At 48.0% G+C, this 56,150-nt stretch carries 63 protein-coding genes, 1 tRNA gene, 1 rRNA gene, 1 pseudogene and 1 riboswitch; of the genes and pseudogenes, 50 read left to right on the forward strand and 16 right to left on the reverse strand.

From position 1 onward, the window contains the following. From rrf to tsaD, 7 genes are all read left to right on the forward strand, one after another. Positions 1-71, forward strand: a 5S ribosomal RNA gene (gene rrf / locus GIW82_RS15075); the annotation flags it as partial. Between the two features lie 21 nt (positions 72-92). After that, positions 93-165 (forward strand) — tRNA-Asp (locus GIW82_RS12380). A gap of 120 nt (positions 166-285) precedes the next feature. Next, positions 286-669 carry a hypothetical protein gene (locus GIW82_RS14765; protein WP_195914043.1) on the forward strand — a complete coding sequence of 128 codons (384 nt, stop codon included), beginning with the start codon at positions 286-288 and terminating at the stop codon, positions 667-669. Positions 670-868: 199 nt separating this feature from the next. After that, on the forward strand, positions 869-1,321 hold the full coding sequence (tsaE, locus tag GIW82_RS12385) for a tRNA (adenosine(37)-N6)-threonylcarbamoyltransferase complex ATPase subunit type 1 TsaE (RefSeq protein WP_154750261.1): 453 nt from the start codon (positions 869-871) through the stop codon (positions 1,319-1,321). Next, complete coding sequence (tsaB, locus tag GIW82_RS12390; RefSeq protein WP_154750262.1) at positions 1,318-2,013, forward strand: tRNA (adenosine(37)-N6)-threonylcarbamoyltransferase complex dimerization subunit type 1 TsaB; 696 nt, start codon at positions 1,318-1,320, stop codon at positions 2,011-2,013. Before tsaE ends, tsaB begins: the two co-directional genes overlap by 4 nt. Continuing rightward, positions 2,010-2,465, forward strand: a complete 456-nt coding sequence (gene rimI / locus GIW82_RS12395) for a ribosomal protein S18-alanine N-acetyltransferase (RefSeq protein WP_154750263.1) — start codon at positions 2,010-2,012, stop codon at positions 2,463-2,465. Before tsaB ends, rimI begins: the two co-directional genes overlap by 4 nt. Continuing rightward, positions 2,458-3,474 (forward strand): tRNA (adenosine(37)-N6)-threonylcarbamoyltransferase complex transferase subunit TsaD, encoded by a 1,017-nt coding sequence (gene tsaD, locus GIW82_RS12400; protein WP_195914044.1) that lies wholly within the window; start codon positions 2,458-2,460, stop codon positions 3,472-3,474. Before rimI ends, tsaD begins: the two co-directional genes overlap by 8 nt. 529 nt (positions 3,475-4,003) lie before the next feature. Here the strand turns inward: tsaD and GIW82_RS12405 are convergent. Beyond that, the gene (locus GIW82_RS12405; protein WP_154750451.1) at positions 4,004-5,935 is read right to left on the reverse strand and encodes an ABC-F family ATP-binding cassette domain-containing protein; all 1,932 of its coding nucleotides are present in this window, start codon (positions 5,933-5,935) and stop codon (positions 4,004-4,006) included. Between the two features lie 127 nt (positions 5,936-6,062). Between GIW82_RS12405 and GIW82_RS12410 the strand changes: the two genes are divergently transcribed. The 3 genes from GIW82_RS12410 to tatC all read left to right on the forward strand — a co-directional run bounded on the left by GIW82_RS12410 (position 6,063) and on the right by tatC (position 7,764). Next, positions 6,063-6,692, forward strand: a complete 630-nt coding sequence (locus GIW82_RS12410) for a redox-sensing transcriptional repressor Rex (protein WP_154750265.1) — start codon at positions 6,063-6,065, stop codon at positions 6,690-6,692. A 91-nt stretch (positions 6,693-6,783) separates the two neighbouring features. Beyond that, positions 6,784-6,972, forward strand: coding sequence for a twin-arginine translocase TatA/TatE family subunit (gene tatA / locus GIW82_RS12415; RefSeq protein WP_154750266.1), 189 nt, complete (start codon positions 6,784-6,786; stop codon positions 6,970-6,972). A 21-nt stretch (positions 6,973-6,993) separates the two neighbouring features. Continuing rightward, complete coding sequence (tatC, locus tag GIW82_RS12420; RefSeq protein WP_154750267.1) at positions 6,994-7,764, forward strand: twin-arginine translocase subunit TatC; 771 nt, start codon at positions 6,994-6,996, stop codon at positions 7,762-7,764. A gap of 142 nt (positions 7,765-7,906) precedes the next feature. On the opposite strand, the gene GIW82_RS12425 is transcribed toward tatC, so the two are convergent. Continuing rightward, a complete protein-coding gene (locus GIW82_RS12425; RefSeq protein ID WP_154750268.1) occupies positions 7,907-8,662 on the reverse strand; it encodes a CPBP family intramembrane glutamic endopeptidase in 756 nt (251 codons plus the stop codon). A 193-nt stretch (positions 8,663-8,855) separates the two neighbouring features. Between GIW82_RS12425 and groES the strand changes: the two genes are divergently transcribed. Beyond that, a complete protein-coding gene (gene groES / locus GIW82_RS12430) occupies positions 8,856-9,140 on the forward strand; it encodes a co-chaperone GroES (RefSeq protein WP_154750269.1) in 285 nt (94 codons plus the stop codon). A 37-nt stretch (positions 9,141-9,177) separates the two neighbouring features. Then, on the forward strand, positions 9,178-10,809 hold the full coding sequence (gene groL / locus GIW82_RS12435) for a chaperonin GroEL (protein WP_154750270.1): 1,632 nt from the start codon (positions 9,178-9,180) through the stop codon (positions 10,807-10,809). Between the two features lie 93 nt (positions 10,810-10,902). Here groL and GIW82_RS12440 read toward each other — a convergent pair whose 3' ends face one another. Both GIW82_RS12440 and GIW82_RS12445 read right to left on the reverse strand, forming a co-directional pair. Then, a complete protein-coding gene (locus GIW82_RS12440) occupies positions 10,903-12,072 on the reverse strand; it encodes a tyrosine-type recombinase/integrase (protein ID WP_154750271.1) in 1,170 nt (389 codons plus the stop codon). Positions 12,073-12,214: 142 nt separating this feature from the next. Next, on the reverse strand, positions 12,215-12,709 hold the full coding sequence (locus GIW82_RS12445; protein ID WP_154750272.1) for a helix-turn-helix domain-containing protein: 495 nt from the start codon (positions 12,707-12,709) through the stop codon (positions 12,215-12,217). Positions 12,710-12,806: 97 nt separating this feature from the next. Here GIW82_RS12445 and GIW82_RS12450 point away from each other — a divergent pair, with 97 nt between their 5' ends. The 11 genes from GIW82_RS12450 (at position 12,807) to GIW82_RS12500 (ending at position 18,337) form a co-directional block, all read left to right on the forward strand. Continuing rightward, positions 12,807-13,037 (forward strand): helix-turn-helix transcriptional regulator, encoded by a 231-nt coding sequence (locus tag GIW82_RS12450; protein WP_230309387.1) that lies wholly within the window; start codon positions 12,807-12,809, stop codon positions 13,035-13,037. Position 13,038: 1 nt separating this feature from the next. Beyond that, positions 13,039-13,338: a hypothetical protein gene (locus GIW82_RS12455; protein ID WP_154750274.1), complete on the forward strand. Its 300-nt coding sequence runs from the start codon at positions 13,039-13,041 to the stop codon at positions 13,336-13,338. A gap of 5 nt (positions 13,339-13,343) precedes the next feature. Further along, positions 13,344-14,171 carry a bifunctional DNA primase/polymerase gene (locus tag GIW82_RS12460; RefSeq protein ID WP_154750275.1) on the forward strand — a complete coding sequence of 276 codons (828 nt, stop codon included), beginning with the start codon at positions 13,344-13,346 and terminating at the stop codon, positions 14,169-14,171. Then, positions 14,171-15,793 carry a hypothetical protein gene (locus GIW82_RS12465; RefSeq protein WP_154750276.1) on the forward strand — a complete coding sequence of 541 codons (1,623 nt, stop codon included), beginning with the start codon at positions 14,171-14,173 and terminating at the stop codon, positions 15,791-15,793. The genes GIW82_RS12460 and GIW82_RS12465 overlap by 1 nt, the downstream gene beginning before the upstream one ends. Next, the gene (locus GIW82_RS12470; RefSeq protein WP_154750277.1) at positions 15,790-16,212 is read left to right on the forward strand and encodes a hypothetical protein; all 423 of its coding nucleotides are present in this window, start codon (positions 15,790-15,792) and stop codon (positions 16,210-16,212) included. The genes GIW82_RS12465 and GIW82_RS12470 overlap by 4 nt, the downstream gene beginning before the upstream one ends. Before the next feature lie 42 nt (positions 16,213-16,254). Further along, complete coding sequence (locus GIW82_RS12475; protein WP_154750278.1) at positions 16,255-16,833, forward strand: hypothetical protein; 579 nt, start codon at positions 16,255-16,257, stop codon at positions 16,831-16,833. A 1-nt stretch (position 16,834) separates the two neighbouring features. Next, on the forward strand, positions 16,835-17,050 hold the full coding sequence (locus GIW82_RS12480) for a hypothetical protein (protein WP_154750279.1): 216 nt from the start codon (positions 16,835-16,837) through the stop codon (positions 17,048-17,050). Between the two features lie 97 nt (positions 17,051-17,147). Then, the gene (locus GIW82_RS12485; protein ID WP_154750280.1) at positions 17,148-17,363 is read left to right on the forward strand and encodes a hypothetical protein; all 216 of its coding nucleotides are present in this window, start codon (positions 17,148-17,150) and stop codon (positions 17,361-17,363) included. Between the two features lie 2 nt (positions 17,364-17,365). Beyond that, positions 17,366-17,560: a hypothetical protein gene (locus tag GIW82_RS12490; RefSeq protein ID WP_154750281.1), complete on the forward strand. Its 195-nt coding sequence runs from the start codon at positions 17,366-17,368 to the stop codon at positions 17,558-17,560. Further along, positions 17,557-17,745 (forward strand): hypothetical protein, encoded by a 189-nt coding sequence (locus GIW82_RS12495; protein WP_154750282.1) that lies wholly within the window; start codon positions 17,557-17,559, stop codon positions 17,743-17,745. The genes GIW82_RS12490 and GIW82_RS12495 overlap by 4 nt, the downstream gene beginning before the upstream one ends. A gap of 364 nt (positions 17,746-18,109) precedes the next feature. Next, positions 18,110-18,337: a hypothetical protein gene (locus GIW82_RS12500; protein ID WP_195914045.1), complete on the forward strand. Its 228-nt coding sequence runs from the start codon at positions 18,110-18,112 to the stop codon at positions 18,335-18,337. Here GIW82_RS12500 and GIW82_RS12505 read toward each other — a convergent pair. Beyond that, positions 18,318-19,082 (reverse strand): SDR family NAD(P)-dependent oxidoreductase, encoded by a 765-nt coding sequence (locus GIW82_RS12505; protein WP_154750284.1) that lies wholly within the window; start codon positions 19,080-19,082, stop codon positions 18,318-18,320. The genes GIW82_RS12500 and GIW82_RS12505 overlap by 20 nt on opposite strands. 332 nt (positions 19,083-19,414) lie before the next feature. On the opposite strand from GIW82_RS12505, the gene GIW82_RS12510 reads away from it, so the two are divergent. The 4 genes from GIW82_RS12510 to GIW82_RS12525 all read left to right on the forward strand — a co-directional run bounded on the left by GIW82_RS12510 (position 19,415) and on the right by GIW82_RS12525 (position 22,374). Beyond that, positions 19,415-20,362, forward strand: coding sequence for a sensor domain-containing diguanylate cyclase (locus GIW82_RS12510; RefSeq protein ID WP_154750285.1), 948 nt, complete (start codon positions 19,415-19,417; stop codon positions 20,360-20,362). Between the two features lie 121 nt (positions 20,363-20,483). Beyond that, on the forward strand, positions 20,484-20,705 hold the full coding sequence (locus GIW82_RS12515) for a hypothetical protein (RefSeq protein ID WP_154750286.1): 222 nt from the start codon (positions 20,484-20,486) through the stop codon (positions 20,703-20,705). 119 nt (positions 20,706-20,824) lie between these two features. Continuing rightward, on the forward strand, positions 20,825-21,979 hold the full coding sequence (locus GIW82_RS12520; protein WP_154750287.1) for a hypothetical protein: 1,155 nt from the start codon (positions 20,825-20,827) through the stop codon (positions 21,977-21,979). A gap of 41 nt (positions 21,980-22,020) precedes the next feature. Next, positions 22,021-22,374, forward strand: coding sequence for a hypothetical protein (locus tag GIW82_RS12525; RefSeq protein WP_154750288.1), 354 nt, complete (start codon positions 22,021-22,023; stop codon positions 22,372-22,374). Between the two features lie 72 nt (positions 22,375-22,446). On the opposite strand, the gene GIW82_RS12530 is transcribed toward GIW82_RS12525, so the two are convergent. After that, the gene (locus tag GIW82_RS12530; RefSeq protein WP_154750289.1) at positions 22,447-23,328 is read right to left on the reverse strand and encodes a helix-turn-helix domain-containing protein; all 882 of its coding nucleotides are present in this window, start codon (positions 23,326-23,328) and stop codon (positions 22,447-22,449) included. Positions 23,329-23,514: 186 nt separating this feature from the next. Here GIW82_RS12530 and GIW82_RS12535 point away from each other — a divergent pair, with 186 nt between their 5' ends. From GIW82_RS12535 to GIW82_RS12545, 3 genes are all read left to right on the forward strand, one after another. Next, positions 23,515-24,525 (forward strand): LLM class flavin-dependent oxidoreductase, encoded by a 1,011-nt coding sequence (locus GIW82_RS12535; RefSeq protein ID WP_154750290.1) that lies wholly within the window; start codon positions 23,515-23,517, stop codon positions 24,523-24,525. A gap of 117 nt (positions 24,526-24,642) precedes the next feature. Further along, positions 24,643-25,464, forward strand: coding sequence for an STAS domain-containing protein (locus GIW82_RS12540; protein ID WP_154750291.1), 822 nt, complete (start codon positions 24,643-24,645; stop codon positions 25,462-25,464). Between the two features lie 270 nt (positions 25,465-25,734). Next, positions 25,735-27,162 (forward strand): aldehyde dehydrogenase family protein, encoded by a 1,428-nt coding sequence (locus GIW82_RS12545; protein ID WP_154750292.1) that lies wholly within the window; start codon positions 25,735-25,737, stop codon positions 27,160-27,162. Between the two features lie 169 nt (positions 27,163-27,331). Here the strand turns inward: GIW82_RS12545 and GIW82_RS12550 are convergent, their stop codons facing one another. Next, positions 27,332-28,648: a M20 family metallo-hydrolase gene (locus GIW82_RS12550; protein WP_154750293.1), complete on the reverse strand. Its 1,317-nt coding sequence runs from the start codon at positions 28,646-28,648 to the stop codon at positions 27,332-27,334. A 120-nt stretch (positions 28,649-28,768) separates the two neighbouring features. On the opposite strand from GIW82_RS12550, the gene GIW82_RS12555 reads away from it, so the two are divergent. Next, entirely contained in the window at positions 28,769-29,446 is a 678-nt protein-coding gene (locus GIW82_RS12555) for a tetratricopeptide repeat protein (RefSeq protein WP_154750294.1), read from the forward strand. Positions 29,447-29,463: 17 nt separating this feature from the next. Here GIW82_RS12555 and GIW82_RS12560 read toward each other — a convergent pair whose 3' ends face one another. The 7 genes from GIW82_RS12560 to GIW82_RS12590 all read right to left on the reverse strand — a co-directional run bounded on the left by GIW82_RS12560 (position 29,464) and on the right by GIW82_RS12590 (position 34,805). Beyond that, positions 29,464-29,907 (reverse strand): hypothetical protein, encoded by a 444-nt coding sequence (locus GIW82_RS12560; RefSeq protein ID WP_154750295.1) that lies wholly within the window; start codon positions 29,905-29,907, stop codon positions 29,464-29,466. Between the two features lie 18 nt (positions 29,908-29,925). Further along, a complete protein-coding gene (locus GIW82_RS12565) occupies positions 29,926-31,164 on the reverse strand; it encodes a serpin family protein (RefSeq protein ID WP_154750296.1) in 1,239 nt (412 codons plus the stop codon). Positions 31,165-31,227: 63 nt separating this feature from the next. Continuing rightward, entirely contained in the window at positions 31,228-32,403 is a 1,176-nt protein-coding gene (locus GIW82_RS12570) for an MFS transporter (RefSeq protein WP_370456228.1), read from the reverse strand. Between the two features lie 37 nt (positions 32,404-32,440). After that, positions 32,441-33,019: a TetR/AcrR family transcriptional regulator gene (locus GIW82_RS12575; RefSeq protein WP_154750297.1), complete on the reverse strand. Its 579-nt coding sequence runs from the start codon at positions 33,017-33,019 to the stop codon at positions 32,441-32,443. Positions 33,020-33,130: 111 nt separating this feature from the next. Continuing rightward, positions 33,131-33,448 (reverse strand): DMT family transporter, encoded by a 318-nt coding sequence (locus GIW82_RS12580; RefSeq protein ID WP_154750298.1) that lies wholly within the window; start codon positions 33,446-33,448, stop codon positions 33,131-33,133. Further along, the gene (locus tag GIW82_RS12585; protein ID WP_154750299.1) at positions 33,448-33,789 is read right to left on the reverse strand and encodes a DMT family transporter; all 342 of its coding nucleotides are present in this window, start codon (positions 33,787-33,789) and stop codon (positions 33,448-33,450) included. Before GIW82_RS12585 ends, GIW82_RS12580 begins: the two co-directional genes overlap by 1 nt. Positions 33,790-33,847: 58 nt before the next feature. Then, positions 33,848-33,946: riboswitch (guanidine-I (ykkC/yxkD leader) on the reverse strand. Between the two features lie 106 nt (positions 33,947-34,052). Continuing rightward, complete coding sequence (locus GIW82_RS12590) at positions 34,053-34,805, reverse strand: class I SAM-dependent methyltransferase (protein WP_154750300.1); 753 nt, start codon at positions 34,803-34,805, stop codon at positions 34,053-34,055. A 400-nt stretch (positions 34,806-35,205) separates the two neighbouring features. Here GIW82_RS12590 and GIW82_RS12595 point away from each other — a divergent pair, with 400 nt between their 5' ends. The 10 genes and pseudogenes from GIW82_RS12595 to GIW82_RS14935 all read left to right on the forward strand — a co-directional run bounded on the left by GIW82_RS12595 (position 35,206) and on the right by GIW82_RS14935 (position 40,677). After that, positions 35,206-35,400, forward strand: a complete 195-nt coding sequence (locus tag GIW82_RS12595) for a hypothetical protein (RefSeq protein WP_154750301.1) — start codon at positions 35,206-35,208, stop codon at positions 35,398-35,400. A gap of 180 nt (positions 35,401-35,580) precedes the next feature. Continuing rightward, positions 35,581-36,147, forward strand: coding sequence for a group-specific protein (locus GIW82_RS12600; protein ID WP_230309389.1), 567 nt, complete (start codon positions 35,581-35,583; stop codon positions 36,145-36,147). Beyond that, complete coding sequence (locus GIW82_RS12605; protein ID WP_154750303.1) at positions 36,144-36,659, forward strand: GNAT family N-acetyltransferase; 516 nt, start codon at positions 36,144-36,146, stop codon at positions 36,657-36,659. Before GIW82_RS12600 ends, GIW82_RS12605 begins: the two co-directional genes overlap by 4 nt. 110 nt (positions 36,660-36,769) lie before the next feature. Next, positions 36,770-37,042, forward strand: a complete 273-nt coding sequence (locus tag GIW82_RS12610) for a DUF1450 domain-containing protein (RefSeq protein WP_370456229.1) — start codon at positions 36,770-36,772, stop codon at positions 37,040-37,042. Between the two features lie 159 nt (positions 37,043-37,201). Then, the gene (locus GIW82_RS12615) at positions 37,202-37,636 is read left to right on the forward strand and encodes a MerR family transcriptional regulator (protein ID WP_154750304.1); all 435 of its coding nucleotides are present in this window, start codon (positions 37,202-37,204) and stop codon (positions 37,634-37,636) included. Positions 37,637-37,894: 258 nt separating this feature from the next. Continuing rightward, a complete protein-coding gene (locus GIW82_RS12620) occupies positions 37,895-38,101 on the forward strand; it encodes a helix-turn-helix transcriptional regulator (RefSeq protein ID WP_154750305.1) in 207 nt (68 codons plus the stop codon). Then, on the forward strand, positions 38,098-38,580 hold the full coding sequence (locus GIW82_RS12625) for a hypothetical protein (RefSeq protein WP_154750306.1): 483 nt from the start codon (positions 38,098-38,100) through the stop codon (positions 38,578-38,580). Before GIW82_RS12620 ends, GIW82_RS12625 begins: the two co-directional genes overlap by 4 nt. 98 nt (positions 38,581-38,678) lie before the next feature. Beyond that, positions 38,679-39,206: a sigma-70 family RNA polymerase sigma factor gene (locus tag GIW82_RS12630; RefSeq protein WP_154750307.1), complete on the forward strand. Its 528-nt coding sequence runs from the start codon at positions 38,679-38,681 to the stop codon at positions 39,204-39,206. 313 nt (positions 39,207-39,519) lie between these two features. After that, positions 39,520-39,885: pseudogene (locus tag GIW82_RS14930) on the forward strand (LCP family protein); the annotation flags it as partial. A gap of 246 nt (positions 39,886-40,131) precedes the next feature. Continuing rightward, positions 40,132-40,677: a hypothetical protein gene (locus GIW82_RS14935; RefSeq protein WP_370456241.1), complete on the forward strand. Its 546-nt coding sequence runs from the start codon at positions 40,132-40,134 to the stop codon at positions 40,675-40,677. Between the two features lie 106 nt (positions 40,678-40,783). Here the strand turns inward: GIW82_RS14935 and GIW82_RS12640 are convergent, their stop codons facing one another. Then, the gene (locus tag GIW82_RS12640; RefSeq protein WP_154750309.1) at positions 40,784-41,500 is read right to left on the reverse strand and encodes a 3-ketoacyl-ACP reductase; all 717 of its coding nucleotides are present in this window, start codon (positions 41,498-41,500) and stop codon (positions 40,784-40,786) included. Between the two features lie 271 nt (positions 41,501-41,771). Here GIW82_RS12640 and GIW82_RS12645 point away from each other — a divergent pair, with 271 nt between their 5' ends. From GIW82_RS12645 to GIW82_RS12655, 3 genes are read left to right on the forward strand one after another with little or no spacing between them, the layout of a single operon-like run. Continuing rightward, the gene (locus GIW82_RS12645) at positions 41,772-42,155 is read left to right on the forward strand and encodes a MerR family transcriptional regulator (protein ID WP_154750310.1); all 384 of its coding nucleotides are present in this window, start codon (positions 41,772-41,774) and stop codon (positions 42,153-42,155) included. After that, the gene (locus GIW82_RS12650; RefSeq protein ID WP_154750311.1) at positions 42,152-43,651 is read left to right on the forward strand and encodes a class I adenylate-forming enzyme family protein; all 1,500 of its coding nucleotides are present in this window, start codon (positions 42,152-42,154) and stop codon (positions 43,649-43,651) included. The genes GIW82_RS12645 and GIW82_RS12650 overlap by 4 nt, the downstream gene beginning before the upstream one ends. 1 nt (position 43,652) lies before the next feature. Beyond that, positions 43,653-45,323, forward strand: coding sequence for an acyl-CoA dehydrogenase family protein (locus GIW82_RS12655; RefSeq protein ID WP_154750312.1), 1,671 nt, complete (start codon positions 43,653-43,655; stop codon positions 45,321-45,323). A gap of 426 nt (positions 45,324-45,749) precedes the next feature. Here the strand turns inward: GIW82_RS12655 and GIW82_RS12660 are convergent, their stop codons facing one another. Continuing rightward, a complete protein-coding gene (locus GIW82_RS12660; RefSeq protein ID WP_154750313.1) occupies positions 45,750-46,016 on the reverse strand; it encodes a hypothetical protein in 267 nt (88 codons plus the stop codon). A 171-nt stretch (positions 46,017-46,187) separates the two neighbouring features. On the opposite strand from GIW82_RS12660, the gene GIW82_RS12665 reads away from it, so the two are divergent. The 6 genes from GIW82_RS12665 to GIW82_RS12690 all read left to right on the forward strand — a co-directional run bounded on the left by GIW82_RS12665 (position 46,188) and on the right by GIW82_RS12690 (position 56,090). Beyond that, entirely contained in the window at positions 46,188-48,947 is a 2,760-nt protein-coding gene (locus GIW82_RS12665; protein WP_154750314.1) for a type I restriction endonuclease subunit R, read from the forward strand. A 257-nt stretch (positions 48,948-49,204) separates the two neighbouring features. After that, the gene (locus GIW82_RS12670; protein WP_154750315.1) at positions 49,205-50,788 is read left to right on the forward strand and encodes a type I restriction-modification system subunit M; all 1,584 of its coding nucleotides are present in this window, start codon (positions 49,205-49,207) and stop codon (positions 50,786-50,788) included. Next, positions 50,763-51,992 (forward strand): restriction endonuclease subunit S, encoded by a 1,230-nt coding sequence (locus tag GIW82_RS12675; RefSeq protein WP_154750316.1) that lies wholly within the window; start codon positions 50,763-50,765, stop codon positions 51,990-51,992. The genes GIW82_RS12670 and GIW82_RS12675 overlap by 26 nt, the downstream gene beginning before the upstream one ends. A gap of 214 nt (positions 51,993-52,206) precedes the next feature. Next, the gene (locus GIW82_RS12680) at positions 52,207-53,019 is read left to right on the forward strand and encodes a ComEC/Rec2 family competence protein (RefSeq protein ID WP_195914046.1); all 813 of its coding nucleotides are present in this window, start codon (positions 52,207-52,209) and stop codon (positions 53,017-53,019) included. Between the two features lie 52 nt (positions 53,020-53,071). Beyond that, entirely contained in the window at positions 53,072-54,256 is a 1,185-nt protein-coding gene (locus GIW82_RS12685) for an SIR2 family protein (protein ID WP_154750318.1), read from the forward strand. Between the two features lie 10 nt (positions 54,257-54,266). Further along, positions 54,267-56,090 (forward strand): ATP-binding protein, encoded by a 1,824-nt coding sequence (locus GIW82_RS12690; RefSeq protein WP_195914047.1) that lies wholly within the window; start codon positions 54,267-54,269, stop codon positions 56,088-56,090. Positions 56,091-56,150 lie beyond the last annotated feature (60 nt).

Raw genomic sequence — 56,150 nt, forward strand, 5'->3', positions numbered from 1 at the left:
ACGGAAGTTAAGCTCTTTTGCGCCGATGGTAGTTGGGGGTCTCCCCCTGTGAGAGTAGGACGTCGCTAGGCTATTTTCTTTTTTTAAATCATGGTCCCGTGGTGTAGCGGTTAACATGCCTGCCTGTCACGCAGGAGATCGCCGGTTCGATCCCGGTCGGGACCGTCATAAGCAAAGGGAACACAGCGGATTCCGCTGTGTTCCTTTTTTATGGTTCCACAAGAAATATTGGGTGCTCAAACAAGTTGTACGAAAAAAACACGCAACTTCTAACTTCTTTTATATTTGAATTGTCGAGAAACAAGTAAAGAAGAGGAGTTGTGTGCACGTGCATTTTATTATGAATATCCTTGTTCAAAAGATAGAGAGCAGTTTGAGGATCGGTCGTTCAAACGACCTGGCGCGTCCATGATTGCTGCCTTCAAGAATGAGTGGTCCCCAGTTGTCCTGCACAGTATCAAATCCAAAGCCTTCAATGAAGTGGCTGCTCGTCGGCTTCGGCCATCGTCCACGGATTCAATCTGGTGGCGCTTCTGGAATTCTCTGAAGCTGTCCAGCTGCCGCGCTTCATTGTTCTTAACGAAAAACAGCGGCAAACTAACCGAGGAAGAGCGTTGGCAGTTGAAGCGGTATCTCGCGATGGACGAGCGACTGAAACATGCCTCTTAATTGAAGGAAGCGCACGATGCCAAAATACTGCTGACACAAAAGTACAAAATATTGACATACACGTTGGCTAGGAGGGAACAGAACTTCACCTCTCGCCAACATTTGACGGGAAACATGAAAAACAAGGTGAAAGACGAGCTCCTATTGTTTTGCTTTCATCTTTATTTTTCGCTAAACTGAATCGAAGAGGGTGACATAGATGAAACATCAAATCGAAGTAGCTTCCCCTGAGGAAACAGAACGATTGGCGATGCGCCTGTCCAGTTTGTTGCAGCCGGACGACTTGCTGACGTTGGAAGGGGATCTGGGCGCTGGCAAAACAGCTTTTACAAAAGGACTGGCGAAAGGTCTTGGCGTCAAGCGGACCGTCAATAGCCCAACATTCACGATCTTGAAACAATACGAGGGACGGCTTCCGTTGAATCACCTCGACGTCTACCGGTTGGAAGGCAGCGAGGAAGACATCGGGTTCGACGAACTGTTTTCGAGCGGGGCGGTTTCGGTCGTCGAGTGGGCACAGTTCATCGAGGACTATCTACCAAAGGAACGGCTCGCCATCACGATTAGGAAAACATCCGATACTGGCCGTATTTTCAAATTAACGCCTTCGGGTGAACGTTATGAAACTTTATGCAAGGAGCTTGCCTTATGATCTGGTTAGGAATCGATACATCGAGTTCGCCACTGACTGTGGGAATCGTGAAAGATGACCAATTATTGATAGAAGAAACACAGAATTTAAAGATCAACCATTCGCTCACTGCGATGCCGCTTGTTGAAGAATTGATGGAGAAGGCAGGCGTTACAGCGAAGCAGCTGACACATATTGCTGTTGGGGAAGGTCCGGGCTCTTACACAGGGGTACGTATCGGTTTGACGATCGCGAAGACGCTTGCATGGACGCTTGGCATTCCACTGCATCCGGTATCGAGCCTTAAACTATTGGCGGCGAACGAAGAAGGATTTGACGGAATCGTGTGTCCGGTCGTGGATGCACGGCGCGGTACGGCTTTCACGGCAGCTTATGAAGGCAAAGGGCTGACAGTCGTCTACGAAGATCACCATACGGAGATGCAGGGATTCTTACTGAAGCTGAAAGAGATGGAGCGAACTGTTCTGTTTACTGGCAGTGATGTCGAGGTTCACCGGCAAGTGATCGAGGAATTGCTTGGCGAGCATGCGCAGTTCAGTCATCCGCTCAACCGTCTGCCGCGTGCTGGGCAGTTGATTCATTTGGCGATGCAAGGGGAGCCGATTGAAGCGCATGCAGCGACGCCGGAATACCGACGTATTACTGAAGCGGAAGCAAATTACGAGAAAAGCCAAGCAGGCGGTTCCGTATGAGTGACAGTGTGATTTTCCGGAAAATGACGGTTGCCGATGTAGCAGCTGTACATCGCATTGAAGAACTGTCTTTTACTTTGCCTTGGACAAAGGATGCTTTTTACCACGAGATGGTGACGAATGAGCATGCGTACTACGTTGTCGCAGAGATGGAAGAGGGCATTGTCGGCTATTGTGGGATGTGGCTTGTCATCGACGAGAGTCATGTCACGAACGTGGCCATCTTGCCGGAACACCGTGGGAAAAAACTAGGGGAACGGCTCATGGTGGCGGCCATCGAAGCGGCAAAGCAGCAAGGCGCTGTGATGATGTCGCTGGAAGTGCGTGTCAGCAATGAAGTTGCCCAAAATTTATACCGAAAGCTCGGATTTAAAAATGGAGGCATCCGAAAAGGGTACTATACTGATGACCATGAAGATGCTTTAGTGATGTGGGTGAGATTTGATGAATGATGTATATGTATTGGGAATCGAGACGAGCTGTGACGAGACAGCCGCTTCGGTCGTGAAAAATGGAACGGAGATCATCTCCAACGTCGTGGCGTCGCAGATCGAGAGCCATAAACGGTTCGGCGGCGTCGTGCCGGAGATCGCTTCACGTCATCACGTGGAGCAGATTACGTTCGTCATCGAGGAAGCACTCGAGACAAGCGGACTGGCACCGGATCAATTGAGTGCTGTCGCTGTGACGGAAGGGCCCGGACTTGTCGGGGCACTGCTTGTCGGCGTGAATGCGGCGAAAGCTTTTGCCTTTGCCCATGGCTTGCCGCTTGTCGGCGTGCATCACATCGCCGGCCACATTTATGCGAACCGTCTCGAGCAGGAGATGGAGTTTCCGCTTTTGGCACTTGTTATTTCAGGCGGTCATACAGAGCTGATCCTCATGAAAGCGCATGGGGACTTTGAATTGATCGGTGAAACGCGTGACGATGCAGCAGGAGAGGCATATGACAAAGTCGCACGGACATTGAATTTGCCGTACCCGGGTGGTCCGCATATCGACCGGCTGGCGCATGAGAGTGAACAGGCGATCGACTTTCCGCGTTCTTGGCTGGAAGAAGGAAGCTATGATTTCAGCTTTAGCGGCTTGAAGTCTTCAGTGCTGAACTTCATGCACAATGCAGCACAGCGCGGGGAATCCGTGGATCCGAAGCGTGTCGCTGCCGGTTTCCAGGCAAGTGTCGTGGAAGTGGTGACAGGGAAGACGCTGCGTGCTGCACGACAGTACGGCGTGAAGCAAGTGATCGCTGCAGGCGGTGTCGCAGCGAACAAAGGCTTGCGTACGTCACTTGAAGCGACGTTCAAGAAGGAAGACATTCCGTTTTTCATTCCACCACTTCCGTTATGTACGGATAACGCGGCGATGATTGCGGCAGCCGGAACAGTGATGTTTGAAAAGGGCTTGCACCATACGATGAAAATGAACGGACGCCCTGGAATGGAATTGACATCCTGGGGATAACTTAAATAAAAGGGTGTTTTGACTGCCCAAATCAAAAAGACTAGGAAGTGTCACTTTCCTAGTCTTTTTTCGATGAAAAGTTAATAGAAAAAACGCAAAATAACGAGTGTTTATACATCTTTTTTTGACGAATGATTCAGTCTTTGTGAGAACGAATGGACGGAGTGCTGTCAATAGAGAACGTTTGTACTTATGCACAAAATGTGCATAAGTTGTTGGTAAGTAGTACTTGAATCTATATATAGACGAAGTTTTCCACGCGATGATGTGGATAGAAAAATATAAAACTGTGGATAGTGTGCATAATGCTGTGCATAGTCCAGTTTTAGTGTGTTTATAATGGGGATAAGAATGTGGAAATAAAAATGATCAAAAAACCTCTTGACCAATATATAGTAAAGGAAAAAAACTATAAGAAATTTGCGTTCTCAAGTCAAATGTTTTGGGAATCTCTTTTTTTAGAAATGAAAAAAGACCGTTCTATATGCGTGAAAAGAATTCACACACGGAACGGTCTGATTGAAAAGAATCAACCTTCTAGTTTTTCCTGCAAGTCGAGCCACTCAGCCATTTCGGATTCGTGACGGGCTTTCAGTTCTTCGAGCTTTTCCTGGAGTGGCAGTACTTGTTCATGGTCTTTGAAAACTTCCGGATCACAAAGCTGTTCTTCGATCGCTGCTATTTCTTTGTCCAGCCCTTCCATCACGGATTCGGCAGCTTCTGCTTGTCGGCTCCATTGCCGATGCAGCTTTTTCGCTTCTTTGTCGATCTGTGTGGAGGACGGGGGGGTTGCTGCTTGTGCTCCGACAGCGATGCTTGCTTCTTCAAGTGCTTTCAGTTCCGCAGCTTCCAGCTTTTTCTCAACATAATAGTCGTAGTTCCCGAGAAACTCGCTTGTTCCGTCTGTGCGTAATTCCACGACCTTCGTCGCGAGGCGGTTCATGAAGTACCGGTCATGGGAAACGAATAGGATCGTCCCGGGATAATCGATTAAAGCGTTCTCGAGCACTTCCTTACTGTCGAGGTCCAAGTGATTCGTCGGCTCATCGAGAATGAGGACGTTCGCTTTTTGCATCATCAGCTTCGCGAGCGCGACCCGCGCCTTCTCTCCGCCTGACAAGGAAGAAACCGGCTTCAGTACGTCGTCACCGCTGAACAGGAAGCGTCCGAGGATGCCGCGTATGTCCTTTTCATTCATCAACGGGTATTCATCCCATAATTCATTCAGGACGGGCTTATTGCCGCTTAGATTGGCTTGTTCCTGATCATAATAGCCGAACTGGATGCCGGTGCCGTAATGGATGTCTCCGGCAAGCGCTGGCATTTTCTTCAGCAACGTTTTCAGGAGCGTCGATTTCCCGACGCCGTTCGGTCCGACGAGTGCCAGACTTTCCTGGCGGTAGAGCTGGATGTTGATATTACGGGATACCATCTCTTTGTCGTATCCGATGGCAAGATCTTGGATATTCAAGACGTCGTTGCCGCTTTGCTTGTCGATGGAAAAGCCGAAGCGTGCTGATTTCTCGTCGCCTGCCGGTGCATCCATCCAGTTGGTCTTCTCGAGCACTTTGCGCCGGCTCTGAGCCATTTTCGTCGTCGATGCACGTGCCAAGTTGCGCTGCACGTAATCTTCAAGTTTGGCTTTCTCGCTTTGTTGGCGCTCGAACTGCTTCTTGTCCAGCTCATATTGCTTCGCCTTTTCCGCAAGGTAGCGGCTGTAGTTGCCCGTGTACTTCTTCGTGCGGTGACGTGAAACTTCGTAAACCGTCCCGACGAGCTGATCGAGGAAAAAGCGGTCATGCGAGACGATCAACAGTGCGCCTGCATAGTTCTTCAAGTAATTCTCGAGCCAGCTGAGTGTTTCGATGTCCAAGTGGTTGGTCGGCTCATCGAGGATCAGAAGTGCAGGTTTGCTGAGGAGCAGCTTCGCAAGCATCAGGCGTGTCTTTTGTCCGCCGGAAAGAGAGACGACTTTGCGCTCGTAATCTTCCGGGTAGAACTTCATGCCGTGGAGCACCGTTCGCGTCTCCGATTCGAATTGATAGCCGCCAGCGTCCTTGAAAGCATGCTGAAGCTGGTCGTATTCGTCCATCACTTTCGCATATTCTTCCGCATGGTCATAAACGGCAGGATCGGCCATTCTGCCTTCAAGCTTCCGGAGCTCCGCTTCCTGGTCGCGGAAGTGGGCGAAGATGGTCATCATTTCGTCCCAGATGGTCATGTCGCTCTCGAAGTCCGCTTGCTGTTCCATATAACCGATCGTCAAATCCTTCGGCATGATGATATCGCCATTATCGTAGGACAGTTCGCCGGTAATAATTTTTAGTAAAGTTGATTTCCCTGCACCGTTCCGGCCGACTAACGCGACGCGGTCCCGGTGTTTCAATTCCAGCTTCGCACCGGAGAGGATTTCCTCCGCACCGAAAGACTTGGATACATTATTCACTTGCAATACAATCATTTCAGTCACCTCTATTCTTCCTTAGTTTAGCCCATGGCCGTGCGCTTCGCAACGACGTGCAACTTTACATCCAGCAAGGGCTCATGTAAGATAAAATCGGTTCATCTAGAGTGTAGGAGGAATACGGATGTCAGCAGAACAAGCGAAAATTCCACAGGCTACGACAAAACGCCTGCCGCTATATTACCGATTTCTTCAGAACTTCTCGAATGCCGGCCAAACAAGGATTTCCTCCCAGGAGTTGAGCGAAGCGATGAAGATCGATTCAGCGACCATCCGCCGGGACTTTTCTTATTTGGGTGCCTTCGGGAAAAAAGGATACGGCTACGATGTACAGAGCCTTCTCGAGTTTTTCCGCAAGACGCTCGATCAGGAAGAAGCAACGAACGTAGCGCTTATCGGTGTCGGTAATTTAGGGAGCGCCTTTTTGAAATATAATTTCCAGCGTAACCACAATACGAAGATCGTCCTGGCATTTGATTCGAACAGCCCGGAAACAGGCGAGCATATCAGTGGCATCGATACGTATCACCCAGATCTGATCGAAGAGATGATCACAAAATACGATGTCGAAGTCGTCATCTTGACGGTGCCTGCACGGTCAGCACAAGAAGTGACAGACCGCCTGGCTACGACTTCGATCAAAGGGATTCTGAACTTCACGCCAGTCCGGATCGCAGTGCCGGATCACATCCGCGTCCAGACGATTGACCTATCTGTAGAGTTGCAGACATTGATCTACCAGATCAAGCAATAGACGTAAAAAGTTCATATTTTCCGGCCGTTTCCGATTAGCCAAACGCCTATTTTTGATGTACACTGAATACATATTACAGGAGGTGTCTATAATGGCTCCAGGTCCAATGAGTTTAATCATTATCGGGATTGTCGCTTTGATTATTTTTGGCCCGAAGAAATTGCCTGAATTCGGTAAAGCATTCGGTTCTTCTCTCCGTGAGTTCAAATCTGCTACAAAAGGTTTAGTGGATGATGACGACGATAAAGATAAGGAAGTTAAGAAAGACGAGCAAAAGTAATTGTGATAGGATGTCTATTCTATGAACAAAAATGAAATGACCGTTGTCGAACATATAAATGAATTGAGAAAACGGCTGATCATTATCGCCGTTTTCTTTCTGTTAGCGCTCATTGCGAGCTTTTTCTTGACCGAACCGCTGATCCAGTATTTGCAGTACAGCAGTGAAGCGGAGCGGCTGACGCTGAACGCCTTCAAGATTACAGATCCGATCATGATTTTCATCCAAGTCATGATGATTTTGGCGCTCTTCATCATTTCGCCAGTCATCATGTACCAAGTATGGGCATTCATCAGTCCGGGTCTGCATGAGAAGGAGCGGCGTATGACACTCGGATACATCCCCTTTACAATGATCCTGTTTGCAGGAGGCGTGGCGTTCTCGTACTTCGTCCTGTTTCCTTATGTCATCGGCTTCATGCTGAACATTTCCGAAACGCTGCAGATTCAGGAGACGATCGGGATCAATGAATATTTCTCGTTCCTGTTCCAGATCACACTGCCATTCGGCTTTGTGTTCGAACTACCGGTCTTGATGCTATTCTTGACGCGTCTCGGCATCATTACGCCGATGCTTATGTCGAAGTACCGGAAGTATGCATACTTCATCCTCATTGTCCTTGCAGCATTCATCACACCGCCAGACCTTGTGTCACATGTACTTGTGACGGGCCCATTGTTATTGCTGTATGAGCTGAGTATCCTGATTGCGCGTGTCGGCTACCGAAAGTATTTGAAAGCCGAACAGCATCGCATCATTCTTGAACAAGAAGAAAGCCTTCCGCCGAATTGATCGGTGGAAGGCTTTCTTTCGTGTTACAGACTCCAGCGCCCAGATTCTCGGGTCATAAGCCATTCCGGCTCCACGGCAAGGAGCGCCGCTCTGCCGAACCGTCTTATGCCTGTCGAATCTAAACGGGCGCTTCCGCTTTTCGTTATTGCATATTCTCAAGTTGTTTCAGGAAGTTCTCGATCTTGTCCATATTGAGGTTGATGACCATGACGTATCCGTTTAGTAAGATATGCGCGATGATTGGCGTAATGATCCGCTTCGTGTGTTGATACAAGAACGCCAGGATCAGACCGGTCGCGAAGTACAACAGCAAGTGCGTGAAGTCGACGTGTACGAGCGCGAAGACGAGTGCGGAGACCGCTGTCGCGAAGAAGAAGTTCGTCGTCTGGTTCAATGAGCCGAAGATGACACGACGGAATACGAGCTCTTCAAGGATCGGACCGAATAGGACGACTGCCACAATCGCGACTGGTGCGACTTTCGCGATGGTTACAAGAGAAGATGTGTTCTCAGATCCAGGCTCGATGCCGATTGCCATTTCGATCATTGCAGCGAGCGTCTGGCCGAGCAGGAGCATGAAAAACCCGAGCACGCCCCACAGGACCGCGATGGCGTAATTGGCCGGCTTGCCTTTCCAGATGTTGAAGAAGTTCTTATCGCGCAAGATGAAGAACAGCGCGACCATACAGCCGATCCCCATCGACCAGAAAATGAGCCAGCCAGATGTCGCAGCTTCGGCCAGATCGAAGTCCATTCCTTGCCCTTGGAAGTAGTTGAAGACAGGCAGGACGAACAGTACCGGCAACAGCTGGACGGCGACGAAGACCAGCAGGATGTATAAAGGGGTTCGTTTAAACTTCCGCGTACTCTTTTTCCGCGGTTTACCGGTTGATTTCATATATGCAATTCCTTTCGTGAAACAGCGTAATTTAATTGTATGGCTTCGAAAAGATTTGCGCAAAGAATTCGAAACATTGGAGGTTTACGCTTGCAAAATGAGCAGTGGTTTATTAAACTAGGAAGTGGGTTAGCACTCGGAGGTCGAGAGTGCTAATATACAAACAGCAAACCATTTGAGGAGGGTGTTTCAATTGTTAAAACCATTAGGAGATCGTGTCATTATTGAGCTCGTAGAAGCGGAAGAGATGACTTCAAGCGGAATCGTTCTGCCGGGATCGGCTCAGGAAAAACCGCAGGAAGGCAAAGTAATCGCTACAGGTAGCGGTGTCATCCGCGACAATGGGGAGCGCACTGAACTGGAAGTCAAAGAAGGCGACCGGATCATCTTCTCGAAATATGCAGGAACTGAACTGAAATATGAAGGCAAAGAATATTTGATCATCCGTGAAAACGACATTTTAGCAATCGTCGGTTAATCACTATCATATCATTCATTAGAGGAGGAAGCATACGATGGCAAAAGAAATCAAATTCAGCGAAGACGCACGCAGCTTGATGTTGCAGGGCGTAGATAAATTGGCAGATGCGGTGAAAGTGACACTTGGACCTAAAGGGCGCAACGTCGTTCTTGAGAAGAAATTCGGTGCACCACTGATCACGAATGACGGCGTAACGATCGCCAAAGAAATCGAACTGGAGAACGCATTCGAGAATATGGGCGCGAAACTGGTAGCGGAAGTCGCTTCGAAAACGAACGACATCGCTGGTGACGGAACGACGACAGCAACAGTTCTTGCACAAGCAATGATTCGTGAAGGTCTGAAGAACGTAACAGCTGGTGCGAACCCTGTCGGCATTCGCCGCGGCATCGAATCGGCAGTTGAAACAGCTGTCAGCGAATTGAAGACGATCTCCAAGCCGATCGAAGGCAAAGAATCGATCGCACAAGTTGCGGCGATTTCATCCGGCGACGAAGAAGTCGGCAAGTTGATTGCTGAAGCGATGGAGCGTGTCGGCAACGACGGAGTCATCACATTGGAAGAATCAAAAGGCTTCACAACAGAGCTTGACGTTGTGGAAGGAATGCAGTTCGACCGCGGTTACCAGTCTCCGTACATGGTGACGGATTCCGATAAGATGGAAGCGGTTCTTGATAACCCGTACATCTTGATTACAGACAAGAAAGTCGGCAACATCCAGGAAATCCTGCCGATCCTTGAGCAAGTCGTCCAGCAAAGCAAACCGCTTCTGATCATCGCAGAAGACGTTGAAGGCGAAGCGCTTGCGACACTCGTTGTCAACAAACTCCGCGGCACGTTCAACGCAGTGGCAGTCAAAGCACCAGGCTTCGGAGACCGCCGCAAAGCAATGCTTGAAGACATCGCAGCTCTTACAGGCGGCGAAGTCATCACAGAAGAACTTGGTCTTGAACTGAAATCCACAAGCATCATGCAGCTTGGCCGCGCGTCGAAAGTTGTCGTATCGAAAGAAAACACGACAATCGTCGAAGGAGCAGGCGACCAAGAGAAAATCGTTGGCCGCGTGAACCAGATCCGCAGCCAGCTGGAAGAAACGACTTCTGAATTCGACAAAGAGAAATTGCAGGAGCGCCTGGCGAAGCTTGCTGGCGGCGTTGCAGTGATCAAAGTCGGAGCGGCTACTGAAACAGAACTGAAAGAACGCAAACTCCGCATCGAAGACGCGTTGAACTCGACGCGCGCAGCAGTCGAAGAAGGCATCGTCGCAGGCGGTGGTACAGCACTTATCAACGTCTACAAAGCAGTTGAAGCCTTGACTGAAAACGTCGAAGGCGACGAAGCGACAGGTGTCCGCATCGTGCTTCGTGCACTTGAAGAACCAGTTCGCCAAATCGCGGCGAACGCAGGCATGGAAGGATCCATCATCGTTCACCGCCTGAAAGACGTTGAAGTCGGCGTCGGCTACAACGCAGCGAACGGCGAATGGGTCAACATGGTAGAAGAAGGCATCGTCGACCCGACAAAAGTGACGCGTTCCGCACTTCAGAACGCAGCATCTGTCGCAGCGATGTTCCTCACAACTGAAGCAGTCGTTGCAGACATCCCGCAACCGGAAGCGCCAATGGGCGGCATGCCGGACATGGGTGGCATGGGCGGCATGATGTAATAAACACCCCACAACCTTGATATAACAGGGTTTGTGGGGTTGTTTTTTTATTTTAGGCAACAAAAAGGCAACAATGAAATTAATTTTACTCTTTTATTGCAGTTTTGCGGTCAATTCAGATAGGTGATTAGTGAATAATTGTGAAGCATTATCTTTTACATTTTTTGTCATGTGGCTGTAGATGTTCATTGTAGTATGAATATCGGTATGTCCGGCTCTTCTTTGTATTTCAGCAATTGGAACATTCGCTTCAATCAGCAATGAAATATTCGTATGTCGGAAGCTATGGGGGGTGATGTGCTTTTCGATGTCCATCTTCTTCATGAGTCGCTGCAAACGGATAGCAACCTTTTTCATTGTGGGCGGATAACCCTGTTCGTCAGCGAAGATGAACCCTTGATCGTTATATACTCTTCTGTTCTTCATTTTAACTTCCTTCTGCTGCTTTAAGTGCGCTTTCAGTAATTGGATAACAAATTGATCTAATTGGAATTTGCGGATAGACCCCCTTGTTTTCGGAGTCAGCAGCTTAAAATCCTTTTTGCTATTCTTTGGATTGTAATAAGTCTTAGTGACGCTAATCTCATTTGTTTGAAAGTCGATGTCCGATTCTTTTAATGAAATCAACTCCCCAATGCGCAGCCCCGAATATGCCAGGGTAGCGAATACCACTAAATCATCTTTTAACCCTTCATCCTTTGCCAAGAGTAAAAACTTGGTCAACTCTTCACGATCTAAGAAGTTTTCCATTACCTCAGCTTCATCTTCCACAATATCTTTAGTCATACGTGGTTTTTCAAAGTGTTCAGTCGGATTATATTTAATCATCTTCAATTTAAGCGCATGAGTGAAAATCATTCGGCCAGTCGTATGGATGCTATCAAGATAGTTTGCGCTCATGGTCAAACTCAAAGTGTCTAAATGTTCCTGATACATGCTCATTGTGATGCTGCTTATAGGGTGATGCTCCCAAGCGTCCAGTAGCCGCTTCCCTGCTATTGATCTAGCCCGGACGCTAGAAACCTTAGCCCGCTTCTCATAATGCGCCAACCATTGCTGAAAGAAGTCACCAAATGTCATTTTCGACTCTTTTAAATATGTCCCTTGCTTTAATTCTTCTTCAATGCGCCGGGCTTCATGCTTTGCTGCTGTTTTAGTACGAAAGCCGGACTTTCTGATTTTTGTATACTTCCCGCTCACCGGGTCTTTGCCAGCACTTATTACATATTCCCAAGAACCGCTTTTCTCTCGAAAGTGTGCCATCTTCTATTACCTCCTCTTTCTTATATCTTGTAAAAACATCGTAATTATCGTAATAGCGTAATATCCCCTTGCTATCACTGGCTTCAGCCCATTACGATAAATTTCCTCATCGTCATTAGATTACGATAAATATGGCGATGGCCTATTTTTTAAGTAAATTTTCTAATGCTTTTTTAATTTCAACCTGCTTCTTTTTATCAATAAATAACTCTATTGAATCAGTATCTTCAGCAATATATAATGCATCCTCTAAAATAATTTCCATAACTTGTGTTATGAATAGGGTTGAATTTCTATCAATAGGTTTACCATCGTACGAATATTTACGGAGTGTAGCCCCTTGAATGAAATCTTTTAAATCTTGATCTTTTGTGTTTTCAATAACATGGGCTATTTTCTTTTCGTCTCCTCCTGCAATATATCCAGCAGCAAACATTAGATCGTTATAATCTGTTCCCAAAGCCTTAGCAATTTTTTTCAAAACATCTGGGTTGGGCTTTCTTCCTTTTTGGGTGCGTGGATCGTAACCTTTCTCCAGTGTACTTAGATAGGTATGACTTATACCTGCTTCGTCTGATACTGTTCTTAATGACTTTTTCCCTCTTAATTTCCGCAAATACTCCCCGAATTCATTCATTTGTATCGCTCCTTAATAGTTATACTTTACATAATTGTATACCATGGTTGACATAGTAGCAAGTTATATTATATACTTGTGGCAGGAGGTGGAATTCATGATTAACAATAAACTGAAATTATTTAGGAAAGAAAGAGGTATGTCAGTTACCGAACTTGCTAAAAGATCCAAACTAAGTCGCATTACAGTTAGTAACGTGGAGAATGGTTTCAGCAACCCAACTATTAAAACGATTTCTGCAATCTGCGAAGTTTTAGGAAAAGAGCCGAAGGATATTTTTTTTACCGATGTTGTAAACCATGGTGTACAAAAAGAGGAGGTGCGCTAATATGATTCACATTGAATTGAATGAAGAAGAAATGAAAGAAATCTATATAAAAATGGTGGAAGAGAAGTTGGTGGATCTTGAAGCGGAAACATTCTTTTTGAATAGCAAGCAGCTTCAAAAGTTTGTGGGGATTGGGTGGAATTCAATCACTAGCCATTTAATGAGTGACCCAAACTTTCCAGCTATCAGATTAGGCAATAAATGGTTATTCCCCCGCCATGAAGTTGAGCAGTACATGAAGAAATATTATCAAGCTGTCCGAGACAGTGGTGGCGACATTATCAAATATAAAAGGAAGTGAACCGAATGGAGAACGCAAACCTAAAGGCAGCTATCGCATACAGTCAGCGGCTTCAGTGGGCGGTGTTCCCTCTTCATTCAATTGAAGGCGGTCAGTGTACGTGTAAGCGGTCATGCGGCAGTCCTGGCAAGCATCCAAGGACTCAAAACGGTTTGAAGGATGCTACAACAAATGTTGTAGTTATTGAAAAATGGTTCACGATGTGGCCGGACAGTAATATTGGAGTCGCCACAGGGGTCGCTAGTGGATTTTGGGCATTAGACGTTGACCGTCATGGGGTAAATGGTTTTGAAGCATTGGAGCAGCTAACGGATCACTTTGGAAAGCTGCCGGACACGGTCGAAGCCATTACAGGCGGTGACGGTTCGCATTTACTCTTTAAGCATCATGAAGGAATCGGCAACAAAGCGGATTTACTGCCAGGAATTGACGTTCGGGGCGAGGGTGGATATATCGCAGTTTCCCCTTCCAAGCATCAAAGCGGCAAAATTTATAGTTGGGAACTTTCGAGTCACCCTTTGGAAATTAACATCGCAGAAGCCCCACAGTGGCTATTGAACATGGTCAACAAACCAAAGGCAGCAACGCCCGTTAAACAGCCGACAGGGCACTGGCAAATGCTGATGAATGGCATATCAGAGGGCGGCAGAAATTCGGCAGCGACTTCATTAGCCGGGCATCTTTTCCGCAGATACGTTGAACCTTCCTTAATCGTGGAAATCATGCAGCTATGGAACGGACGCAATGATCCCCCTCTTGAGCAAAGGGAATTGGAAATCATCATCAATTCAATTGCTGGCAAGGAATTAGCCCGGAGAAAAGGAGGTAAGTAATGGAGAATGTAATTGCTTTAGAGGAATTGGAACAAAACAAAGATGTCGGTTCTGAAGAACGCAAAACGCAAGCGCAAATATTAGTGGGCCTGGCATCCGATATGCTGCTATTTTATGACGAGCAAGGCAGCGCATACGCCAAGGTTAAAGTAAAAAATCATCATGAAATATGGCCCATCCGATCCAGCGACTTGAAACTGATTCTTATTGGCCGCTACCTGGAATTGAACGAAGATAAAGCCCCAGGCGGACAAGCGATGTCAGACGCTTTAACTGCATTGGAAGCGAAAGCACGAATTCATGGAGAAAAAAGCAACGTTCATGTCCGAATTGCTGAAACGGAAGATGCAATCTATTTAGATCTTTGCAATGAAGAGTGGCAAGTCGTGGAAATAAAAAAAGAGGGCTGGCAAGTGGTCGATGAATCCCCCGTTTACTTCAAACGGTCGAGAATCATGCAGCCAATCGCAGCACCTACTAAAAATGGTCGTGTGGAGGATTTAAAGCCGTTCATTAACTTTAATGATGAATCAGATTATAAGTTAATTATAGCATGGTTACTATCGACATTCAAAGAAGATTCGCCCTTCCCTATCCTTACCATACAGGGCGAACAAGGTTCATCTAAAAGCACCACAACCAAGGTTTTAAGGGCATTGATTGACCCGTCCAGCTTGCCGCTCCGAGCATTGCCGAAGGACGAAAAGGATCTCGCTATTGCGGCCAACAATACATGGATATTGGCGTTTGATAATTTAAGTGGTTTGTCTAATCCAATGTCTGATGCCCTGGCGAAGCTATCAACAGGCGGTGGATTGGCTACCCGAAAACTATACAGTGATGATGAGGAATCCGTATTCCAAATTATGCGCCCGGCTATCCTAAACGGCATTGACGACATTGGAAAGCGGCAGGATTTATTAGACCGCTCCATTGTGATAAACCTCCCATCTATTCCGGAAAGCAAACGGACGGATGAAAAGACGTTTTGGAAAGAATTCAATTCGAAGAAATCAGACATACTAGGCGCACTTTGTACCATCATAAGTGGCGCACTTGCTCGCTTGCCGACTACAACGTTAGCCAGCAAGCCGAGAATGGCCGACTTTGCCTTATGGATCACGGCAGCGGAGAAGTCCTTAGAATGGCATCCTGGCGAGTTTATGGCTATCTACAATAGCAACCGTGACAAAGCTATTGACCAAGGGTTAGAATCAGATCCCTTTGCTACCGCAGTAATGGAATTAATCAAGCGCAATGATGAGTGGATCGGCAATGCTTCACAACTTCTATCTGAAGCCGCACGTTTTGCGGATGAGCGCACAACTAGGAGCAACGCATGGCCGACTGCCAGGAGCGTCCGAAATCGTCTAAGGCGCATCAATCCAGCTTTAAAGAAAAAGTCCATCCTCTATGTCGAATGGGAGAATAAAATGAGCAAAACGCTAAAGCTTGCCATTATTAATGACGATAAATCCAAAACATCGCCATTAGATTACGATGAAGAAAAAACATCGTCATTGCTTAAAGTCAGTGATACCAAGGCTAATGACGATAATGACGATAATGACGATAATTCCTCTCTACTTCTATTAGAACAGGAAGAGGATTTAGTTTTATGAGTGAAGCCGTGAAAATGATAGAACATCTTGAATCTATCGGACACGGATTAATATTGGAGGGTGACAGCTTGCGGATCTTGCGAGGGCAGACCCTCCCGCACTCATTCAAAAGTGAGTTGGTTAAACAGAAGCATAATATAATGGATGCTTTAAGGCAGGATGAGCAGATTAAAGAAATTGGTGGAATGGTCGGTATCACTGGCACTCTTTACTTATGGTCTGTTAGTCGCTTCAGTACCGCTTATATGGAAATGATGGGTGGTGGATGGATTGCCTATCGTGAAAGTTATGTGCCCGGCAAGAGCACCGCCAGCAGCTATAAACTCATAAGTGAAGGGAATACGTTTGATTATGTATTCAGCAAGTATAAAAGCTACATCGAATATACAACCGAGAAGAGAAAAAATGTGACGAATTGAAATATGCAACTCAACAATTAAACTAATGGAGGAATGGACAATATGACAAAAGCGATTGAAGAACATTACGAAAAAGCCAAACAACGCCAGGTAAAAATCGAAGAACTGAAACAGAAGATCCAGCAGAATAAAACGGATCTTGTCAGTAAACAGGCAGCTTACAAAAACAGTGTGGCAGAAGGTGACGACGTTTTAACAGATTCCCTCTTTCATGAAGTGGAAGCGTTGCAGTCGCAAATCAAAGCCGATGAACACAAATTCCGCACGCTGAACGATGCCACGTCAGAATTCCTTAAAGCGGACGCGGTGGCCGTCGTGAAGTCTTACACGGACGATGTGCGGGCGGTTCACCAGGAGAAAGCGGATAACGCATTGCTGGCGGTAGAGGAAGCGAAACAGGCGTATATCAAAGCCTTGGACGTTGTGGACGGTATCGACGATGCTTTCAAGGCTGATACACGCAAATATCAGCAGCTTATCAAGAAACGGAATCTCACAAAGGCAGACGTAAACACAGACGGGAATATTCTGCTTCATAAAATTGAATATCCGACAGATATCATTCCGCGGAAAATCAATCTCGGGGTAAGCAGCGAAGATATTAAAGAAGGAGGAAATTAATATGTCGAAATTAAAAATGCCAACAGATCTGAAAAAACTTTTAGCAGTACAGGGTGCGAATGATGAAGCGATCCAGCTAGTGGAAAGCTATTTCAACAGCCAAGCAGAAGCTCTTGTAGAACAATCAAGGACGGAGCAGCAGGAACGGCCGAAACAGCAGTCGGAAACTCCACGATCCAAGCAAGAGATGGCAAGACAAGCACGCCTAATTAAGTGAAAACTGCTGCTTAGTGAGGGAGTTTATGGCGTTTTCTGTCATGCTAAATTCCCATGAAAGCCAGCTATAGCAATCATTGAGTGAAGGGGGTGGGGGTATGGTCAAGGAAAGACGGTTAAACAAGCCCAGCGACATTAAGAACCTCATGGCAGAACAGATTAACCAATTGCGGAATAATGCCGAGTTAGACCCTGTTCAAAAAGCTAAAGCTATAGGGTACTTAGCTAATACGTCATTATCTGCATACAAAGAAGGCGAAGGCATGGAGAAATTGGAGAAAATACAAAAAATGCTGGAAGAAAGGGGTTACTAATTATGAGCATCTTAAACGCAGCAAGACGGATTGAACAGCAGTTATCCAAAAAGAAAGCTGATTCAGTAGTTAAATTCTTTGATAGTCATGAAGCATATCAAGAAGCATTTAATGGAGGAACGATCCGCAGCAATGACATTTGCTTTATAAACGATGTGCCGGATGATGACCCGGATGAAGGAAGCGTGATCCAATGAGTTTAAGAGACAAGGCGCAGGCGTTGGAACGCAGGGTGAAGCCGAAGCCACAGAGCGTTGAATTCATTATAAGGATCAATCCTTGTTATGAGTGTGAAGGGTGCGAGAAGTGCGAGGAATACTATCAAGAAATTGAAGGCGATCCGCATGGGAAGGTTATCAATGTAGAAGGTGAAGAAGATTGAATGGAGAGGGCGACTTGTAACCGAGTCGCTTTTTCTTATGGGCAATATTAGCGGCCTAACAGACAATTACCCGCAGTCGAAAAGTTAGCGGGCTTAGAATCGCAATGCCAGGGGACAAAAAGGCAACAATTCGGCAATAATGGATTGATTCAGTAGAACAGACTATGAAAAAGAAAGTAGATTTTATGAGGTGAAACAGTGTATTCAATAGAAGGAAAAACCCCAAAAAACAGCTAAGTCAATGGGCGGCATGATGTAAGCTGTACCATTTCACGAAATAAGAAGAAACCCCGAACGAGCAATGGCTCGTTCGGGGTTTCTTCTGTTTTGTGGTTGGAGGCGAGGAGTGGTGGAATGCGCCGTTTTGGGAAAAACGCAACCAAATGCTCCTGCATCGCTTCGCTGCTTCGTCGCAGAAGCAGCGGCCGGACTACCTCAGTCCACCGCTCCCGCAACCAACCTCAAAAAGAACTACACCAAAAACAATCCGAAGAAAAATGTTCTTTTCTCCGGCTTGTTTTTGATTAAGTTTGATGCGGTTTTGGAGGAGAGCATCCGGCTCCGTCTTTTTCTCAATTCGGTTTGCGCTTAGGCGTGAACGGATAAATAGGGTCCATCAATTCGAACGCATAGCTCTCGCCGTTCACTTTCCCGAGTACCTGGTCGCTGTCGTAAAGGGCCAGCAGGAACTGGGCCATTTCTTTGGCAGTATGGAATTTCTGGACATTGTCGCTGTAGCTGAACGAATCCAGCTCGCGGGCGGTCAGGACAAACTCCGTTTCGGTCATGGCGGGCGCAAGGATTTTCACTTTCATCGGCGCACCTTCATCACGCAATTCCTGTGCAAGCCCTTCCGTGAAGGCACTCACGAAAAACTTCGTCGCTGCGTAAGACACTCCGTTCGCTGGGATCCGGTAGCCCACATCAGATGAGACGTTGATCAATTGCGTGCCTTCTTTATCAGAATAATCCTGCACGTACAAAGTCGAGAGAGTAGTGAGTGCTTCGACGTTCACCCGCAGCATCTTTTCGATTTTGCCGACCGGCTGATCCGTAACCGACGAGCTGTTGCCGAAGCCTGCGTTGTTGACCCACGTTTCGATGTCGTATTCTTTGAGACTTTCATACAGCGCGTGCACTTGTTCACTTTCTGAAAGGTCGGCCGATTTGATGACGACGTCCATGCCGGCGTCCAGGCTATCGATCTTTTCTTTCAGTTCGTTGAGCCGGTCTTTCCGTCTTGCGACCAAGATCACGTTTTTGTCCCGTGACGCAAAAGCAAGTGCAGCTTCGTAGCCGATGCCGGAGCTGGCGCCAGTGATGACGGTGTACTTCATTCCCATTCCTCCCATGTAAGTTGATTCGAGCTACCACTATCGTACTGTTTCCACTGATCAGAAGGCAACTGGAGCGAACCTTCCGCGCTGTAAGAATCTTTTTGCTGTTATGCAGAAAATCCAGTGGTTCGGTCCTGAATCGGAATCCATGTTACACTTAAGAAAGTGTGTAAAATTTAGACATTTTCTTACAAATGGAAGCGTATTTCAAGTGGAATCCGTGTTGTTTAAGGGTATAGTAAAGTATCAAGGGTTTTTGGGAATATGATGGAAACGGCTTTCTGCGGACGAGCGGCAGTCAAAAGGGAAAAACATGAAGGAAGGGGTGCGACATGGCGTTTACTTTACATGAATTGCAGATGTATAAGAATTTTGATGAACTGGCGAAAGACATGCTGGAATTAGCGACGGAAATTTTGCCTGATCAAATGCTTTATATCAGTTCTTTCACGGACAAGGAACAGGTGATTATGAAGATGACGAATCCGAATCCGCAGATTCTAGTAGCTGAAGGAATGAGCATCGACCTCGAGCGGACCATTTGCAAACGTGTGGATTTTGAGCGGAATTATCCGTTGGTTTATGAAGATGTAGAAGATGCGATGACACCGGAAGAAATACGGAGGATCCTTGGACAAGTCAATATCAAGTCTTATTTAGGGCTTCCGATTTCACTGGTCAACGGGCAGCGCTTCGGTACCTTATGTGCAGTCCATAATGAAAGCAGCACGTTTGACGCGAAGAGCATCGACTTGCTTCAGCGGCTTGTCCGAATGTTTTCATATTACTTGGAGCTGGAGAGTGTCGCTTACCGGGATGCACTGACAGCCCTGTACAACCGTCATTACCTTGCGAAGTATTTTGAAAACCATTCCGAAAAAGGCGGCAGTATTTTCTTCCTCGACCTGGATGGTTTTAAAGAGGTCAATGACGAGCATGGCCATGACGTAGGCGATCTCGTGCTGAAGGAAGTCGCCTTGCGGCTTGAGAAAATCGCTTATTCATTCGATGAAGCGTTCGTCGTCCGCCTGGGCGGAGATGAGTTCATTTTCTATTTCCCTGAAATTCTCAACCGTGAAGAATTGGGGAGACGCGCGGAACTGGTGCTGGAAGGGTTGAGCTCCTGGGGAGATGATTACAAACTCTCGACAAGTATCGGAATTGCCTCTTTCCCTGCCCAGAGCGGTCCGGATTTGACGATCTTGCTGAAGAATGCGGACGAGGCTTTGTATCAGTCCAAATCAGCGGGGAAAAATACGTATACTTTTTTTGAGAAGTGACATGGGAAAAACTCGGGGTGTTCAGGCACTGGAAGACGCCCCGTGCTATAATAAAGAACTTAAGAAGGCTTTCCTGTTCCAAGGAGAACCGCCTGCCAATAAACGATAGAGGTGTAATCGAATGAACAAACGATGGACAATCGATAAAATCAAAACATTCGTGGAGAACAACTCCGATAGCAAATTGCTGTCGTCGGAGTATCACGGATTTTCACAGAAGCTGCTGTTCAAATGTGCGTGCGGCAATAATTTCGAGAAGACGTTCACGAAATTCAACAAGAACCACCAGCGTAAATGTGACGTATGCCAGCCGCCGAAAGCTTCGCGCGGCGCGGAGAAATAAGATGGGTGCTGCTTCCTGATCACCGGGAGCGGCATTTTTAAATTCCGGAAAAAAACGCTATTCATTCTGTTTCAAGAAAGCTATGATGAGAAAAACGACATTGACCAGGAGGGAACAAGATGAGACATCCAGATAAATACGAGTCATTTTGGCAATGGTTTATGGAGCGGGAGCCGGTGTATTACAACGTGCCGGAAGCAACGTGGGAAGAGGTCAACGCATTATTGGAGCGACTTCAAGCGGTCAATCCGCATTTCCTGTTCGATCTCACATATGAGCTCGTGGACGGCTACCGGGAGATGTTCATCAGTGCAGACGGCGTTGCGGAAGCATTTGATGATCTGCATGCTCTGCTTCAAGCAACGCCGGAGCTGGAACGCTTCCAAGTCATAGGGCTACTCGAGCCCATGTCAGAAGGGGCGGAGATAGCGGAAGAGGAAAACGAATATCCGGAGCTGGACCTGTCATTCCTCCCGCCGACGCTGCAGAAGTTGAAAGCATTCGACGAGTCACTGGAAGCACAAGGAAAATCGCTCGATGACGGCATCGGCGTACGCTGGACGGATGCACGGATGGCGTATCAGGAAACGCCGCTCGATGTCTTGCCGTTCATGGACGTCGGTGTCGACGGAATCCATGTGGGCTTATTGACGGACTTCGGCCAGGTAACGGATTTGGAAGAGGCGTTTATCGTATTGGTCATGCCAGCTGATCCGGAGTCGGGCCGCTTCCTTGCGCGCAACCCGAAGGAATTCGTCGATTTTTTGTGCAGCGACCAATATTTGACGCTCCTCTGTAATGGATTGGTTATCGATTCAGCGGAGACGTACCAGCAAGTGATCACCGACACGGACCAAGATTTCGCCGAGAATCCTGAGCTTGAGAATACGTGGAAAGCGGCAGCAGCCGAACTAGGGGAAGCAATGGACGCGGAGCCGATTGCGGATGTCTATGGTTACGTAGCGGAGGTCGTCACCGCGGCGCGGGAATCACAGATCGCACTGCCAACGCTCGATGGCATCGGCGTCGTTTCAACGGAGGACGTTGGCGAGCTTCCGGTTTTCCGGCTGGAAGAGGATGTGCCGGTCGATCTGAAAGAAGTGAAGCAGTTCTTTGCTACTGCCCCTGTAGCGAGCAAGCAGGCGTTCATCCGCAACGCTCAGTATACGCGGGCACTTTTTGAAGAGCCGGAGCTGAAGGCGTTCATCATGGATGAGCTCGAAGTGATGGGCTGCAGCGCGGAAGCGGAGAGATTGAGAAGCATGGATTGGTGAAAGCGGGTGTCCGCGAAATTTAGACAACGAGGTGCAGAAGGATGAACGAAGAAGAATCGGAGAATTATACATGGGAACTAGTCGGGATCCATAAAATTACGCAAGAACGAATTTCCTTTCCTTGTTCTGAGAGCAGCGCAGGAGCGGTCATCAGCCAAATCATAAAAGAACAGGCAGATGGGTTATGGGAAATCCCTGAAGAGATCAAGAAGGAATTGAAGGGAATAATAGAAAAGGGAAGGATCAGCGTAGGGATGATCAGTGATCTGCTGGACGTGGATCAGAGCTGGACCGAGGGCTTCATCTACGGTGAAAGTGATAAATCCAGACTGGCCGCTGATGATGTGATTCTGCTGATGGAATTGATCAGAAGGCTGTCGAAGGCTCCATCATGATTTTCAAAAATATCCTTTCAAGAAAACCGGCCACCCCTCAACAGCGGGATGGCCGGTTGTTTTCATGCACGATCAAATTTCCTCTTCGAAGGCCAAATTGACAGGCTCATCGAGTAGGACGGGCTGTTCTTCTAAATTGGTGGTCTCGACCCCGCCATCCACTTGCTCGAATGTGAATTGGTCCATCCACACATGCCCTTGTCCGGATAGCAGAATGCCGAATGCGATGATGGAGCTGTCGGCGGGAACGTCGAGGACGATAGAGTAGCGGTTCCAGTTTGTAGTTCCGCTGATCGCACGGTTACTCATATTATCGAATTGCAGCACGTCTCCGTATGCGTTATCGACGCGCATCCACATGCCGCTGAACGTCTCCACATCTTTTGTTTTGATGAAGGCCGAGAGTCTCAGGCGCTTCCCTCTGTAATGATCCGCTTTGAATTGCTGCATCATCGTAGCGAAGCTCTCGCCATCCAACACTGTTTTCGATTTCAGATACCCCGACGCTTTTCCTTGGTGGACCACTTGATGGTCGATCCCCATTTCATAATTGAATTGATCCGTCCCGCTTAAAAACCAGCCTGTCACTTGCTTTTCCATGGGTGATTCCTCCTTGTTTTTCAATATGTCCGCCATCAATTTCCGGTATTGCCCGGGCGGCAAGTGATAATATTTTTTGAAGCTCCGTGTAAAAACTTCCTGAGATTCGAACCGGTAATACAGCGCGATGTCGAGAATCCGCTCGTTTGTGTAAAGCAAAGCCGCAGAAGCATTGGCCAGACGCCGCATTCGTATATACTCGGTGACGGACATCCCGATAGCCGAATCGAAAATCCGATGGAAATGAAATTTGGAAAAGCCCGCCTGTTTTGCGATGCTATCGATTGCGAGCGGTTCATGCAATCTTTCTTCGATATAATTGATGGTTTGTTTGATGACCTCTTCGTACTGCATAGGATGCGCCCCCTCTGTAAATAGAATAACAAAAGTAACAGCCCTGTTTTTGACGATTTTTGCTGAACTGAAAGCAAGGTGAACGAATTTCAAACCTCCTTGTCCAATACACCCAAGCCGCCCTGCCAAACAGAATCCGTCCTACATGGTAAGCTTGGGGTATCAGAAAACAGGACGTGAAGGAAAATGATCAAACTAAGCATCTTGGATTATTCGCCGGTCGACGAAGGAGCAACTGCTGGAGATGCGCTCAGACAGACAGCAGAACTTGCACGGGCGGCGGATGAGCTTGGCTTCAAACGCTTCTGGGTTGCCGAACATCATCAAGTGTTTTCGGTGGCGGGCAGTTCACCGGAAATGCTGATGATGCATTTGGCAACGGTGACGAAGAACATCCGCATCGGTTCCGGCGGCGTCATGCTGCCGCATTACAGCGCGTATAAAGTGGCGGAGAACTTCCGATTGCTCGAAGCATTGCATCCGGGGCGGATCGACCTCGGCATCGGCCGCTCCCGCAGTTATCGGCTTGTCAACAAAGCGCTGAATGAAGCGAAAAGGAATCCGGTCCCATATGAGCAGCAAATTGCAGACCTTCAAAAATACTTTACTGACGACATGCGGACAGAGCACCGCTTTCAAGAGCTGCGGGCGACGCCGATTACGGACACAGCACCGGAAATGTGGCTGCTCGGAGCGGGAGAAGGAAGCGCCGGAGTGGCAGCGGAAGCGGGGACAGGGTATGTGTATGCCCATTTTGCGAAGCCTGGACTGGCCGGTGTGAAGTTGTTCCAGGATTATCGCCAACATTTCCAGCCGTCCCGCTTGTTGGGCGAACCGGCAACGATGGTGGCTGTCTTTGCAGTGGTCAGTGAAACGGAAGAGCAAGCGGAGGAATTGGCGAAGGCATTCGACCTTTGGCTGCTGTTCGTTGAATCGGACTCACCGCCGCCTTATTACCCATCCATCGAAACAGCGAGACTGCGCGGCTTCAGCGCGGGTGAGCGGGAAAAAGTGGAACGCAACCGGAAGCGAATGCTGATCGGGACACCGCAGCAGGTCAAGCAGCAGATCGAAGCGGTTGCCGCTCTGTATGAAACGGAAGAAATCCTGGTCATCCCGCATATAGCTGGTGCGGCAAATCGAATGACCGGTATCCAGCTGCTGGCGCAGGCGTTCGGGCTTGAGAGTCCAATATAAGAGGTGGACAGATTCAGTACATGGCGGCAGTTGGAAGCAGAGGGAAGAAAAGATGTTTGACCGTCTGCCTTTTACGGTATAATTGAAATAATATGCAAAGAAAAGGTGGACATAGCTATGCCTTCAATCAAAAGATTTTCACAGCAAATAAATGAAAATGCAGCATCGCTGGCAGGCCAAGTGGTCCAGGAAGTTGTCGAGCAGATGAATTTGTCGATCACAGAAGAAGAGGAAGCGCAGACGCTCGACATGTACAGAGAATTGCTGGTGTTTTTCTCGGAGTCACTGGCAGGAAGAGAGGATGCAGCGATTCCGGAGGCTCTCATGCGCTGGAGCAAGAAAAATGCTGAGATGCAAGTACAGGCGGAAGGCAAGATTTCTGAGATTGTCGTCCGCTATCCGCCGACACGCGAAGTGTTTTCGGATATTTTTACTAAGATTGGCACGGAGCTCGATTTGTCTCTGGAGGATCTGTCATTCATTCTGTGCCGCATCAACAGGATTCTCGACATCAGCCTGAACGAGACCTTTTTTGCGTTCGAACGGCTGACGGAACAGCGCCAGAAAGAATCGAACAAGGAACTGATCCAATTATCAGCCCCGATCGTCCCCGTCAAAGAAGACACGGTCGTGCTGCCGCTGATCGGCTATTTGGACGGCGACCGGATCAAGCATATTATGGAAAACGTCGTGCCACAAATCGCTGAAATGAACACCCACCACGTCATCGTCGATTTCTCGGGAGTGCTGACCATCGACGATTACACGGCTGAAGCGATGAATCACATCGGTGGGACGCTGAAGCTGATGGGCATACATATTGCCGTGGCAGGATTGCGCCCGGCTCTCGTGCAGCTGGCTGTGAATAGCGGAATCGAGCTATCTGAAGTGGAGTCTTACCATTCGGTGAAGCAGGCGTTGAAGAGTATTGGTGAGTGAAAAGGAGAGCTGTTCTGGAAGTCATGAGAGTGATTTTTTGGGCGTTTTTTTGATTGGGCCTACAAGGGCTTCCCGACGAAGGGCAAGTGAGTCGGCGGAGGAGGTACATAAGTTTATGAACATCAAACGGCGACTGAGTATCCTGCAACATGACAGATCCTAAACCTGCCAATTATTACGCGCAACGTTCCTCTCTCTTCCTATACAGGATTACGCACAACATGTGTGGGTAAACTGTAACTAGGTTCAAAATTGGGAAGGAGCTTGATTATGCTTAATCATACAAAACAATATATTAATGGCGAATGGGTTGATTCGACAAGCAAGCAAACGATCGAAGTGGTGAATCCGGCGACAGAAGAAGTGATCGGTCAGATAAGTGATGGAACTGCAGAAGATGTGGATCGTGCAGTGCACGCAGCGAAGGAGGCGTTCGCTTCATTCGCTGCTACCGATCGGGAGGAACGGATCAGGCTGCTTGAGGCCATCGCTGATGAATATGAGAACCGGAAAGATGACCTCATCAAGACAATTACTTTGGAGCTTGGCTCACCAGTGACCAAATCGGAAGAAGTCCATTATCAAATGGGACTCGGCCATTTCCGCGAAGCGGCTGAACAATTGAAGACGTTCGAATTCACGGAACAGCGAGGCAGTTCATTTATCCGCAAAGAGCCGATCGGTGTGGCAGGATTGATCACGCCTTGGAATTTCCCGACCAACCAGATTTCGACGAAACTGGCGAGTGCGCTCGCTGCAGGAACGACGATTGTGGTGAAACCGACATCCAAGACACCGTTTGCTTCGATTATTTTGGCGGAAATCTTTGATAAAGTGGGTGTGCCGAAGGGCGTCTTCAATTTAGTGAATGGATCAGGCTCTACAGTGGGGAATGCAATCAGTTCGCACCCGGGTGTTGCAGTCGTTTCCTTTACCGGATCCGGTAAAGTCGGAAGTGGCCTGATGAAAAATGCAGCGGACGACATCAAGAATATCTCGTTGGAACTTGGGGGTAAATCTCCACTTGTCATTTTAAAGGATGCAGACGTCAAAGCAGCGGCAAGGAGTGCATTGACGCAGATTGCGACGAACACGGGCCAAGTGTGTTCGGCGGCGACGCGCATGATTGTCCACGAAGACATGCACGACGAATTCATCGAAGCGATGAAAGAGGCAGTTGGAGAGTTCCCGGTCGGGGATCCGCAGGACAAGAAGACCTTCATGGGGCCCCAAGTTTCCGAGGAGCAGTGGGAAACCGTGCAATCGTATATTAAAAAAGGCGAACAAGAAGGCGCGAAACTGGTGATCGGCGGTCCTGGCCGTCCAGAAGGGATCGATAAAGGCTTCTTTTCTCAAATCACGGTATTCGCCGATGTGCGCAATGACATGACGATCGCCCAAGAAGAGATTTTCGGGCCGGTCATGTCGGTCATCAAGTATAAAGACATGGACGACGCGATCCGGATTGCGAACGACACGGTGTACGGGCTTGCGGGATACGTATTCGGCAATGATCCGGAAGAGTTGAAGAAAGCGGCCCTGAATATCCGTGCCGGACAGATTACAATCAATGACAGTGAAACGGATATGTCCGCACCATTCGGCGGATTCAAACAATCCGGTATCGGCCGTGAATGGGGCGATTACGGCATCGGGGAATTCCTCGAGCCGAAAGCGATCATGGGATTTCCATCTTAATAAGGAAGTGAAGAGTTGCCCTGGAACTTGGGGCAACTTTTTTTGTGGGGAAGAGGGAGGAATTTCCAGGAAGATGCGAAGCTCCATAAACTACAAAAAGCTGTGCCCGAACATAACCTGACTTCGTAGTCATGTTCTTTTGGGACAGCTTTTTTTCATGTGCCGGCTATCAACTTGCCACTAAGATGCCAGCCAGCATCTTCCCCTCAACAAAATCCTTCAGCACATGCACGCCCATCACACAATCGTTCAGCGACGACCATTCTTTCGGGTGATGGCTGATGCCGTCCTTGCTTCTGACAAACAGCATGGCGGCCGGGATATGGCGGCCGAGGACCATCGTATCGTGCGCGGCACCGCTCGCGAGGTAGATCGGCTTGATTCCGAACTTCGACAAGGAAGCAGCAAGTTCCGCTTGCAACTGCTCGTTGATCGGAACGGGCTGGATGCGGGTGTTTTGTTTGATGGCAACTTCGACACCGCGTTGTTCGGCGACCGTTTTCGCTTCGAGTGAGATGCGTTCAACAAGTGCATCGCGGGTGTCTTCGTAAATATCCCGGATATCGACGTGCAGGACGACTTGTTCAGGGATGACGTTGATGCCGTTCGGCGAAACGTCGAATTTTCCGATGGTCGCGACTGCGGTATCACTCACTTGTGCAGGGAAGTCCGGCACACGGGAAGCGAATTCCGCAGCGGCGACGAGCGGATCGCGGCGGCCAATCATCGGGGTGTTTCCGGCGTGGCCTGCTTGTCCGGTGAAAGTCATTTCGACCCAGGACGGTCCCGCGATTCCACTGACGATGCCGACCGGCTGATCGGCTTTTTCCAGCTTCTTGCCTTGTTCGATATGGATTTCCACGAACAATTCCAATTCACCGATGTCCCGCTTCGCCTCTTTGAACCGGGCCAAAGAACTGCCGTAATGGGTAAGGACCTGTTCAAACGTCTCGCCGTTGAAGTCGCGCAGCTTGGCGAATTCTTCGTCGGTGAAGTCGCCGATCATCCCACGGCTGCCGCTCAGCCCGCTTTTGAAACGCGCGCCTTCTTCGTCCGAGAAGATGATGACTTCATAAGGCTTTTCAGGAGTGAAGCCGGTGTCTTTCCAGGCTTCTGCGACTTCAAGGGCAGATAGCACGCCGAGTGGACCGTCGAAGTTCCCGCCGTTCGGCACGCTGTCGACATGGGAACCGGAAGCGATTGCTTTCGCGTCGCTGCTCTTCCCTTCAAGACGGCCGATGACATTGCCGGCGCCGTCTTCTGTGACCGAGAGGCCAGCTTGTTCCATCCATTTCTTCACGAGCGCTTTTGCCGCTTTTTCGCCGTCGGAAAACCCGGGCCGCTTTACACCTCCGACTTCCGTGAAGGCGATCAGTGACAACTCGTGGAGCCTGCGGGCCATGCGTTCACCGTCGACACCCGAATGGGACAGCTTACTATCATATGCTTTCATCAAGTCTTCAAAAACAGGACTATGTACAGTCATGAAAAAACCTCCAATAAAATGATCGAATAAAAGATGTGGCTATCCCACTCATCATAGCGGTTTTTCAGCCCGTTTGTAAAATTGAGGCGATTGGATGTGTGAAAAGGTGTAAACGCTAAAATGAAAGTAAGAAATGTTGAGGGGAGAATGGCGATGAACATCGAGGAGCGATTGAAAAGGGCGTTCGGATTGTTTGACAGAGGAAAGTTTGACGAGGCAGAAGCGATTTACGAGGAGTGCCTGGGCAGTCTGACAGAGAAAATTTCGCCGTATTATGTGGAGGCGCTTCATGGGCTCGGTTATGTTAGAAGCGCAAAAGGGAGATATGCAGAAGCAAGGGACTGTTACAGGGAATTATTGGAGATGGCGAAAGAGCAAGACGATTGGCAAAAAGAAGCGGTGGTGCTTCATCAATGCGGAATGGTGGAGCGGATGACAGGCTGTTTGCCGGAAGCCAAGGATTTTTTTGAAAAAGAATATGTGATCTGGAAACACGAAGCGTCGGATTTCCATGTCGGCTTTTCAGCGAATTTCTATGAGCAGGGAATCGTTGCATTGAAGGAAGGAAATGAAAGAGAGGCTGGAAATTTCCTTCAGCAGGCACTTGAATTTGCGGAGCGGTCAGGCGATCTGGTAGCGCTCGGCTGTGCACACCGGGGGCTCGGTCAATTAATGGCTTCGCTGGATAAGAAGGAAGAGGCAGACATGCAATTTCATTCGGCAGTCCGGGCATTTGAAGAAGCGGGGGATGTACAGGCGGTGAAAGATGTGAATCGCTTGCACAGGGGGCTTGATTAAAAAAGAAAAAGCGCCGCTCACTCTGCAGCACTTTTTCTTGTGATGGAATACAGGACGGCGATGGCAGCAAGTGCGACGAGCACGCCAAGTGCCCAATACGCCATTTGACGTATCGGCTGTTTATACGTGTACGCCGATTCCCAAACCGCCTTCACGAATGTGCCGCCGTCTTCCACAGCAATGGCTTCATCAGTCGGAACACCGTCAATCTTGTAATAAGCAGTACCTTCCTGGTAGGTGTTGGAAAAGTTTCCGCTAAGCTGCTCCATGTCGGAATAAGCAGTGACCTCGCCGATTTTTTCTCCGACGTTCTCCACAGTCTCTTTGGTCGTGACATAGAGTGCATCATCCCAGACGACAAATGGATATGCCCAGCTTGTGGCCTGTGCGTGGAGCGGGAAGAGCATGCTAACTAATAAGGTGATCAACGAGCCAGTCACAATCGGATGTTGGATTTTCAATGGATAGCATCTCCTCATTTATTCAGCCGGATTTTCAATCGCTCCCATGAACAGAATGACGCCGCTCGTTTCATCGGTGATGGTGAAGAAGAACGGACGGTCCACCGTCATTTCGAATGGGTCGGCGGGTGCAGAGGTTTCCCCTACGCTTACAGAAGTGGCTGCCGCTGCTTCCGTTCCTTGTTCGTTCACATCGATGAAGGTTTTTTGTTTCACTTCACTGATGTACAGTTTGTCGCTGTCACTGAACATCTTCGATAGATCAGCCGAGTCGAAAGCAGTTTCCATGCCGAGGCGCTGTAACGTATCGTTCAGGATCATCTCTTTTTCCAGTTTGAATTTCGGCAGCCGGATCGTCCCCGCCTGCTCCGTCATCCCATCTTGCCACTCGTTCCAAGTCTCGGTTGTCATCGCTGTTTTCAATTCGGCAAGAGAAGAATGCGCTGCCGGCAAAATGACGGTCATGCTCATTTCACCGTCACCGTAAGGCAAAGATACAGCTTGGAAATCTGTCGTTTCCAAATAAGGAAGGTCCTCATGCATGGACATGAGCGGAACATCCACATCCGTGCCGTCTTCCAGCTGGAAAGGCTGTTCTTCCGTCAGAGATTCATCAAAAGGGAATTGCCAGTCGCCGTTGAAATAAATGGCATTCAGCAGCATGGCAATCAAATTGTCAGGAAGCGGAGATGGCGCCATTTCTTCGATTTTGCCATTCGTCGCATCATTCACCCAACCGTTGATCCGGTCCGCCACTCCAGCGTCCTCCCGGTCGATCGATTCCACTGACGCATTGTAATAATCCTCGCTGCTCGCGGTGAACGGTTCGAGCAGTTCATAACGTTCATCGACCCAGATCGAATTAGCGACGTTCAGCTCGATGCCTTCTCCCATATTCGAAAGCAGAGCCATGAGCGAAGCGTTCGCACGGTTCAGTTCTTCAGGAGAGAGCCCGTCCGCCCTCAGCACTGCCGCGATTTCTTCTTTCGTTTGGCCTTCCGCTCCGTTATAAACCATCGACAGCGCCAGGAACAGGCTCGTCGGTGACAGCACGATATTGCCGCCTTCCGCCTCGGACAGATCTGCCATGATATTGATGCCAAGTTTATTATTGGCTTCGGCCATTTGTTCGTAATCACTGTCCCCGTACTCAACAGATGCAGCAGGGCGCAGGTCCTCATTCGTCTTCTCTTGTCCGCAAGCCGCAAGAATCACGAACAGTCCGGAAAGCAGCACCAGCACGATTGGTTTCTTCAAAAAAACCCCTCCTTTCCACGATTAGACGGGAAAGGAGGGGGAGGGTTACAAAGGGCCGAAGAATCAAATCTTCGCTTTCGTTTCAAGCGCTTTCGGTGCTTTCCACCAATAGGTCATGATAATGCCGACGGCAAGAACCGCTGTGGCAAAATAGAACGGGTAGTTCAAATCGATATCGAAGAGAATACCGCCTGCGATCGGGCCGAAAATATTGCCGAGGCTCGTGAACATCGAGTTCATGCCGCCGACAAACCCTTGCTCGTTCCCGGCGATACGCGACAAGTACGTCGTGACGGCAGGACGCATTAAGTCGAAGCCGACGAACACGACCATCGTCACGAGCAGGATCGCAAAATAACTCGAGACGGTCGTCATGAGGAAGACGAGTGCCGTCGAAACGATGAGACTGTAGCGTATCAGCCGGATTTCGCCGATCCAGCGCGTCAGCCGGTCGAACAGGCCGACCTGGAAAATCACACCGACAATCGCGCCGAGCGAAATGATGATCGCGATGTCTTTCGGCGTGAAGCCGAACTTGCGGTCCACAAATAGCGAGAACAGTGATTCGAATGCTGCAAGGCCGAATGACGAAATCAGGATAATCATGAATGCGATGAAGAACATCGGAACGAAAATCCGGCGGAAGCCGCCTTTTTGGACCGGCATGCCTTCATATTCTTTACTGCGCTCGGGTTCGCGCAAAGTGATCAGCGACAGGATCATCGCAAGCAGGCCGAATGCAGCAGCGAAGAAGAACGGGACGCGTGTGCCGATCTCCGCCAAGAAGCCACCGATTCCAGGGCCGATGATGAAGCCGGTCGAGATGGCTGCAGACATGTAGCCGAGTGCTTTCGGACGTGTCGCAGTCGTCGTGATGTCTGCGATGAATGCGGTGACTGCCGGCATGATGAACGCCGCGCTGACCCCGCCGAGAATGCGGGACAGGAACAGCATTTCCACCGTCTGCCCGATTCCGAACAGAAACTCGGAGAAGGCGAAGACGAACAGTCCGGCGACGATCAAAGGCTTCCGCCCGATCTTATCAACGAGACGTCCGGCGAAAGGGGAGACGATGAGCTGCGCCAACGCAAAGGCGGAAACCATGTAGCCGACCGCTGTCCCTGAGATATTGAGTTCGTTCATGATGGTCGGCGTGACCGGGATGACAAGGCCGATTCCGAGAAACGCGATAAAAAGGTTCAGCAGGAGAATGGGTAGGGCAAATTTATGTTTGTTCACAAAAAGGACTCCTTCAATTGTAGATTGTAGATTCGGTTCAGCGTGTCATGCCGCGCCAGAAAACCGGCCAGACAGCATGGACACGCCGTTCGTAAAAAGCATAGCTGCTGTAGACGAGATCGATCATCGATGCTTCGGCAAGGGTCATGTAAGACAGTGCCAGGCTTTCGAAATCATCGTTATAGAGCACTTGCTCACGTTTATGTCGTTCACGCAGTAAGCGTGCCAAGTGGCGGTGCAAGTCTTCGAAGAATGGGTCGAACACCGCGTTCACTTCCTTTTCCAGCTTGAGCGGCGGGAAATAGGCCATGCGCAAGATGAAGGTCATCATCTCGTTCTCTTCACTTTCTTTGGCAAACCATGAGAAATAGCCGAACAACAGCTCTTCCAGCGGCTGTTCCTGTGCATCGCGGAAATACGAGGCCAGTCTTGCTTTCTGTGTGTGGACTGCATAGTGGAGAGCGGAGAGGAATAAATCGTCTTTACTCGCGTAATGCGCATAGATCGAAGGTTTTTTGATGCCGACTTCCTGTGCGATATTACCTAGCGAAGCGCCCTCGTAGCCTTCTTTTGCAAAATGGTTCAAAGCCGTTTGCAGAATGATATTTGCTTTCATAACTTCACCTTCCTAACGGTCGTTAGTCCATTTTGCCTTTTTCGATTCCAACTGTCAATCAGAAAAACTCCATTAAAAAAACACCTGCAGAAGAAGCAGGTGTTTCCGCCATTAACCCGACACAAGCTTCAAGCCGACTGCCGCACCGAGTACGACGCCGATCAGCAGGATGCGTTTCCAATTCCGCGACTCATTATAGAACAGCATCCCCAGAATCGCCCCGCCGGCAGCGCCGATGCCCGTCCATACGGCATAAGCCGTCCCCATCGGCAACGTTTCCATGGCGAGCGCAAGGAAGATGAAGCTGAGTCCGAAGCCGAGAAGGAGCAGCACGAATGCCTGCCAGTTCTTATCCCGGTGCAATTTGTTGATCATCGCGACGCCCGTCATTTCGAACAGACCGGCCAGCACTAAATAAAACCAAGCCATCATGCATCCACCCTTTCCTCATCGTCATTGTCCGTCACGAGCTTCAGCCCGATGACACCCGCAAGCAAGATCACGATCATCGCGATTTTTGCAGGATCGAACGGCACGTCGAAGAACAGCATCTCAGACAGCACAGTCCCGGCCGTCCCCATGCCGACGAACACGGCGTAAACGGTGCCCACCGGCAGTTTCTCCCCGGCCATGATCATCAAATAAAAACTCACGACGATCGCAATGACCGTCCCAAACCATTCCAGTCCACTGTCTGCGTGTTTCAGGCCGATCACCCAAAACACTTCGAAAAATGCAGCGATGAATACCTTCATCCAATCTTTGTTCATGTGTTTTCCTCCTCCGATTCACCAAATAAAAAAACCTAGAAGACAACTGATCAACAGTTTCTCCCAGGCTTTTGTCCCTCCGTGGCACAGCTAGAACGCTGTGAGTTTTCTCTCGGACCAGGCCAGCGTGCGCTGCGGAACCCTAGAAAACATTTGTCATCTATCCAGTTAAGGAAAATTATACGGAAGTGGGAAGGGGAAATCAAATGGGGCGGGTTGGGAGAACATAAAGAATCCCGGCGAACGTTCGCCGGGATAAGTTTTTACTTCTTCTTCACTTTGATTCGATACGCCAAGCAGTCATCTAGCGAAGCGACCTCATGGTAGATACCTTTTTCAAAATCCATCGCACCTCCCGGGAAGTAAGCGGTGACCTGTAGTCCCGCTTGTTCGCAAAGCGCATGGATCTCTCCAGGCGTATAGCACGCAAGCGACTGCGTCACACTCGCTTCCGGATTCGCCGCGCGCCACCACGTATCCGTCATGCGCTTCGTGTCTTCCTCGAAACCGTAAACGCGTTCGGTGTCACTCGATGCGACCGGCCGCATCTGCGTGCCTTGGACCTTGCGCCAGTAATCCGGCTGATAAATATCGATCAGCCCGAACCCGTCGTCTTTCATCCAATCGCGGATGCGGAAGAGCAGACGCAACTGATCCGCATCATCCCCGACGCCAAAGCCGTCCAAATAGAGGACCGCATCGAACGTTTCGGGCAGCTCAATCGTATAGAAATCTCCGCACAGCGGCGTGACTGCCGGGTACGCATGCAGTGCTGCGAACGCATGCAGCTCCTCGACGAGCTCGATTGTCGTCACTCGTTTCCCTAGCGCCGCCAACTCGTTCGCCATGTAGCCATTGCCTGAACCAAGCTCCAACGCTGTTTTGAAATCTTTCCCGGCCTGCTCAAGAAGCAGCTGCGCATCTTCCACTAAATATCCGGGACGCACGTGCTGCCGTTCGGGGTTGATCATCTCGAATTGCTCTTTATAGAAAGGTTTTGTCCATTGTTCAGTCATGTTAAATGTCCTCCTCCTGTAATTTGTGCGATTACAGGTGAAGCTTCAAGTTCCGGATTCCCATAGACGGGCACCTCCTCTTTATTTCATTGTAGCTGACAGGGCAGCGGGAGAAAAGGGGGAATGTTCTGTTGGCTGAGTGGAAGGATTTTGAAAATGAACGCAGATTTTTTCAAGTAAAAGGGCATACTGTCCGCAATTGACCAAATACTGTCCGGAACAGGTGAAATACTGTCCGGAAACCATCAAATACTGTCCGCAAGGTTAAATTGCCCAAATCGGTCCTTGAAATCGACAAAGTCCCAACCCGAAAACTGTTACAAACGTAAAATAATTTGAATTTTCAATCAAATTAATGTATAATTCTCACAATAACTACATTCCCAACAGGAGGGATGCCATGCTGATAGGAATTGTGCTGGGTGTGTTCGGAGGATTGCTTACGTTCGGCGTGTTATACGATTCTTTCGTCAGAAAAAGCTTCAAAGCACAAAAAAGCCAGGAACATTTGCCGCCGCATGCCAATCAACACATCGACAACGGACGCGTGGACGGTGCGGCGAATCAAATGTCGAGCCAGAGTACAGGATTCTGAAAAGGAAAAAACCCGCGGCTGCGGGTTTTTTAATGGAATTCAATCAGTATTCTGCTCGATTTCGGTAAATCCAGTATAGCATAAAGATTTTGTAATTATAAGACTACTATTTCCTGGCATCATTCCCTACGCTAAAGAAAGCGAACGAAAGGGGAGAATGGAATGGAGTATGTCTATCATATGGTTCCGAAGAAAATGGCGGGACAGCAATTGATTCCGCTGAATCAGTTGAAGGAAAGCGAACCTGAGCTGTATACAGAAGCGATCCAAAAATACAACGATCATCCAGAGCGGCTCAAGTTGCTCGTCAAGCGGATTCCGCAGCTGGAGTGCCTATGGAACGATGTGCTGCACTTTTTGCCGATCCATCCGTCGCACGTATATGAAGGGTTACGATCGCTCGGAATCAAGGTCAAGACAGATCTCCTGTTTTACGAAATTCCAGTGGACCGGCTTTCTGGAAATCAGACCGTCATCTATCATTACCGGAAAGAACATTACAAAGGCCCTGCTGCGCCGATCGATCCGATTGAAATCGAGGTTTTCGATCCGGTGGACAACAAGATTCCGAACCGCCTTCCGGAAGAGACATTCGATTATTTTCAGGAAGAACATGCCAAAGGCAACCAGTTCGGGATGTTTCCCTATATCCCGCATATACTGAGCCTAGGGGCAGTGGACATTTCAGGTGTACGGATCGTAAATTGGAGTAAATCATCGCTGCAGGAAGGGGAGGAAACACAATGAACATTCGCAAAGCGGTACTGGAAGACGCCCGCGGCATCGCGGAAGTGCATGTGGATAGCTGGCTTTCGACGTACCGGTCGATTGTGCCGGATGATTATCTGGACAGCTTAACGTACGAAAGCAGGGAACAATCCTGGCAGCGCGGTTTGGCGCAAGAGGGCATTTTTGTCGCAGAAGATGCGAGCGGCAAAATCATCGGATTCGCGACGGGCGGGAAAGAACGGAGCGGCGATTATCCGGATGTCGAAGGGGAATTATACGCCATCTATTTACTGAAGGATCTGCAGTCAAAAGGAACAGGCCGCGCGCTCACTACCGCAGTAGCAGCGAATCTTTTGGAAAAAGGCATGAGTTCCATGCTCGTCTGGGTGCTGGCGGACAATCCGTCCCGCGGTTTTTACGAACGGATGGGCGGCAAGCTGCTGGACGAGAAAACAATTGGAATCGCGGGTGAGGAACTGCCGGAAGTCGCGTACGTGTGGGAAGACATTCGGCCGCTCGCAGAATCTTAACGTGTTCAGGAGCTTCCCTCCGCCCCAAAACCGTCACACAATCACAAGCCCCCTCACTTGTTTCACGTACTCCTTTTCCCTTAAACTGATAGGTAAATGGAGGGGAAACCATGCTGAAGGGTCTTTTCAAGAAAAAACAATCGTTCCTGGCCGACCAAGTCGAGTTCTGTGTGACGAACATGTCGCAGGGCAGCGACGAAGTATACGAACAGCTGACCGGACGCGATGACATCGAATTGCTCCAGACCGGCTGCAACTCCCATTGCGAACTTTGCGCGTGCTCGCTTTACGCGCTCGTCAACGAAGAAGTTGTCGAAGCCGATACACCTGAAGAACTGCTCGAGAAGATAAATGAAGAACTTGAACTCAATTCAATCCGATAAAACTAGCACCCGGCGCATCCATAAGCGACGGGTGTTTTTGTGGTGTCTGGCACTGGGGTGCCAGACACCAACTTTTTGTTTATGCCAAAAACGCTTGCTCTTTACGTTAACGTCAATGGTAAACTGGACGTATTAAAGCGTAAATGAGGGAGGCGGGAGATGAAGACGATCAAGGAAGTGGCAGATGCGTTCGGGATGACGACAAGGACCATCCGTTATTATGAAGAGCTGGGCATGCTGAAGCCGCAGCGCACCGAGGCGAATCGGCGGATGTATGCGCCTGCTGAAGTGGCCAAGCTGAAGCTGATCGATAGGGGGAAGAGATACGGATTTTCGCTCGAGGAAATCAAAGAGATGGTATTGCTGTTTGACGTCGATCGTTCAGGGGAGAAGCAATTGGAGCGGACGATCGAATACGGCGAGAAACAGATCCGGGAAAATGAAGGCGGCCTGCATCCTGCGGGCCGCCGTTTGTTATTGCGGATCACAAATTTTTATCACACTCAGCAGTTTCAATTTCCAGTTAATTGGCGATACTATCCGGAATCGGTGAAATACTATCCGCATTCCCAAAATACTGTCCGGATTCACTAAAATACTATCCGCTTGCAAATCCAGTCTGAAAAATGGCGCCCCGCTGACCAGCGTGGTCGTCATGCTGTATTCCATCTCGAAGATCCGGAACGAAAACATTATCGATGGATTGAAACAAGAGAATATCTGAGTCGAGTGCCTGGCAACTGTCCTTACAAAACGGACAGTTGCCAGGCACTTTTTAAATAGATTGTATAGTTTACTTGACATAAAGGCAAGTCAACTATACAATTCATTTAAGTCAGGAGGGGACATACGTTGATTGAAAACCGGGTTCGGGAGTTGCGCGCAAAATATAAGCTGACACAAGACGAGTTGGCGAAAAGGACTGGAGTCACGCGACAGACCATCGTGTCGCTCGAAAAAGGGAGTTATACCCCTTCGCTTCTGCTGGCGATGAATATCGCGGAAGTGCTGGGAGAACGGATCGAAGAGATTTTTTATAAGGGAGAGGAAAAAGGATGAAAATGTATGTTACGGTACTTTTGAGATGTCTCGTATATGTGGCGCTGGCGTTCATGGTCTACGATTACTTAAAGGTCGACCAGCAATTTACGTTGTTCGAACGAGGGTATATCGACAACTTTGAGGTGACCATCAGCAATGGTCCAGGCCTTATATTTATTGCTCTTACGGCCGTGCTTGTCCTGCTGAATCTCATCCAGCTGTTCCGGGCAAGAAAGAACAAGCAGATAAAAACGGAGGATATCCTTTTGCCGGAATACGACCACCGGGATGAACGGGCGGTTGAAATTACCGGCAGAGCCGTGCGCTTCGCTTTTGCGTTCATTCTTTTGTACTCGTTTCTCGTTCTCGGCTCATATATGATGGTGCCGAATTATTTCCTCGACTATATTTGGTATCCGATGCTCGTAACCGCTTCGATTCCGGTAGCAGGACTGCTTGTCTATTTGCTGACATTTAAAGTACTGGAGGCGCGTTGACGTCGAGTGTCTGGCACTTTCAGTTTTTTGTCTGTATTGAACTCGTTTCGGTTCGGCAATCGTCTAATCTATAGACAGCAGAAAGGGCGTGGGGATGGTTGGACACGGAAGAGAAAGATTTCCTCCTGGAGAAAGTGATGGTCCAATACGGCGATGAATTGGTGCGGCTCGCGTTTTCCTATGTGAAAGACGCAGAAACCGCGAAGGACATGGTCCAGAATACGTTCATCAAATGCTACAGCCATCTGGATACGTTCCGGTTCGATGCACACATCAAAACATGGCTTTACCGTATGACGATCAACGAATGCAAAGACTATCTGAAAAGTTGGAATTACAGGATGGTCCAGGTGAGCAGCTTGATCAGCGAAACAACAAAGGCCATCATACCGTCGACGGAAAAGACCGTGATCGACAACTACACGAATGCGGAAATCAAAGATACCGTTTTTACACTGCCGAAAGCATACCGGGAAGTGGTATACCTCTATTATTACGATTCCTTGAAGCCGAGGGAAATTGCGGACATCCTGGAAATTCCGCTCAACACGGTCAAGACACGATTGAGGAGAGGCAAGGAAAAGCTGAAATCAACGATGGAGGAGGCGGAGCTCAATGGAAGATAAAAGGCTGAGAGAAAAATTACACAGCAAAACGGCCGAAGAACTCAAGTTCACGAAAGCAGACCGCGCGGAAGTGTTCGAGAAAATCCATCAACCCGAAGAGAATCCTATACATAAGAAGCCTTTCATGCCTATCTCCAAAACGTTCGTGCCGATCGCTGTTTCGTTGCTCATGGTCGGACTGTGCATCGTTCTGTTTTTCCCGTCGCTCCTTTCCAGTGATTCCGCCAAAGAGACGGTCGTAAGTGTCGCAGGTGATCCAGGAGTCGAGGAACAAGCATTTTCGACCACATTGATTACCGTAAAGTCGGAGGACATGGACAATCGGATTTACTTGAACTTACTACTGACGTATCACAAAGAAGAACAGAAGCTGAAGTTTATTTCTTTGCCTCATGACACCCGTGTGCCGATCAAGCCGGGTTCGATTGACCCCGATAAATTGTTGCTCACCTATCAAAGAGGTGGTGCTGAAAACGTCGTATCGGCCGTGTCGGAACTAGTCGGCTTGCCGATCGATCGCTATGCCATCATCGATCTGGAAACCGTTTCGCAACTCATTGAGTTGGTAGGCGGTGTAGAATACGTTTTGCCGGAAGACATCCGCGTACGAGGGATCACGGCACAGGCCATCGAGTTCGAAGGTGGCAAGCAAAAATTGGACGGAGAAGAACTGGTCGCACTCATGATGGCTGCGACAGAAGGCAGTGACTTGGCGGAAAAAACCGTACTGGATCTCCTGGAGATTGTGATGAACCAGACAGAAGACCAAGTGACGCAAGTACAGTTCAACGACCTATTCGCTCAAATGGAAACGAATGCTTCACCGGAGTCATTTTTGGAAAAACTAAAGAAAATTGATTCAGTCGAAATGGTTTCATTGAAAGAAGGAATAACTCCACATGCGGAAGCTATGGGCGATACACAGATGCTGTACACGATTTTATTTGAAGAAGAATTTATGGAAGCAATTTTGAAGGAATTGACTGATGGGGAAAGGGTGCAAGAAGAGGAAATAACACAAGAAGACGAAGATACTGAGATTGAAGAAACAGTAGAAACTGAAAACGAAGATGCAGAAAAAAGCGTCTCCGTTCTATCTGCGTACTCCAATGAGCAGATCGAATACGCCCGGGTCTGGCTGCAGCTCGGCACAAACCAGGAAATCGACGGCCTGTACGTCACGAAAATTCCGGCAGGCACTCCGCTCAATCCGGACGATGAAACGAGCGCCGTCTATCCGGAAGACGTCATCCAGCTGGCCGGCTCACGCCTCGTCGATGGCTCCGTCACCTATAGCGGTAACGGGGACGGCACGATCAATATGTACAATGTCCCGCTGCGCTGGGACGGCGAGTACCCGGCGGGCGAAGCGTTCTACCAAGGCTTGATTGACAACACGGAGCTGTTGGCGGTTGACGTGGGAGCAGACGAAGACGTGGTCCGATTGATCGAATTGCTGAAGATGCAATGAGTGCGAAATTTAGAAGGAGAAATTCCCTCTAATTGGAGCGCATTCAGATGAAGAAAAAAGACAGAAGCCGATGAATCTTGGCTTCTGTCTTTTTCATTTGTACGATTTAAGGGTTCGTCGACCAAAGGCCAGCCGATTTCAGCAAGACACGCGGGTGCAACTTCAACTGCGCAACCATCATCTGCGCCATATCTTCCGGCTGCATCACTTTGTCCGGATTGCCGTCCGTCAAGTTCGACTCGATCGCAAGGTCCGTCGCGACTGTGCTCGGCGTCAATGCCGTCACGCGGATGTTGTGCTTGCGTACTTCCAGCATGAGTGATTCCGTCAACCCCATCACACCGAATTTCGACGCACTGTAAGCACTTGTCAGCGGCGCGCCTTTTTGCCCGGCAGTTGAAGCGATGTTGATGATCTCGCCGGACTCACGCTCGATCATCTGCGGCAGCACCGCACGCGTCACATAATACACGCCCATCAAGTTCGTGTCGACGATGCCTTTGAACTCTTCCGGCGACAACTCAAGGAACTTGCCGAATTTGCCAATGCCCGCGTTGTTGATCAACACGTCGATCGCGCCAAGCTCTTCTGTAATGTGCGCGACAGCCGCATTAACCCCTTGCTCGTCCGCCACATCCGCTGCCGCGAAAACTGTTTTCACACCGTACTGTTCAAGCTCTGCAGCAACTTTCTCCAAGTTCGCTGCTGTGCGCCCGATCAGCCCGACATTCATGCCTTCCGCTGCGAAAGCCATCGCCGTAGCGCGCCCGATTCCGCGTCCAGCTCCTGTAATGATTGCATTTTTCCCTTTAATTTCTTGCATACTGACCACTCCTCTATGAACTTTCAATTTCTTTCCATTCAACAGTGTAGCAAAATAATAGCCGGAAACCTAAGTGAAGAGCTTGGGGGCAATGGTCTTTCGAGGAGATGGAGCGGCCAGAATTTCCATTTAGTCATCGCTACTGCCGGTTCCACGAAAATACGCTCTGCTCAATCTATGGGAGTTGGCACTTCGCGAAAAACCCTTGCACTTAACGTTAACGTCAATGATAGACTGAAACTATAGCGAACCTTTAAGGGAGGGGCGGAAAATGAAGACGATCAAGGAAGTGGCGGAGGGGTTCGGCATGACGACGCGGACAATCCGGTATTACGAGGAGCTCGGCATGCTGAAGCCTGAGCGGGACGGAGCGAACCGGCGTCTGTTTTCGGCAAGGGAAATAGCGAAGTTGAAGTTGATCGACCGGGGCAAGCGGTACGGCTTTTCGCTGGAGGAGATCAAGGAAATGGTGCTGCTGTTCGATATCGACCGCTCGGGGGAGAAGCAATTGGAGCGGACCATCGAATACGGCCAGCGGCAAATCCGGGAAATCGAAGTGAAAATCGCGGAATTGGAATCGATGAAAGCGGAAATGACTGGATTGCTCGCTGAATTTACAGAAAAATTAAATAAATTAAAGGGGATGAAGGAATGAATATTTCATGCTTATTGGAGAGAAATGCACGGAAATACCCGCAGGCGGAAGCGGTTGTCGGGATGGGGCAGCGGCTCAGCTTCACCGAACTGGACCGCCTGGCGAATGCCGCAGCGCACGGATTGAAGGAAGCGGGAATCGGCAAAGGCGACAAGATCGTCTTGTTCATGCCGAACGTGCCGGAATTTGTCGTCGCTTACTTTGCCGCGCAGCGGATCGATGCGGTCATCGTTCCGATCAACGCGAAGCTCACCCAAAAAGAAGTTGAGTACATTCTCGGCCATTCGGACGCTAAAGCGTTCATCGCGCATGAATTATTATTCGAAGCGGTCAAAGGGCTGCAGTCGGACATCTTATTAATCAAAACAGGTGACGCGGTGGAAGGATGGAAATCCTTTAACGAATTCACAGGCAATGCTTCAACGGAAGTGATCAGCTCGGCCGCGACCGATGACGATCCTTCGACCATTCTTTATACATCCGGCACGACCGGCCAGCCGAAAGGCGTGCTGTTCAGCCACCGCAATGTGCTGACGGTCGCTGGGATGATTTGTGTCGAGATGGAAATGAAACCCGAAAGCCGCCTGCTCCACATGATGCCGCTCAGCCATTCGGCGCCGCTGCATCTGTTCCTCGTGGCGGGGATGGTCGTCGGGGCGAAGCATGTGCTCGTGCCGACTTTCACGCCGGACCTCCTGCTCGATACGGTCGAAAAGGAGCGGACGACGCATTTCTTCGGCGCACCGGTCGCCTATTTGATGACGGCGAAACATCCGGAAATCGGCGAGCGCGATCTGTCTTCAATGAAATGGTGGATCTACGGCAGCGCGCCGCTTTCAGCAGGCGAAGTGAAATTCGTCCAGCAAGCGTTCAAGACGGACAACCTCGTCTGCGTTTACGGCCTGACGGAAGCGGGGCCGAGCGGGACGCTCATGACCGGGCCGGAACACGCCGAAAAAGCGGGAAGCATCGGCAGGCGTGCGGCACTTCACACGGAATTGCGCATTGTCGATGATGCCGGAGAAGACGTGGCGCCAGGGCAAGTCGGCGAAATCCTCCTACGCGGCGAAGGAAATATGCTCGGCTATTACAAAAACGAAGAAGCGACGAAAGCGACGTTCCAAGGCGAATGGCTCAAGACCGGAGACCTCGCGAAATTCGACGAAGACGGCTTCATCTGGATCGTCGACCGCAAGAAAGATCTCATCATCTCGGGCGGAACGAATATTTATCCGAAAGAAATCGAAGAAGTGCTGGTGAGCCATCCGGACATTTCCGAAGTGGCCGTCATCGGCGTGCCGCATGCGGAATGGGGCGAGACGGTGAAAGCGTATTTCGCCGCGAGCCGCGAATTGGACGCAGAGGAAATCCGGGCGTTTGCATCGGAACAATTGGCGAGCTTCAAAGTGCCGAAACTGTTCGAACAAGTCGAAGCGCTGCCGCGGAACGCATCGGGCAAAATCCTGAAACAGCCGCTTCGTGAAAGGGGAGAGTGACATGGTCGTCTTGAAAGGGGAAGCGCCTGTGGGGGTGCGCAATTTCTTTGAGGGGGATGAAACTTTGCTGCGGATTTTGGAGGAGCGTCTGGAGCCGGATTTCCTTGCATACGCCGTGAAGGAATTGCAGGCATTCGGCGAACTTGCCGCAAACGACATCGACGAACGCGCGCGCCACACCGACCGCGAAGGAACGCCGCGTCTCGAGAAATACGACCGTCTCGGCGAGGACATTTCGCATGTGTGGGTCAACGAAGGGTACAGGAAGACGGTCGCGGAAACGTACGGCACGGGCATCGTCGGCTATGTGCACAAGGACATCCCGGAACTCGGGTGCAAAGGGAATTACGTCTACAGCTTCGCGCAGGGGTACCTGCTGTCGCAGTCAGAACCCGGCTTCTACTGCCCGGTGACGCTCACGATGGCGACGGCTTACCTGCTCGAGCATTACGCGGACGAGGAACTCAAGGCGAAATTCCTGCCGCATATCGCGGCGACCGGCGATATCGAATTGTTCGAAGGCGCGACATTCCTGACGGAGCGGCAGGGCGGCTCGGACGTCGGCGCGAATACGGTGCGCGCTGTGGCAGAAGACGGACATTACCGCCTGTACGGCGAAAAATACTTCGCGTCGAATGCCGGCATGGCGGGAGTCGCAATGGTGCTTGCACGGATTGAAGGGGCGCCTTCCGGATCGAAGGGGCTTACCTTGTTCGCTGTCCCTTGGCAGGAAGACGGCAAACTGAACGGCATCCGCATCCGCCGGCTGAAAGACAAGCTCGGCGTGCGTGCCGTGCCGTCCGGCGAAGTGGAATTCGACGGCGCCAAAGCATTCGTCGTCGGCGACCCGGCAAAAGGATTGAAATACATGCTCGAAGCGCTGAACCTGTCGCGCATCTGCAACGCTGTGGCTTCGATCGGCATCATGAAACGCGCCTTGTCGGAAGCGGCGGACTACGCCGCGCGCCGGGACGCGTTCGGCCAGCGCCTCGACCGCTTCCCGATGGTGCAGGACAGCCTGATGAAATTGCGCGCCAAACAGGAAATCGAAACGGCGGCGATTTTCGACCTGATCGCTTTATACGACCGGGTGACAGCCGGTGACGCCACGCCGGAAGAGGCCGTTTTGAGCCGCCTGCTGATCGCATTGCTGAAAAAAGAATCCGCCGAGCAAGCCATCCACTTCGCCCACGAAGCGATCGAAATGCACGGCGGCAACGGCTACATCGAAGACTTTGTCACACCGCGCCTATTGCGCGACGCCCAGGTGCTCACCGTCTGGGAAGGCACAGCAAATATCCTCGGCTTGGAATTGATTCGCCTCGTCAATAAGCTGGACGGTCACCGGGTGTTTATCGCACATCTGGAATCGCGGCTGGAGCGGCTCCGGCCGTCTGCAGAATTTAGTGTTGTCATCGACAAGCTGGCGGAGCTGGGGGGCGAACTTACTGCCTTCGCATCGTATGACTACGATTTGCAGACCTTCGAAGCGAAAGCGCTCATGCAGAAAATGGCCGTGCTGTTCGAGAGCGTCGTGGCGCTCGAGTGGTCGGAGAAACACGGCGGCAAATACGCCAAATTGGCCGAAATCTTCATCGAAACGGCGTGGGGGACGCGGAAACCCGGCGGCGAGATGAAAACGGTGAAGTATTTTGATGAAGTGATGGGGTGAAAAACGGCTTCGCGGACGATTTGAGAGGCCCTGATTTCCTGTTAATTGGCGATACTGTCCGGATTCGGTGAAATACTGTCCGATTTCACTGGAATACTGTCCGATTCAGCCGAAATACTGTCCAAACCCCTATAATGAAGGCGGCCTGCATCCTGCGGGCCGCCGTTTTTTAGTGCACTTCGGAAATTCTTATCACACTTGACTGTTAGAATTTCCAGTTAATTGGCGATACTATCCGGAATGGTCGAAATACTATCCGCTACGCCAAAATACTATCCGGGATAGAACAAATACTATCCGCAACAGAGAAATACTATCCCAGCTCAAAAATGAATGCGGTACACTCACAGCGGGCCGCATTTTCCGCAAAATCGCCTCCTGAGAGAGTGCCGGACACAGAACCTCCAGGCACTCCTTCTATTGCCTCTAACAAATCGTCGTCTCCGCCATCTCCACCTCACCCGTCACGCCATCCACATAATCGATGCCCCACTCGCAATTGCCCTCATTCTCCCACTCCACCACATACCGGTTCCGCTCATACTTGATGGCAATCACCTTCGCATTGCCGAACGAATTCGAATCGAGGTCTTCAACCATCTCGATTACTTCGGTCTCTGTCAGTTCCGGCTCCACAGCTCCGCATCCGAAAAGAAGCAGAACAATCAGCCCCAGCACACAAACTCTTCTCATATCGACCACCTCTTGAATGAGCAGACGTAAAGAGAAGAGAGAAGTTACAGGCGAAGTGCCTGGCACCCTCTACTATTCGTAACAAATAACTACCAAATCCCATCGACCATACGCCTCCTTTCGTGGTAAAATTATGGAAACATAGTGGTTGCCATAAGAGGGGGAAGTCATATGGTGTATCAAACAGGAACACAGTCCGAGGCGCAGTTGGAAAAAGAGATGATTGCGCAGCTGGAGAAGCAGGGATTTGAATGCGTGACGATTCCATCCGTCGCTAAACTGCAGGACAATTTCCGCAAAGAAATCAATCGGCTGAATGAAGAGAATCTGAACGGCCGTCCGTTATCTGATAAAGAGTTTGAGCGCTTGCTGCTGAAGATCGAGGGCAAAAGCGTTTTTGAGTCTGCCAAAATTTTGCGCGACAAAGAAATCATTACGCGCGATGATGACAGCACACTGTACCTGCAATTGTTCGATACGAAAAACTACAAAAACAACCGCCTGCAAGTGACGCACCAGACTACGGTCATCGGGCGTTACACGAACCGCTATGATGTGACGCTGCTCGTGAACGGCCTGCCGCTCGTGCAGATCGAGTTGAAGCGGCGCGGCCTGCATTATGCGGAAGGGTTCAACCAAATCATGCGCTACCGGAAAGATTCGTACGGCGGGCTGTACAATTTCCTGCAGATTTTTGTGGTGACGAACGGCGTCGATACGAAATATTTCGCCAACTCCGACCGCGAGCCGATGAAGAGCCTGATGTTCTTCTGGTCGGACGATGCCAACAAACGCATCACGAAGCTCGACGAATTCACGGCGTCGTTCCTGGAACCGGAGATGCTGCAGAACGTCCTGTCCAAATACATGATCATCAACGAAACCGATAAGCATCTCATGGTCATGCGCCCGTACCAGATTTATGCCGTCGAGCGCATTTTGCACCAGGCGATCGAAAAGGAAGAGAACGGCTACGTCTGGCATACGACGGGGAGCGGCAAGACGCTGACGTCGTTCAAAGCGAGCGAATTGCTCGCGCAGCAGGAAGACATCAAGAAAGTGATTTTCCTCGTCGACCGGAAAGACCTCGATTCCCAGACGATGGGGGAGTTCAATAAGTTTAAGCAAGACGCAGTAGATCGCACGACGAAAACTGATGTTCTAGTCGAGCAACTTGCAAATGTGCAGACGAAGCTGATCATCACCACCATCCAGAAAATGGCCAATGCGGTCAAAAACGAAAAATACGAGCATATCATGGCCCTTTATGAAAACGAAAAAGTCGTCTTCGTCATCGACGAATGCCACCGCTCACAGTTCGGGGAAATGAGCCTGCTCATCAAGCGTCATTTCAAGCGGGCGCAGTACATCGGTTTCACTGGCACCCCGCTTTTTGTCGAGAACCGCAGCCAGGACGGGCGCACGACTTCCGACTTGTTCCAGGACTGCCTGCACACGTATTTGATCAAAGATGCCATCCACGACGGCAACGTGCTCGGCTTTTCGGTCGAATACATCCGGACGATCAAGGAAAAAGAAGGCATCGACGACGTCACGAAAGTGCCCGGCATCGACCACGATGAATTGTGGATGGCGGATTCGCGCATTGGGATGATCGCCGAACACATCGCAAGCATCCATCACAATAAAACCCATAATAAGCAGTACACGGGCATGCTGACGGTTGCGAGCATTCCGGCGGCAATCCGCTATTACGACGCTTTCCAAAAGATCGATCACGACCTGAAAATCACGACAATTTTCACATACGGGCAGAACGAGGAAAGCGTCGAGAACGAAGAGCATTCCCGCCATTCGCTCGAGCGTGTCATGAAGGATTTCAATAAGGAATTCGGTACGAATCATACGACCGAGAATTTCTCGTCATTCTCCACTGACGTGCAGAGTAAAGTGAAGTCGGCGCAGATCGACTTGCTCATCGTCGTCGAAATGTTCCTGACCGGCTTTGATGCGAAAAAATTGAGCACACTGTACGTCGACCGGCAGCTCAAGCATCACGGCCTCATCCAGGCGTATTCACGGACAAACCGCGTCGAAGGCCCGAAAAAAATGTATGGCAATATCGTCTGCTACCGCAATCTGAAAGAAGAAACGGATGCGGCGGTCCGCCTGTTTTCACAAACCGGCGATACAGATACGGTCCTCATGAAACCGTACGACCAATACGTGGCCGACTTTAAAGACCAGCTCGACGTGCTGCTCGACATCGCCCTCACGCCGGACGCGGTGGATGAACTCGAAGGCGAAACAAAGCAAAAAGAATTCGTCATCGCCTTCCGCGATTTGACGCGCATCCTGACGAAGCTGAAAACCTTCGTCGAATTCGATTTCAATCCGGACGATCTCGGCATCACCGAGCAGATGTACAAAGACTTCCGCAGCAAATTCCTGCACCTGTACGAAACGAGCGCAAACGAGAAAGAAAAAGTGTCCGTCATCAACGACGTCGACTTCGAAATCGAATTGATGCAGACCGACCGCATCAACGTCGATTATATTCTGGAGCTGCTTCGCAACATCAATTATGAAAACAAAAACGAGCGCGACACGGCCGTGCGCCGCGCCATCAAAGAAGTGAACGAGGCATCGAGCGACGAAATGCGCCTGAAGCGCGAGCTCTTGCTGGAATTCCTGAAAGGTGTGGCGCCGACGCTGTCGAACAGCGACTCGGTTGACCAGAAATACCGCGACTTCGAAGCCGAGCGGCGCAAGCGGGAGATCCAGGCGATGTCCCAGGAACTTCAAGTGGCGGAAGACAAACTCGAATACTTCATGAAAGAATTCGAATTCACCGGTGTCTCGCCCGACCGCGAAATCAACGACTCAATCAAGGCGCCGTTCAAGGAAAAGCGGAAGCGTGTGCAGGCGTTGAAGGATTTCATTTATTCAAATGTGAAGAAGTATTCTTGAAGAAACGCTGCAGACGGACGCTTTCCGCGGGCATGGCCTCAGCCTCCTCGTCGCTTCGCTCCTGCGGAGTCTTCGGCTCATGCTATTCCCGCAGGAGTCGCCGTCTTCCGCTTATTCTTCAAGCATTCTAAATAAGATAGTGAACACTAGCCTCGCGCCCAGGTGACAGACACAATTGTTCCTCAAATTGTGTCTGCCGCGGGGGCGCAATTTTAGAAGTCAATGAAAATTACTATTCATCTTAAAGGAGACACACCATGACAACTTCAGAAAAACAGCGCCAGCAACAGGCTGAGCTGCATAAAAAGCTATGGACGATGGCCAATGATCTGCGCGGCCAGATGGAAGCGTATGATTTCAAGAACTATATACTCGGGTTGATTTTCTACCGCTACTTGTCGGAGAAGACGGAAGCGCGCATTGCGAAATTCCTGGAAGAGGACAACATCTCGTATGAAGATGCGTGGAAAGACGATGAATACCGCGAAGGCTTGGTGGAGGCACTGCTTGAGGAAATCGGCTTCGTCATCGAACCGGACTTCCTGTTCTCTTCGATGATCAAGGAAATTCCGAAAGGCGAGCAAGGGAAATTCGATGTGGAGTTGCTGCATAAGGCGATTAAAGCTGTCGAGGAATCAACGCTCGGTACAGAAAGCCAGCAGGATTTCGAGCACCTTTTCGATGACATGGATCTGACATCCACAAAACTCGGCCGTGATGTGAAATCACGATCGAAACTCATCGCGAAAATCATGATGAGCATCAACGACATCCCGTTCCTTCACGACGATGTCGACATCGACGTGCTCGGCGATGCTTACGAATACTTAATCTCGCAATTCGCTGCCAACGCAGGGAAAAAAGCGGGCGAGTTCTACACGCCGCAGCAAGTGTCCAAAATCTTGGCGAAAATCGTCACACACGAAAAACCGGACTTGAAAAACGTCTATGACCCAACGTGCGGATCGGGATCGCTCATGCTGCGTGTTGCGAAAGAGTCCAACGTCCGACTGTTTTATGGACAGGAACTCACAACAACGACGTTCAACTTGGCGCGCATGAACATGCTGCTGCACGATTTGCGCTATACGGACTTCGACATCCAGAACGACAACACGCTCGAAAACCCAAAACACATCGACATGCGTTTCGACGCGGTCGTCGCCAACCCGCCGTACTCTGCCAAATGGAGTTCGGACGCTAAGTACCTGGACGACGAACGCTTCAGCGATTACGGCAAACTGGCACCGAAATCGAAAGCCGACTTCGCATTCGTCCAGCACATGATCCACCAGCTCGACGACAACGGCACGATGGCAGTCGTCCTGCCGCACGGTGTGCTGTTCCGCGGAGCGGCGGAAGGCGTCATCCGCAAATTCCTGATCGAAGAAAAGAATTATCTTGATGCAGTCATCGGCTTGCCGGCCAACATCTTCTTCGGCACGTCCATCCCGACATGCGTCCTCGTCTTCAAAAAGAACCGCCAGGCAGACGCCGATGTCATCTTCATCGATGCATCGAACGAATTCGAAAAAGGCAAGAACCAGAACAACCTGACCGACGAAAACGTCGACAAAATCGTCGACACATATAAATCCCGCGAAACGATCGATAAGTATTCCTATGCGGCGAGCCTTGATGAAATCAAAGAAAACGACTACAACCTGAACATTCCGCGCTATGTCGATACTTTTGTCGAAGAAGAACCGGTGGATCTGGAGGCGGTGCAGGTGAGGCTGAAGGAGATTGACCAGGAGATCGAGGAAATTGACCGGGAACTTGAGGAGTATTTTAAGGAATTGGGAGTTGGTCTAGATGAACGTACCTCAGTTGAGATTTAGTGGGTTTGAGGGGGAGTGGGAAACCAAGAACCTTAACGAATTTCTAGAATTTAAAAATGGGATTAATGCTGATAAGGATAGCTATGGATATGGAACAAAATTTATTAATGTATTGGATATCCTTAATAACGACTTTATCGATAGTAATAAAATTATTGGCTCTGTAAATGCTTCAGAGCAGCAGCTAAAAACATATTCTGTTACCTATGGAGATATTCTTTTTTTAAGAAGCTCCGAAACACGTGAAGATGTTGGAAAATGTAATGTCTACTTAGATCAGGAAAAGCCGGCCGTGTTTGGCGGCTTTGTTATCCGAGGAAAGAAAATAGCTGAATACGAACCCTTTTTCCTTAAGACGCTCTTAAACAGTTCTTCTGCTAGAAATCAAATTTCCAGTAAATCTGGAGGGAGCACCCGGTATAATGTTAGCCAAAATATACTAAGTGATGTCGCTATTAAAATTCCCAATATAAGCGAGCAGGAAAGAATAGCTTCTTTTGTAATACTGTTGGATAGAAAGATTCAAAAGCAACAAGAGAAAATTGAGAGGCTGGAGCAGTTTAAAAAAGGTATGATGCAGAAGGTTTTCTCGCAGGAGTTGCGGTTTAAGGATGAGGATGGTGGGGAGTTTCCGGAGTGGGAAGAAATACTCTTAAAAAATATATTCAATAAATATAGAGAAACAGTTTTTGTGAAAGATGATAACTATTACGAACAAATAACAATTAGTAAATCCGGAAACATATCTTATAGAGATACAAAGGTAGGATCAGAGATAGGAAGAAAAAGGCAGTTCAGAGTCAATTTAAAAAAATATCCAAACACTTTAACTTTTATTAGACAAGGAGTATTTGATGGCGCCATCGGCTTCATTCCTTCGAAACTGGATGGATCAATCGTAACTGAAAACATGCCTTTGTTAGAACTAAATGATTTATGTAATAAAGAGTTTTTTGAACAGTATTTAAAAACAAGTCTATATTATGAACAAGTGATTTTTCCAATAAAACCTACGGGTTCTGCACAAATAGCTTTACATGAAAAAGATTGGCTAGAGCAAATAGTAACACTTCCTCATATAAATGAACAAAAAAGAATCGCGGACTTTCTATTGAATATCGATCGGAAAGTTGATCGAGAAAAAGAAAAGTTGGTGTTTTTGGAGGAGCAGAAGAGAGGATTTACGCAAAGGATGTTTGTGTAAGTCTTATTGGGATTTAAGATGCAAACATTAGTGCCGTGTCCCTGGGAAGAAACAATTCTAAACGATTTTGACAATACACTACAATTTATACCTTATAAATTTCAGCTCTCGTCACATCAATATTCCGCGTAATATTGATGTGTTTTATTCATCGAAATGAATTGTTCGAGAATTGTGTCGTTCCCTGGGAATCGGAATTTTGAAATCCAAAGGTGTGACGAAGCTGGATGTAGTGGTAGCTACACATCCCGATGCAGATCACATCGGTGGGTTGATTTCTGTCCTAGAGAATTTTGCAGTCGGTAAATTCATAGATTCCGGCAAAGTTCATACAACTGATACTTATTTGGAACTCTTGCAGCTGATTGACACAAAAGACACTGCGTATGAAATCCCGAAAAACGGACAAAAAATTAATTTCGATAATGTCATGGATATTCAAGTTCTTCATGCAAATTCAAAAGCTAGCGATAATAATGATGCCTCTGTTGTTCTTAAGGCAAAGTACGGCAAAGTTAGTTTCCTATTGACTGGTGATGCCGGAGTGGCTCTTGAGAAGAATATAGCTTCAAAGTATGATGTGAAATCCACATATTTGAAAGCAGGACACCATGGATCCAATACTAGCTCCTCTGCAGAATTCATTAATGCAGTTCGGCCAGTGGGAACAGTACTTTCATACGGAAAAGACAATTCATATGGCCACCCGCATGATGAAGTTATCAGCCGACTGAACCAAGTAAAATCTAGTATTTATTCTACGGCCGTAGCTGGCGATATTACCGTAACTACAGATGGAAATTCCCATACTGTTAATACGAAACCATGGGTCGTTAATCCAAAACCTGCACCAACGCCTAACCCGCAGCCAGCACCAAAACCGAATCCGACGCCACCTCCTGCTCCAACACCACCACCAACAGATACTACAGGTGATTTAGATATTATCGCAAAAGATTTACAGGGAGAAGTAGTAACAATTAAAAATATGGGTAAAAATGATGTAGCTATGGAAGGCTGGAGATAAACGACTATAGATTTAAATAGGAAGTGTATATCTATAACATGGAGGTAAAAATATGAGTATTTTTGAGGAAGAAAAAAATTTTTGGGAAGATATCAGTGGAAAAAATGTTAATTTCCTAATAGGATCCGGAGCTAGCTTCCCCTATATCTCTACGCTGCATCTAGGAGATAAAATGCCAACGTTTGAAGAATTAGTAACTTCAAATAAAATAAAGGAAGTAAACAAAAAGATATTATATGCTTATTACTTCGATAAATGGATTTCAGAAATGTTTTTGTCAACAATCGTTGCATCAAAGGAAGAAGTTTATCAAAAGGTTCTTAGAAATTATAAAAGGCTAGTGAGTAATCTACTAGTTTTTCTACAGAGGGAAGGCAATGAAAAACCTAAAAGAGTTAATTTATTCACTACAAATTATGATTTGTTTTTTGAAAGAACGTTTGATGAGATTAATAAAGATGGACCATTCTGTTATTTTAATGACGGCAGTAAAGGTTTTATAGAAAGAGAAATAGGGATTTCAAATTTCCATATGAATGTAAGTCATAGTGGAGTGAATGACAGGTACAAACGAGAAGTACCGACGATAAATTTATTAAAAATTCATGGATCAGTGACTTGGAACCGGAAACAAGGAGAAAAAGATAAAATAATTGTATCCTATCAAGATGAGCAAATTAAAAGATTGAAAGATCAGTTGTCGAGTATTGAGGAATATAGTAGGGCAGAAATAGAAAATATCAATGAGAGGTTGTTAGATAGACTACACGATGAAGAGACAAAAATTAGTATTGAACATATTTGTGAAGAACTAAGTCAACTTAATTTACCTGATGATAAGTTTTCTGACTTTTACGAATTGTATAAGCAAATACCTATTATAAACCCGAACAAGTGGAAATTTAATGAAACAGTATTCGAACAACATTATTATCAATTGCTTCGTTTATTAAGTTATGAATTGGAAAAAATAGGATCTGTATTAATTGTTTTTGGATTTTCTTTCGCAGATGAGCATATTACAGAAATAATTAAAAGATCTATGTCTAATCCGAGTTTAAAAGTATACATAATTTCTTATAATCAAGGTTCAAAGGAAACTATCGAACAAAAGTTAGGATCTTACTCTAACATCACTTTTCTACCTCAACAATTTGTTAAGACTGATGGAAGCAATTTAAACGGAGACTTTGATTTCCTAAATAATTTATTTGAAGGAATAGATTCTTATGAATAACTCCCCATTCGTGGTTGGAAATGTAATTGAGATTGATGGGATGAAAGTTTTAGTCGAAATGAATGAGAATAGCAATGCTCTAACTTATTTCTTTAAGGGTAAGACATATAAAGGAGTAAGTATCGGAGAATACATTGGTATTATGAGAGGACCATACAAAATTATAGGGAAAGTAGAAAAAGAGTATTTGAAAGACATGACAAGAAATATAGAAGAACAAAGATACGATTTAAACAGATATGTAAGGCAAGTTAGTGTTAATATAATCGGAAGCTTTTATTATGACGAATTTAGTTTTGGTATAAAAGCTTTTCCTTTAATTTATAATGAAGTAGTATTGCTAGAGAATGATGAGATAAGTAAAATATTAGGGAATAATGTTAATTACAATTATTTAATCGAATTAGGCGAAACAATTCAAGAAGGAATTAATGTACCAATAGAATGGAATAACCTTTTCAACACCCATATTGGTATTTTCGGAAACACAGGAAGCGGTAAATCTAACACTTTAACTAAATTGTTTTCTGAACTCTTTAAATTAGAGACTAATACTTTCGATATTTTTCGCAAAAGTAGCTTTCTATTCTTAGATTTTAATGGAGAGTATTGTGAGCCGAATGTTTTTTCAGAGAACAAAAGAGTAATAAAATTGGATACTAAAAAGAATATTTCAGAGATATCACCAGATGATAAAATATCTTTAGAACCTACAGCCTTTTGGAATATAGAAACGTTATCAATTTTGTTTTCTGCTACTGAACAAACTCAAAAACCGTTTTTGCAAAAAGCCCTTAACAATAATTTATCTGAAACAGGCGAAATTACTTTGGAGATTTTAGTAGAAAAAATATATTGGGGCTTTGTTAACGTCTTTCAGGCAAATAATAATAAAGATGCCTTAAGGATATTGAAACGAGTTTATAAAAAAATTGGATTGGAAAACGCCCCTTGGGAAAATTTAGCTTGGCACAGCACTAATAATACTTATTATCAGCCATCAACTCAGTTATATATCAATAATTCTCAAGATCAAGTATTATCGAAAGCAGATGAATTAAGAGTATTACTAAACTCTGATGAGGTTAAAGACAATATAAGAAGTCTTTCTTTAATTGAAAAACTAAGCGTAATAGTACATTTACAGTTGATCTACGGATTAAAATATAATCATGTTCAGTATGAACATATAAACCCTTTAATCTCACGCATTGAATCGAGAGCGAAAGATTTGGATAAAGTTTTAACTGTGAATAGTGAGGTTGAAAAATCACCAATTACAGTTATTTCACTAAGGAATTGTAATCAAGATATAAAAAAGATTGTTCCTCTCTTAATCTCTAAACAAAAGTATCAACAGCATAAAGATGATATAGAAAATAATGGCGCGGGTACTTTCCATATAATAATTGATGAAGCGCACAATATACTTTCTGACAAATCAAAGAGAGAGCAAGAGTCCTGGAAAGATTACAGATTAGAAGTATTTGAAGAAATCGTAAAAGAAGGAAGGAAGTTCGGTTTTTACATGACAATAGCTAGTCAAAGACCAGCAGATATTTCTCCGACAATCGTTTCGCAACTTCATAATTTTTTTATTCACAGACTTGTGAATGATAACGATTTAAGGCTAATTGACAATACTATATCTACCTTAGATAAAGTTTCTAAAAATACTATTCCTAATCTGGGACCTGGCCAATGTATTGTTACTGGAACATCATTCAACTTGCCTTTAATTGTTCAAGTTAAAAAGCTTAGAAAAATTTATGCGCCAAGTAGTGAAAATGTAGATTTAATAAAGCTTTGGAAAATCAATGAAGAAAATCAGTAATTCTTAAATAGCGTTTTGGAGAAATAAGAAACTTAATGAGGATTATATTATAAGAGAGTT

It is taken from the genome of Planomicrobium sp. YIM 101495, from assembly GCF_009707665.1.
GTDB lineage: Bacteria > Bacillota > Bacilli > Bacillales_A > Planococcaceae > Planococcus.

Coding starts and splice junctions, on each gene's coding strand:
- tsaE (WP_154750261.1), top strand. CDS start 869: ATGAAACATCAAATCGAAGTAGCTTCCCCTGAGGAAACAGAACGATTG.
- tsaB (WP_154750262.1), top strand. CDS start 1,318: ATGATCTGGTTAGGAATCGATACATCGAGTTCGCCACTGACTGTGGGA.
- rimI (WP_154750263.1), top strand. CDS start 2,010: ATGAGTGACAGTGTGATTTTCCGGAAAATGACGGTTGCCGATGTAGCA.
- tsaD (WP_195914044.1), top strand. CDS start 2,458: ATGAATGATGTATATGTATTGGGAATCGAGACGAGCTGTGACGAGACA.
- GIW82_RS12405 (WP_154750451.1), bottom strand. CDS start 5,935: ATGATTGTATTGCAAGTGAATAATGTATCCAAGTCTTTCGGTGCGGAG.
- GIW82_RS12410 (WP_154750265.1), top strand. CDS start 6,063: ATGTCAGCAGAACAAGCGAAAATTCCACAGGCTACGACAAAACGCCTG.
- tatA (WP_154750266.1), top strand. CDS start 6,784: ATGGCTCCAGGTCCAATGAGTTTAATCATTATCGGGATTGTCGCTTTG.
- tatC (WP_154750267.1), top strand. CDS start 6,994: ATGAACAAAAATGAAATGACCGTTGTCGAACATATAAATGAATTGAGA.
- GIW82_RS12425 (WP_154750268.1), bottom strand. CDS start 8,662: ATGAAATCAACCGGTAAACCGCGGAAAAAGAGTACGCGGAAGTTTAAA.
- groL (WP_154750270.1), top strand. CDS start 9,178: ATGGCAAAAGAAATCAAATTCAGCGAAGACGCACGCAGCTTGATGTTG.
- GIW82_RS12440 (WP_154750271.1), bottom strand. CDS start 12,072: ATGGCACACTTTCGAGAGAAAAGCGGTTCTTGGGAATATGTAATAAGT.
- GIW82_RS12445 (WP_154750272.1), bottom strand. CDS start 12,709: ATGAATGAATTCGGGGAGTATTTGCGGAAATTAAGAGGGAAAAAGTCA.
- GIW82_RS12450 (WP_230309387.1), top strand. CDS start 12,807: ATGATTAACAATAAACTGAAATTATTTAGGAAAGAAAGAGGTATGTCA.
- GIW82_RS12455 (WP_154750274.1), top strand. CDS start 13,039: ATGATTCACATTGAATTGAATGAAGAAGAAATGAAAGAAATCTATATA.
- GIW82_RS12460 (WP_154750275.1), top strand. CDS start 13,344: ATGGAGAACGCAAACCTAAAGGCAGCTATCGCATACAGTCAGCGGCTT.
- GIW82_RS12465 (WP_154750276.1), top strand. CDS start 14,171: ATGGAGAATGTAATTGCTTTAGAGGAATTGGAACAAAACAAAGATGTC.
- GIW82_RS12470 (WP_154750277.1), top strand. CDS start 15,790: ATGAGTGAAGCCGTGAAAATGATAGAACATCTTGAATCTATCGGACAC.
- GIW82_RS12475 (WP_154750278.1), top strand. CDS start 16,255: ATGACAAAAGCGATTGAAGAACATTACGAAAAAGCCAAACAACGCCAG.
- GIW82_RS12480 (WP_154750279.1), top strand. CDS start 16,835: ATGTCGAAATTAAAAATGCCAACAGATCTGAAAAAACTTTTAGCAGTA.
- GIW82_RS12485 (WP_154750280.1), top strand. CDS start 17,148: ATGGTCAAGGAAAGACGGTTAAACAAGCCCAGCGACATTAAGAACCTC.
- GIW82_RS12490 (WP_154750281.1), top strand. CDS start 17,366: ATGAGCATCTTAAACGCAGCAAGACGGATTGAACAGCAGTTATCCAAA.
- GIW82_RS12495 (WP_154750282.1), top strand. CDS start 17,557: ATGAGTTTAAGAGACAAGGCGCAGGCGTTGGAACGCAGGGTGAAGCCG.
- GIW82_RS12505 (WP_154750284.1), bottom strand. CDS start 19,082: ATGAAGTACACCGTCATCACTGGCGCCAGCTCCGGCATCGGCTACGAA.
- GIW82_RS12510 (WP_154750285.1), top strand. CDS start 19,415: ATGGCGTTTACTTTACATGAATTGCAGATGTATAAGAATTTTGATGAA.
- GIW82_RS12515 (WP_154750286.1), top strand. CDS start 20,484: ATGAACAAACGATGGACAATCGATAAAATCAAAACATTCGTGGAGAAC.
- GIW82_RS12520 (WP_154750287.1), top strand. CDS start 20,825: ATGAGACATCCAGATAAATACGAGTCATTTTGGCAATGGTTTATGGAG.
- GIW82_RS12525 (WP_154750288.1), top strand. CDS start 22,021: ATGAACGAAGAAGAATCGGAGAATTATACATGGGAACTAGTCGGGATC.
- GIW82_RS12530 (WP_154750289.1), bottom strand. CDS start 23,328: ATGCAGTACGAAGAGGTCATCAAACAAACCATCAATTATATCGAAGAA.
- GIW82_RS12535 (WP_154750290.1), top strand. CDS start 23,515: ATGATCAAACTAAGCATCTTGGATTATTCGCCGGTCGACGAAGGAGCA.
- GIW82_RS12540 (WP_154750291.1), top strand. CDS start 24,643: ATGCCTTCAATCAAAAGATTTTCACAGCAAATAAATGAAAATGCAGCA.
- GIW82_RS12545 (WP_154750292.1), top strand. CDS start 25,735: ATGCTTAATCATACAAAACAATATATTAATGGCGAATGGGTTGATTCG.
- GIW82_RS12550 (WP_154750293.1), bottom strand. CDS start 28,648: ATGACTGTACATAGTCCTGTTTTTGAAGACTTGATGAAAGCATATGAT.
- GIW82_RS12555 (WP_154750294.1), top strand. CDS start 28,769: ATGAAAGTAAGAAATGTTGAGGGGAGAATGGCGATGAACATCGAGGAG.
- GIW82_RS12575 (WP_154750297.1), bottom strand. CDS start 33,019: ATGAAAGCAAATATCATTCTGCAAACGGCTTTGAACCATTTTGCAAAA.
- GIW82_RS12580 (WP_154750298.1), bottom strand. CDS start 33,448: ATGGCTTGGTTTTATTTAGTGCTGGCCGGTCTGTTCGAAATGACGGGC.
- GIW82_RS12585 (WP_154750299.1), bottom strand. CDS start 33,789: ATGAACAAAGATTGGATGAAGGTATTCATCGCTGCATTTTTCGAAGTG.
- GIW82_RS12590 (WP_154750300.1), bottom strand. CDS start 34,805: ATGACTGAACAATGGACAAAACCTTTCTATAAAGAGCAATTCGAGATG.
- GIW82_RS12595 (WP_154750301.1), top strand. CDS start 35,206: ATGCTGATAGGAATTGTGCTGGGTGTGTTCGGAGGATTGCTTACGTTC.
- GIW82_RS12600 (WP_230309389.1), top strand. CDS start 35,581: ATGGTTCCGAAGAAAATGGCGGGACAGCAATTGATTCCGCTGAATCAG.
- GIW82_RS12605 (WP_154750303.1), top strand. CDS start 36,144: ATGAACATTCGCAAAGCGGTACTGGAAGACGCCCGCGGCATCGCGGAA.
- GIW82_RS12610 (WP_370456229.1), top strand. CDS start 36,770: ATGCTGAAGGGTCTTTTCAAGAAAAAACAATCGTTCCTGGCCGACCAA.
- GIW82_RS12615 (WP_154750304.1), top strand. CDS start 37,202: ATGAAGACGATCAAGGAAGTGGCAGATGCGTTCGGGATGACGACAAGG.
- GIW82_RS12625 (WP_154750306.1), top strand. CDS start 38,098: ATGAAAATGTATGTTACGGTACTTTTGAGATGTCTCGTATATGTGGCG.
- GIW82_RS14935 (WP_370456241.1), top strand. CDS start 40,132: ATGCTGTACACGATTTTATTTGAAGAAGAATTTATGGAAGCAATTTTG.
- GIW82_RS12640 (WP_154750309.1), bottom strand. CDS start 41,500: ATGCAAGAAATTAAAGGGAAAAATGCAATCATTACAGGAGCTGGACGC.
- GIW82_RS12645 (WP_154750310.1), top strand. CDS start 41,772: ATGAAGACGATCAAGGAAGTGGCGGAGGGGTTCGGCATGACGACGCGG.
- GIW82_RS12650 (WP_154750311.1), top strand. CDS start 42,152: ATGAATATTTCATGCTTATTGGAGAGAAATGCACGGAAATACCCGCAG.
- GIW82_RS12655 (WP_154750312.1), top strand. CDS start 43,653: ATGGTCGTCTTGAAAGGGGAAGCGCCTGTGGGGGTGCGCAATTTCTTT.
- GIW82_RS12660 (WP_154750313.1), bottom strand. CDS start 46,016: ATGAGAAGAGTTTGTGTGCTGGGGCTGATTGTTCTGCTTCTTTTCGGA.
- GIW82_RS12665 (WP_154750314.1), top strand. CDS start 46,188: ATGGTGTATCAAACAGGAACACAGTCCGAGGCGCAGTTGGAAAAAGAG.
- GIW82_RS12670 (WP_154750315.1), top strand. CDS start 49,205: ATGACAACTTCAGAAAAACAGCGCCAGCAACAGGCTGAGCTGCATAAA.
- GIW82_RS12675 (WP_154750316.1), top strand. CDS start 50,763: ATGAACGTACCTCAGTTGAGATTTAGTGGGTTTGAGGGGGAGTGGGAA.
- GIW82_RS12685 (WP_154750318.1), top strand. CDS start 53,072: ATGAGTATTTTTGAGGAAGAAAAAAATTTTTGGGAAGATATCAGTGGA.